Origin of the sequence: Falcatimonas sp. MSJ-15 (genome assembly GCF_018918265.1) — a bacterium.
In the GTDB taxonomy this organism is placed as follows: Bacteria; Bacillota; Clostridia; order Lachnospirales; family Lachnospiraceae; genus Falcatimonas.
In genome coordinates this window covers 57,672-103,246 of sequence record NZ_JAHLQC010000014.1, presented here as the reverse complement: position 1 = coordinate 103,246, position 45,575 = coordinate 57,672, and the positions used below count along the sequence as shown (strand labels likewise).

43 protein-coding genes and 3 pseudogenes (1 of these 46 only partly in view) are annotated in these 45,575 nt (G+C 40.9%); 41 read left to right on the top strand and 5 right to left on the bottom strand.

Annotated elements, in window-relative coordinates; translation table 11 throughout:
• Nucleotides 1-92: 92 nt before the first annotated feature.
• From KQI85_RS16995 to KQI85_RS11690, 23 genes and pseudogenes are all read left to right on the top strand, one after another.
• Nucleotides 93-224 (top strand): annotated as a pseudogene (locus KQI85_RS16995) (M23 family metallopeptidase); the annotation flags it as partial.
• An 87-nt stretch (nucleotides 225-311) separates the two neighbouring features.
• A complete protein-coding gene (locus KQI85_RS11790) occupies nucleotides 312-713 on the top strand; it encodes a C40 family peptidase (protein WP_371820617.1) in 402 nt (133 codons plus the stop codon).
• A gap of 18 nt (nucleotides 714-731) precedes the next feature.
• Complete coding sequence (locus KQI85_RS11785; protein WP_178869883.1) at nucleotides 732-995, top strand: DUF4315 family protein; 264 nt, start codon at nucleotides 732-734, stop codon at nucleotides 993-995.
• Nucleotides 970-2,724 carry a CD1107 family mobile element protein gene (locus tag KQI85_RS11780; protein ID WP_216576275.1) on the top strand — a complete coding sequence of 585 codons (1,755 nt, stop codon included), beginning with the start codon at nucleotides 970-972 and terminating at the stop codon, nucleotides 2,722-2,724. Before KQI85_RS11785 ends, KQI85_RS11780 begins: the two co-directional genes overlap by 26 nt.
• 2 nt (nucleotides 2,725-2,726) lie before the next feature.
• Complete coding sequence (locus KQI85_RS11775; protein WP_216576274.1) at nucleotides 2,727-4,838, top strand: DNA topoisomerase 3; 2,112 nt, start codon at nucleotides 2,727-2,729, stop codon at nucleotides 4,836-4,838.
• An 86-nt stretch (nucleotides 4,839-4,924) separates the two neighbouring features.
• Complete coding sequence (locus tag KQI85_RS11770) at nucleotides 4,925-5,197, top strand: histidinol dehydrogenase (RefSeq protein WP_216576273.1); 273 nt, start codon at nucleotides 4,925-4,927, stop codon at nucleotides 5,195-5,197.
• 229 nt (nucleotides 5,198-5,426) lie between these two features.
• On the top strand, nucleotides 5,427-6,410 hold the full coding sequence (locus tag KQI85_RS11765; protein WP_117801562.1) for an alpha/beta hydrolase: 984 nt from the start codon (nucleotides 5,427-5,429) through the stop codon (nucleotides 6,408-6,410).
• A 39-nt stretch (nucleotides 6,411-6,449) separates the two neighbouring features.
• Entirely contained in the window at nucleotides 6,450-6,830 is a 381-nt protein-coding gene (locus KQI85_RS11760; protein WP_117998218.1) for a hypothetical protein, read from the top strand.
• Nucleotides 6,831-6,904: 74 nt separating this feature from the next.
• Nucleotides 6,905-7,252: a hypothetical protein gene (locus KQI85_RS11755; protein WP_253293864.1), complete on the top strand. Its 348-nt coding sequence runs from the start codon at nucleotides 6,905-6,907 to the stop codon at nucleotides 7,250-7,252.
• 989 nt (nucleotides 7,253-8,241) lie between these two features.
• Entirely contained in the window at nucleotides 8,242-8,595 is a 354-nt protein-coding gene (locus tag KQI85_RS16635) for a TnpV protein (RefSeq protein ID WP_253293862.1), read from the top strand.
• Nucleotides 8,596-8,708: 113 nt separating this feature from the next.
• The gene (locus tag KQI85_RS11750) at nucleotides 8,709-15,866 is read left to right on the top strand and encodes a DUF3849 domain-containing protein (protein ID WP_371820615.1); all 7,158 of its coding nucleotides are present in this window, start codon (nucleotides 8,709-8,711) and stop codon (nucleotides 15,864-15,866) included.
• A 101-nt stretch (nucleotides 15,867-15,967) separates the two neighbouring features.
• Nucleotides 15,968-16,387 (top strand): annotated as a pseudogene (locus KQI85_RS11745) (ArdC family protein); the annotation flags it as partial.
• Nucleotides 16,388-16,645: 258 nt separating this feature from the next.
• On the top strand, nucleotides 16,646-17,353 hold the full coding sequence (locus KQI85_RS11740) for a LytTR family DNA-binding domain-containing protein (RefSeq protein WP_253293857.1): 708 nt from the start codon (nucleotides 16,646-16,648) through the stop codon (nucleotides 17,351-17,353).
• A gap of 2 nt (nucleotides 17,354-17,355) precedes the next feature.
• Nucleotides 17,356-18,645, top strand: coding sequence for a sensor histidine kinase (locus KQI85_RS11735; protein ID WP_216576270.1), 1,290 nt, complete (start codon nucleotides 17,356-17,358; stop codon nucleotides 18,643-18,645).
• 149 nt (nucleotides 18,646-18,794) lie between these two features.
• A complete protein-coding gene (locus tag KQI85_RS11730) occupies nucleotides 18,795-19,427 on the top strand; it encodes a hypothetical protein (protein ID WP_216576269.1) in 633 nt (210 codons plus the stop codon).
• A 121-nt stretch (nucleotides 19,428-19,548) separates the two neighbouring features.
• Entirely contained in the window at nucleotides 19,549-20,496 is a 948-nt protein-coding gene (locus tag KQI85_RS11725; RefSeq protein ID WP_216576268.1) for a hypothetical protein, read from the top strand.
• 64 nt (nucleotides 20,497-20,560) lie between these two features.
• Nucleotides 20,561-21,058, top strand: coding sequence for a hypothetical protein (locus KQI85_RS11720; RefSeq protein WP_216576267.1), 498 nt, complete (start codon nucleotides 20,561-20,563; stop codon nucleotides 21,056-21,058).
• Between the two features lie 35 nt (nucleotides 21,059-21,093).
• A complete protein-coding gene (locus KQI85_RS11715; RefSeq protein WP_178869326.1) occupies nucleotides 21,094-21,510 on the top strand; it encodes a DUF5301 domain-containing protein in 417 nt (138 codons plus the stop codon).
• Nucleotides 21,511-21,838: 328 nt separating this feature from the next.
• Nucleotides 21,839-22,159, top strand: coding sequence for a DUF6033 family protein (locus KQI85_RS11710; protein WP_178869328.1), 321 nt, complete (start codon nucleotides 21,839-21,841; stop codon nucleotides 22,157-22,159).
• 126 nt (nucleotides 22,160-22,285) lie between these two features.
• Entirely contained in the window at nucleotides 22,286-22,702 is a 417-nt protein-coding gene (locus KQI85_RS11705) for a winged helix-turn-helix domain-containing protein (protein WP_216576281.1), read from the top strand.
• Nucleotides 22,703-22,919: 217 nt separating this feature from the next.
• Nucleotides 22,920-26,951, top strand: coding sequence for a YodL domain-containing protein (locus KQI85_RS11700; RefSeq protein ID WP_216576266.1), 4,032 nt, complete (start codon nucleotides 22,920-22,922; stop codon nucleotides 26,949-26,951).
• A gap of 1 nt (nucleotide 26,952) precedes the next feature.
• The gene (locus tag KQI85_RS11695) at nucleotides 26,953-27,162 is read left to right on the top strand and encodes a transposon-transfer assisting family protein (RefSeq protein WP_371820614.1); all 210 of its coding nucleotides are present in this window, start codon (nucleotides 26,953-26,955) and stop codon (nucleotides 27,160-27,162) included.
• 196 nt (nucleotides 27,163-27,358) lie between these two features.
• Nucleotides 27,359-28,474: a PDDEXK nuclease domain-containing protein gene (locus tag KQI85_RS11690; protein WP_216576265.1), complete on the top strand. Its 1,116-nt coding sequence runs from the start codon at nucleotides 27,359-27,361 to the stop codon at nucleotides 28,472-28,474.
• 46 nt (nucleotides 28,475-28,520) lie between these two features.
• Here the strand turns inward: KQI85_RS11690 and KQI85_RS11685 are convergent, their stop codons facing one another.
• Nucleotides 28,521-29,891, bottom strand: a complete 1,371-nt coding sequence (locus KQI85_RS11685) for a relaxase/mobilization nuclease domain-containing protein (protein WP_216576264.1) — start codon at nucleotides 29,889-29,891, stop codon at nucleotides 28,521-28,523.
• Entirely contained in the window at nucleotides 29,840-30,181 is a 342-nt protein-coding gene (gene mobC, locus KQI85_RS11680; RefSeq protein WP_216576263.1) for a plasmid mobilization relaxosome protein MobC, read from the bottom strand. Before mobC ends, KQI85_RS11685 begins: the two co-directional genes overlap by 52 nt.
• Before the next feature lie 377 nt (nucleotides 30,182-30,558).
• Between mobC and KQI85_RS11675 the strand changes: the two genes are divergently transcribed.
• The 15 genes from KQI85_RS11675 to KQI85_RS11605 all read left to right on the top strand — a co-directional run bounded on the left by KQI85_RS11675 (nucleotide 30,559) and on the right by KQI85_RS11605 (nucleotide 41,880).
• Entirely contained in the window at nucleotides 30,559-31,185 is a 627-nt protein-coding gene (locus KQI85_RS11675) for a TetR/AcrR family transcriptional regulator (RefSeq protein WP_216576262.1), read from the top strand.
• Between the two features lie 72 nt (nucleotides 31,186-31,257).
• Complete coding sequence (locus KQI85_RS11670; protein WP_216576261.1) at nucleotides 31,258-31,989, top strand: ABC transporter ATP-binding protein; 732 nt, start codon at nucleotides 31,258-31,260, stop codon at nucleotides 31,987-31,989.
• Between the two features lie 4 nt (nucleotides 31,990-31,993).
• Nucleotides 31,994-32,707, top strand: a complete 714-nt coding sequence (locus KQI85_RS11665) for an ABC transporter permease (RefSeq protein WP_216576260.1) — start codon at nucleotides 31,994-31,996, stop codon at nucleotides 32,705-32,707.
• A 277-nt stretch (nucleotides 32,708-32,984) separates the two neighbouring features.
• On the top strand, nucleotides 32,985-34,124 hold the full coding sequence (locus tag KQI85_RS11660) for a ThiF family adenylyltransferase (RefSeq protein ID WP_216576259.1): 1,140 nt from the start codon (nucleotides 32,985-32,987) through the stop codon (nucleotides 34,122-34,124).
• A gap of 32 nt (nucleotides 34,125-34,156) precedes the next feature.
• The gene (locus KQI85_RS11655; RefSeq protein ID WP_216576258.1) at nucleotides 34,157-35,038 is read left to right on the top strand and encodes a hypothetical protein; all 882 of its coding nucleotides are present in this window, start codon (nucleotides 34,157-34,159) and stop codon (nucleotides 35,036-35,038) included.
• Nucleotides 35,039-35,064: 26 nt separating this feature from the next.
• Nucleotides 35,065-35,991, top strand: coding sequence for an ABC transporter ATP-binding protein (locus KQI85_RS11650; RefSeq protein WP_216576257.1), 927 nt, complete (start codon nucleotides 35,065-35,067; stop codon nucleotides 35,989-35,991).
• Nucleotides 35,981-36,745: an ABC transporter permease gene (locus tag KQI85_RS11645; RefSeq protein ID WP_216576256.1), complete on the top strand. Its 765-nt coding sequence runs from the start codon at nucleotides 35,981-35,983 to the stop codon at nucleotides 36,743-36,745. Before KQI85_RS11650 ends, KQI85_RS11645 begins: the two co-directional genes overlap by 11 nt.
• A gap of 110 nt (nucleotides 36,746-36,855) precedes the next feature.
• Entirely contained in the window at nucleotides 36,856-37,749 is an 894-nt protein-coding gene (locus KQI85_RS11640; RefSeq protein WP_216576255.1) for a CPBP family intramembrane glutamic endopeptidase, read from the top strand.
• A 222-nt stretch (nucleotides 37,750-37,971) separates the two neighbouring features.
• The gene (locus tag KQI85_RS11635) at nucleotides 37,972-38,412 is read left to right on the top strand and encodes a sigma-70 family RNA polymerase sigma factor (protein WP_216576254.1); all 441 of its coding nucleotides are present in this window, start codon (nucleotides 37,972-37,974) and stop codon (nucleotides 38,410-38,412) included.
• Nucleotides 38,396-38,644, top strand: a complete 249-nt coding sequence (locus KQI85_RS11630) for a helix-turn-helix domain-containing protein (protein ID WP_117831456.1) — start codon at nucleotides 38,396-38,398, stop codon at nucleotides 38,642-38,644. The genes KQI85_RS11635 and KQI85_RS11630 overlap by 17 nt, the downstream gene beginning before the upstream one ends.
• A gap of 442 nt (nucleotides 38,645-39,086) precedes the next feature.
• Nucleotides 39,087-39,281 carry a DUF6462 family protein gene (locus tag KQI85_RS11625; RefSeq protein WP_006859228.1) on the top strand — a complete coding sequence of 65 codons (195 nt, stop codon included), beginning with the start codon at nucleotides 39,087-39,089 and terminating at the stop codon, nucleotides 39,279-39,281.
• 101 nt (nucleotides 39,282-39,382) lie between these two features.
• Nucleotides 39,383-39,562 carry a hypothetical protein gene (locus tag KQI85_RS11620; protein WP_227700698.1) on the top strand — a complete coding sequence of 60 codons (180 nt, stop codon included), beginning with the start codon at nucleotides 39,383-39,385 and terminating at the stop codon, nucleotides 39,560-39,562.
• 37 nt (nucleotides 39,563-39,599) lie between these two features.
• Nucleotides 39,600-40,841, top strand: coding sequence for a tyrosine-type recombinase/integrase (locus KQI85_RS11615; protein ID WP_118592505.1), 1,242 nt, complete (start codon nucleotides 39,600-39,602; stop codon nucleotides 40,839-40,841).
• 181 nt (nucleotides 40,842-41,022) lie between these two features.
• A complete protein-coding gene (locus KQI85_RS11610; RefSeq protein WP_216576253.1) occupies nucleotides 41,023-41,487 on the top strand; it encodes a hypothetical protein in 465 nt (154 codons plus the stop codon).
• 222 nt (nucleotides 41,488-41,709) lie between these two features.
• Nucleotides 41,710-41,880, top strand: coding sequence for a hypothetical protein (locus KQI85_RS11605; RefSeq protein ID WP_216576252.1), 171 nt, complete (start codon nucleotides 41,710-41,712; stop codon nucleotides 41,878-41,880).
• 140 nt (nucleotides 41,881-42,020) lie between these two features.
• Here the strand turns inward: KQI85_RS11605 and KQI85_RS16630 are convergent.
• From KQI85_RS16630 to KQI85_RS11595, 3 genes and pseudogenes are all read right to left on the bottom strand, one after another.
• A pseudogene (locus KQI85_RS16630) lies at nucleotides 42,021-42,333 on the bottom strand (ISNCY family transposase); the annotation flags it as partial.
• A gap of 444 nt (nucleotides 42,334-42,777) precedes the next feature.
• Nucleotides 42,778-43,023 (bottom strand): transposase, encoded by a 246-nt coding sequence (locus KQI85_RS11600; protein ID WP_216576251.1) that lies wholly within the window; start codon nucleotides 43,021-43,023, stop codon nucleotides 42,778-42,780.
• Between the two features lie 53 nt (nucleotides 43,024-43,076).
• The gene (locus KQI85_RS11595; protein WP_216576250.1) at nucleotides 43,077-43,451 is read right to left on the bottom strand and encodes a hypothetical protein; all 375 of its coding nucleotides are present in this window, start codon (nucleotides 43,449-43,451) and stop codon (nucleotides 43,077-43,079) included.
• A 133-nt stretch (nucleotides 43,452-43,584) separates the two neighbouring features.
• On the opposite strand from KQI85_RS11595, the gene KQI85_RS16990 reads away from it, so the two are divergent.
• From KQI85_RS16990 to KQI85_RS11580, 3 genes are all read left to right on the top strand, one after another.
• Nucleotides 43,585-43,746 (top strand): hypothetical protein, encoded by a 162-nt coding sequence (locus KQI85_RS16990; RefSeq protein WP_371820611.1) that lies wholly within the window; start codon nucleotides 43,585-43,587, stop codon nucleotides 43,744-43,746.
• Between the two features lie 19 nt (nucleotides 43,747-43,765).
• Nucleotides 43,766-44,731 carry a helix-turn-helix domain-containing protein gene (locus tag KQI85_RS11585; RefSeq protein WP_371820610.1) on the top strand — a complete coding sequence of 322 codons (966 nt, stop codon included), beginning with the start codon at nucleotides 43,766-43,768 and terminating at the stop codon, nucleotides 44,729-44,731.
• Between the two features lie 173 nt (nucleotides 44,732-44,904).
• Nucleotides 44,905-45,575, top strand: the 5' portion of a protein-coding gene (locus tag KQI85_RS11580) for an ABC transporter permease (protein WP_216576249.1). The gene runs 283 nt beyond the window's last position; 671 of the gene's 954 nt are visible here — the first part of the coding sequence; it begins with the start codon at nucleotides 44,905-44,907; its stop codon lies off the right edge, out of view.

The window sequence follows — 45,575 nt, the reverse complement described above, 5'->3', positions numbered from 1 at the left end:
ATGTTTGTTATGATTTGATTCTTTAATATCATCATGAGTTCCTCCTTATAACCCATATATCATAACATTTGTACATTCTTATTTAATATTTATTGTACATATTTAAGTATAACTTTATATCCGCAGGGCAGAGCGTTAAAAAGGGTGCTAACATTGGAAAAAGTGGCAATACGGGAAGTAGTACCGGAAGCCACCTTCATATTGAATGTCTGTATAACGGGGAGTATTATAACCCGTTATTTTACTTTGAAGCAGGAGAGCAGACCATTTATGGGGAAACACCGGGCGGCACCGGAGGAGGGACCGGCAATGTGATACCACCGGAGTCCTATGACGATGCAACGGTGCAGACGCTTATGCGGGAAGCAAACAGGTATCTGGGAATGCCATATACTTTTGGCGGCACAGCTCCGGCTAGTTTTGACTGTTCCGGTTTTGTATGCTGGGTATTTACAAACAGCGGCGTACATAACCTGCCAAGAACCACCGCACAGGGCATTTATGACCAGTGTACTTCGGTATCCGCATCGGAAGCAAAGGCAGGAGATCTCATATTTTTTACAAAAACTTATAATGCAGGGCGAACCGTCACACATGTTGGTATTTATTGTGGAAACGGTACGATGGTGCATTGTGGTGATCCAATCCAGTATACCTCAATCAATACCTCTTACTGGCAGAGCCATTTTTATGGTTTTGGAAGATTAAATTAGCGAAGGGAGGAAGATCAGTTGTCAGTAGAAAGAATCAATGTACAGCTTAAAAAGGTCAGAGAACAGATAGCACAGCTACAGGCAAAGGAAAAAGACCTTGCAGAGCAGAAACAGATGGCGGAGGATGCCGAAGCCATGAAGATCATTCGTAAATATAAAATCTCATCCGAGCGATTGCAGATGCTTAATAAGCTCAGTGAGGATGAAGTCAGAAATTTATTACAGAAACGGGAACAGGAAAAGGAGGATTCGACCAATGAAAATGAAGAAGTTATCCGTTAAGGCACTAATGTCCCTGATACTGTCGGCAATACTTTTTTGTATGCCGATTGGGGCATTTTTTGCAAACAGGGCAAATACTGTGGAGGTTCATGCGGAGGATACTGCCGAGCAGAAAACAGAAAGTGCGGCAGAGGAAAGCAGTGCAGAAAGCACAGCGTCCGGTAATGATAACAAGGACAGTTCCGGTAGTGGAGAAAATCACATAGAGCAGTCCACAGAGAATACAACGGAAAATTCCACAGAAGGCACAACCGAGGAAACACAGCCTTCTGCAAAATGCACCTGCAAGGAAAAATGCAGTCAGTATGCGGTGGATGAGGATTGTGAGGTGTGTGCAAAGGATCATAAGGAATGTGCTTATATCAATCCGAGCGTAAAAATCACAATCAATACACCTTCTGGGTGGCATAACGATACCACGAAAGTAACAGTCAAGGTGGAGGATACTATTGTATCCGGCAATTTTACCGTTCAGACAGTAAAGGCGAAAGTCGGGCAGAATGGAAGCTGGACAGATATTACCGAGGATATGTACATAGAGATTTCCGAAAACAGCACTATTTATGTGCAGGTCACAGACCAGAAGGGCAAGACCTATGAGAAAAACCGCTATATCAAGTGCTTTGATTTTACGAAGCCTACCTTAAATGCGGCAGTCAGCGATGGTCTATTGAGTATTCAGGCACATGATACGGATTCCGGTATCAAGGCAATCTATGTCAATGGCTATGAGTTTACCGACCATACGAATGGTGCTTTGAATATCCGTCTGCAACAGTTTGATGCAGGATATCAGTATTTCACGATTTCAGCCATGGATAATGCAGGAAATACCTCAGAAATCTATAAAACAGCCAATCCGTATTACACCGATCCGGAAAACAAGGACAGCAATGAAAAAGATCCGGCACAGCAGCTTCCTGTGGATGCGTCTGCAACCAAGCCAAGCTCTGCAACCGCACAGGTTACGGAGCATACGAAAACGGATGGGAATGGAAATACAGTTTCCCAGACAGGCAGTGGAACAACTTCAAGCAGTTCCGCAACAGCAAAGCAATCTCCAAGTACGGGAGATACTTCTAAGGATGCAGACCAGAGCAGTGACAGCCAGACCACAGAAAAAGGCAAGGAATTTTACACAATCCAGACTGCATCAGAAAAGGTATTTTATCTTGTGATTGATCGTGATGGGGAAGATGAAAAGGTGTATTTCCTTACAGAAGTCAGTGAAAACGACCTGCTGAATACCACAACGGATAACAGCGAGACACTTCCGAAAAATTCAGCGGCATTGGAATCTGCAATTCCTACCAAAGACAGCGCATTATCAAACAATAATGCTGATACCACAGGAGATAAAACACAGGGAGCAGAAAGTGTTGAGGACAGCACCGAAGATAGCACGGAAGATACAAGTGAGCCGAAAGAGGATACCGCAAAGGCAGATGGTTCCGGCTTTACATATATTTTAATGGGCATTGCTGCGGTAGCTGTGATCGGAGTGGTATATGTTGTGAAATCCAAGAAGAAAAAGGAAAACTTCATTGATGAGGATGAAGATGAGGACGAGCTTGACGAGGACTACGATTATGATGACGAGGAAGAAACCGAGCAGGATTCCGACGAAGCATTCATAAATGGTGGTGATGATACAGAATCAGTAGACACAGACGAGAATGACAATGAAGATAACAACAATGAGAATGATGAAGAAAATGGGGAGGAATAGAGATGGAGCTTGTAATTGCAGAGAAGCCGAGTGTGGCACAGAGCATTGCGGCAGTTCTTGGTGCCACACAGCGTAAGGACGGATATTTGGAAGGCAATGAGTATCTAGTATCATGGTGTGTGGGACATCTGGTAGAACTGGTACAGCCGGAAAGCTATGAGGAAGCATGGAAGAAATGGAGTTATGACAATCTTCCGATCATCCCACAGGAATGGCAGCATGAAGTGAAAAGTGATACGAAAGCACAGTATCAGATTTTGAAAAAACTTATGCATGATGACAGGGTGGATGCAGTCGTGTGTGCTACCGATGCCGGAAGGGAGGGAGAGTTGATCTTCCGCCTGACCTACAACATGGCAGGGTGCAGAAAACCGATGAAACGATTATGGATTTCTTCCATGGAGGAGAGTGCTATCCGTGACGGCTTCCATAATCTTCGTCCAGGCAGTGATTATGACAATCTGTACAAGTCAGCACTATGCAGGCAGGAAGCAGACTGGCTTGTGGGTATCAATGGCACTAGGCTTTTTACGGTATTGTATGGTGGCAAGGCATTAAAGGTCGGCAGAGTGCAGACACCGACACTTGCCATGCTGGTAGACCGTGAAAGTAAAATCATGAATTTCAAGAAAGAAGCCTATTATATGGCTCATATCATGGAAAATGGTTTGGATGCTGTATCGGAGCATATCAGTGATAAAACGGAAGCAGAGAGGATTGCAGGAGCCTGTGAAAACGGACAGGCTCTTGTCACTTCTGTGATAAAGGAAGAAAAGTGGGTGGCACCACCGAAACTCTATGACCTTACCACACTCCAGAGGGATGCAAACCGTCTGTTTGGCTTTACTGCCAAGCAGACATTGGAATATACGCAGAGCCTTTATGAGAAAAAGTTAGTGACTTATCCAAGAACAGACAGCCAGTATCTTTCCGATGACATGGAAGGTACTGCAAAAAATGTGATCGAAGCGATTTTCAATTCTCTGTTATTTGAACAGAATATCATGTTCAATCCAGATATTAAAAGAATTTTGAACAGCAAGAAAGTGACGGACCACCACGCAATCATTCCTACCATGGAGATCATCAAGCAGGACTTAAAGGCAATCCCGGAGAGCGAAATGAAGATACTTTCCCTTTGTGCAAACCGTCTGCTGTGTGCGACCGGGGAGAAGCACATTTATAATTCCACAAAGGCAGTGATTACCTGCAACAATACTGTATTTAAGGTATCTGGCAAGGAAGTGTGGAAAAATGGATGGAAGGAATTTGAGGATTTCTTCAAAAATTCCTATAAAACCGCAGAGGATAAATCGGATGCAGAGGAAGAAAAGAAGCTGCCGGAGCTTCGTGAGGGCATGATGATTGCAGTGGAGCAGACAAAGGTTTCCGAGCATTTCACACAGCCGCCAAAACATTACACTGAGGACAGCCTGCTGTCCGCCATGGAGAGAGCCGGAGCAGAGGATATGGGCGATGAAGTGGAGAGAAAAGGACTTGGCACACCTGCCACCAGAGCTGACATTATTGAAAAACTGGTAAAAGACGGATTCGTAAAGCGTGAGAAAAAGCAGATGATTCCGACAGAGGACGGAATGAAGCTGATCACGATACTTCCGGATGTAGTAAAATCTCCGAAACTGACTGCTGACTGGGAAAATGAGCTTACACTTGTATCCAAAGGAGAAGTTGCTGCAGAGCAGTTTATGTCTGGGATTGAAGCAATGGTAACTGATCTTGTAAAGACCTATCACAGCGTTAGTGATGAGCAGAAAGCCATGTTTGGCACAGGCAAGGGTGGACAGGAAGTGCTAGGCAAATGCCCGAAGTGCGGTGCTGATGTAGTCAGGGGAAAATTCGGAGCGTACTGTACCGGGAAGTGCGGTATGAATGTCGGCAAGGCACTTGGGGTAACACTTTCCGATACACAGGTCAAGAGCCTGCTTCAAGGGAAAAAGATACTTGTAAAAGGATTAAAAGGCAAGAAAGGCAGCTATGATGCGTACCTGATTCCAGAGAGTGTACAGGAATTTTCCTATACGAAAGATGGTAAAGAAATCAAGGGATTCCAGTATAAGTTTAAGATGGAATTTCCACCGAAAAAGGACAAATAGAAGAAAACTAGAAGAAAACAATTCCAAAATAATTTGTAAGATTTTGTCGAAAACTGTCATGTATATAGTGAAGGGAGGACTTTGGCATGAATAAGGAAAAAGAAATAGATATGCTGAAAGAAAAACTTGACTATTATACGTTGGTAGCAACCGATGAGGAATTTGATGCCGAGGAAGTTATAAAAATTGTAAAAAGGCTGGAAGAACTTGAACCGACAGAAGCACCGGAAAAATCTGTCGATGAATTTTTGGACGATTTCTGGAAATATTGCGAGGAACGAGAAAGGGAGGAAAAAATACTAGAAGAATTTCGGAAGCAGAATAGCTGTATCTATGATGAAAAAAGTGTGGTATTATGAGAGAAAGAAATTTACAAATCGGAATTTGTCAAAGAAACTTGATGACAATTAAGTGATAGTATTGCAGAAATGACAATCTGAAATTGAGGAGATAAATAAGTATGAATACAAAACAGAAACAAATTTTAGCATGGGTTCTCCTTAGTTGTGGAGTTATTATCGCCGGTGTAATACTTGGTGGTATTACCGGAAAACTTGTTTTAGACCACATCATATAAGGAGAAATGTCATGTTCAGTACAAATAAAAATCGTAAAATAGGTATGTTGATATTTCTGTTTGTTGTATCCTTTATTGTGGGTATGCTCATCAACATTCAACGTCTTGGGTCTTTACCGATGAAGCTTATCCAAGTTGAATGGAATGATACAGTAGGATGTGTGTATGAAAATCTTGATTATGAAAATCCGAGCGACCACAAATATGATTTATATGTGCCGAAAAATCTTGATACGCCAGAGTCAAAATGCCTGATTCTTTATATACACGGAGGAAGTTTTAATTCCGGGAGCAAAGAAGATGGCGATGCGTGGTGCAAATATTATACGTCAAAAGGATACGTAACAGCAACGGTTGATTATACATTGCAATCAAAGAAGGGAAAAAGTGAAGAAGAATTACTCAACGCCAGTCTTGAGTTAATGAATGAAGAAATTCTAAGCTGTGTTGCCGCAATCAAGGAGCAGGCATCGCAGCTTGGAATTGATTTAACACAAATGGCTACCTGTGGGGTGTCAGCAGGTGGAACACTTGCGATGAACTATGCATATAAAAATGCTGACATTTCTGCAATCCCAGTAAAGTTTGTCTTTCAACTCGCAGGTCCTGCTTCATTTGAGCCATCCGATTGGAGTTTGCTGAAATCGATAGACCATATAACCACAGATGCGGATTTTGCAACCATGATGACAGGGGTTAGAATTACAGATGAAATGATGGCATCAAAAGAGTATCTTCCGTATATTTACTCTGTTTCGCCTACATATTTGGTGGATGCAAACTCGGTGCCGACCTTGATGGGGTATGGACTAATCGACCATTGTGTGCCGACTCAACTTAAATACCCTTTAATAGATGCATTGAAAGAGAATGGTGTGCCATACGATTATGTTGAATTTCCAAAATCGAACCATGGAATGTATAATGATATTGATAAATTGCAGGAGTTTATCAATCTATCACTTGAATACTGTGATAAGTATTTTGATAAATAAGATAAAGACAAATTCCAGTTTGTAAAGGAGATATACAACATGAAGAAAGTCTGCTTAGCGGTTTTGCCAGCTTTAACAATAGTGTTAGAATTATTACCCTTGGGAGCAGTTTGTATTTTTGCAACATCTCCAACAGAAAGAGTAAAAGAAACATTCTCATACTTTAGCCTTACACCGTTTGGCTATGCAAATTTTGCTCCACTTATTACAGCCACACTTACTGTTGCCATCTTCTTACTTTCATTGTTTTCATTGAAGAAGAAAGGTGTTCTCAAAGCATTGTTTGTCCTTTCCATTATTACGGTAGTTATTTCTCTTTTGCCATTGATGTATGGCTTAAACTACTATACCCTTGTAGGAGCCTTTATAACAGTAACACTTGTAATAGAAAGTATTTTGGCTAAGATACAACAAAAGTAAAACGATAACTTCTTATTTGTCGGTGCAACACTAATACCACACATAACTAAAATAACAACACAGCGTCAGAGCGTATGGGAAAACCTGTACGCTCTAATTTTTTATCAAAAAATGGAGGAAAACACATGGAAGAAACAAATGTAACAATGACAGCAGAGGAAATGCAGGGTGAGCCTGCGGCAAAGGAAAATGAGACAAAGGCGGAGAAGTTTATCCGTATTGGCGAGTACCGCATGAATAAGGCGGTGGATGCCATTGGAAGATTGGAGAATCTTGCAAATCGAGGTTCCTATGAATATACACAGGAACAAGTAGACGCTATGTTTCAGGCATTAGAGGGGAGGGTTGCGGAAATTAAGGCAAGGTTTACGCCTAAGAAAACGGCTGAGAGTAAGACTTTCAGCTTTGGTACAACAGAATAGGAATGTAACGGGAAATAAAGGAAAGGCAGTCATGTAGTGTATGTGGCTGCCTTTTTGTCGTATCTATGACAGGAAGGAGAACTGCGTGAGAAAATATGATTTTATATCAGCTCTGGCAAAGGAGACAGTAGCCGAGGTTGTCAAAAATCGTGAGGAATGGATGAAATACCTGACTACAGCGGCAAGGCTGTATAAGTATCCGTTCCGGGAACAGCTTTTGATCTATGCACAAAGACCGGACGCAACAGCGTGTGCTTCCATTGAGCTGTGGAATGAGCGTATGCACTGTTGGGTAAATAAAGGTGCAAAAGGTATCGCACTTTTGGATGAGGATGACGCACATGGAAAGCGTCTGAAATATGTATTTGATGTGTCAGATGTCCATGCGGCAAGGAGAATCGGACGGTATCCGGAACTATGGGAATTACATGAGGAACATAAGGAAGATGTAATTAAGCGTCTGGAGCAGACTTATGGTGCTACCGATGATAAGAAGCTATTTGAAGAAAGACTTATGGAGTTAGCTGACAGGATTGCAGCAGATTATTATGAGGAATTGTTGCCGGATTTGCAGTACATGATCGAGGGCAGCTTCCTAGAAGGACTGGACGAGCAGAATGTCGGTATCCGTTTAAGAGATACTTTATCTGAGAGTATTTCTTTTACACTTTTATCTGCCTGCGGTGCAGATATGCAGGAGTATGGTTCGGAGTTTGCTTTCGATTTTATCCATGAATTTAATTCCATGGATACCCTTGCGGTACTTGGAGATGCAGCTAATGAACTTGCAAAACCGGTACTTTTAGAGATTGGAAGAACCATAAGGGCATATAACAGAAGCCACGAACAGGAACAAACAGAAAATTTATCGCAGAAAGGACTTGCAAATACTTCTGAAATAGACTACAATGCGTTAAAGCGTGAAAGCGAGAGCGGACATGAGGAATATATTGACAACAATCAAAACAGCGTAGAAAGGGGCAATAGCGATGAATCTGACATACGAAAAGAACGGGGATTATCTGATCCCGACATTACAGGCGGACATTCAGCCGGAGGGAACCGTAACAAAGTACGGAATGATGAGAGAGACTTATCTGAAGGAGAACCACAGGGGCGTGTACTCAGCGTTTCTTCTGAAAGGGACATTGAAAGAACACCTACTGACAATCCAGAAGCAGGCAGAGGAGAGAATGGAGAAGCTGACAAGCCAGATGGCGGCAACCGAGGGAGTGACAGAACAGCTCAAGGAAACCGATCAGATGCTCTGGGTAGCGAAGATGAACAGCATTCGAAACCGAGCAGAGGAAGTGGTTCTGGGAGAACTGGTTTACAGTCTGTAACAGATACCGATGAACTTCTCCGGGGAGAAGCACCGGAACCCACCTTTACACAACTCAGCCTGTTTCCTTCTTTTGAGGAGCAGGTCGGAACAGTCGCAGCAGCGGAAGCAAGTATGAAATATACCATGCCCGCTGCTTTTTCTTTGCCACAGAATGAGCTTGAAACCATTCTTCGCAGTGGTGGAGGAAAACAGCACAGCAGAAAGCGTATCTTTGCAAAGTACACAGAGGGCAGAAATGCCGAGCAGATGGTGGATTTTCTGAAAAATGAGTACGGACAGACCGGAAAAGGTTTTGAAATCAATGGAAATCCAGTATCAGTGTGGTTCGATGAGCATGGTATGAGTGTCGGCTATGGAACACAGGCAAAGGAAACACCACTTGTTACTATGAGTTGGGAAGAGGTAGAGAACCATATCCGCTCTATGATTGAAAATGGCACTTATATGAGTGCGAGTGAAGCATTTCTCGTGGATACGCAGGAGCGGAACCGTGTTGCTAATCAGATATTTTTCTTTCTTCGGGATGGCATGGATGAGATACCGGAAGAACTTGGATTAAAAGCCGGAAACTATCCGGAGAGTGAAGCAAAACTCATGGAACTTCTTTCTACCCATGAGGGCAGGGAACAGCTTAAAAATATTTTGGAAGATGCGGCAAACCGCCTTGCTTCTGGAGAAGCAGAATTAAAATGGCGGCATGTGAAATCACCGGAATATCTGTTATCGGAGATAGCAGACCTTGACAGGGAGAGACTGGAATTTCCATTGCCGGATGCGGTGGAGGTAGCACAGGAAGATTTTATCACACAGGATGAAATCGACTATGCACTTGGCAGAGGAAGCGGCTATGAGCATGGAGCTTTCCGCATTTATGAGTATTTCATGGAAGAACATGACCAGAAAGAAACAGTTGCTTTTCTGAAAAATGAATATGGCATTGGTGGTGGTTCCGGCGGACTGCCGGGTAATGATGATTCCCATAATGAACATGATGGAAAAGGTATCCGTCTGGAGAAAGGCAGTTATGGCAATCCGTATGCAAAAGTGCTTCTGAACTGGAATGTTGTAGAGAAAAGGCTTCGTGAGCTGATCAAAGAGGACAAATACTTATCTCCACAGGGAAAGGAAAACTATAAGGCTTACAAGGAAGAACAGGCAGAAAAAGCAAGACAGCGTGAGCTTTCTCGTCTGGAGCATGGACAGCGGTTAGAGTGTAAGAAAGACATTGATGCACTGATTGCTGAGAAATTCAATGGTTTTGTTCTTCCGAGGAATACCGCAGATGAGATCATAGATAAATATGGCATTGACTGTGTGGAATTTGTTCTTGCAAATACGGTTACGCATTTTGATTATGATGGTCGTTTTTCACGGAACAATAAGGACTGGGCAAAGGACATTGTTGCGGAAAATGAGTGGGAGAACAACGATCTGATTCTAAGCTCACATCCGGCAGTGCTGGACGGATTTACCAATCAGGCGAGAAGATATATCAATGTGATTCGGGAAAAAGAAAAGGAAGCACAGCAAAAGATCACGATTGATGGATATGAGTGTGTTCTGGTTGATGAGTGGGGCAGTGAAAAAGAGAAATATCTGCTTGGGAATGACATTGAGGACAGCAGTTTTTATTATGCACAGGTCAATGGGAAATCCTTTGAATACGACCATAAGCCGGAGCGTGGCGAGGTAGAAGATGATTATATCAATGCTTTGGCAGAGGAAGATATAGACCGACACGAAGCAGAAGTGTTTTCACGCTTTGATGGGACGGATGGTATCGCTGAGCCGGATGAAACTGAGCCACAACAAGAATTTTCACAAGAGGAATCGCAGAAATTATTCTGGCATGTGGTACATGATGCTGATGATGAATATGGGAATCCGACACAGTGGAGTGCCACCTTATCAGAGGGAGTATTCCTTTGGATTGATAAGGAAGTGGACGGATATGCTATTTATGATACGGCAGACACCACCCGTCCGGCATTGGAGACATTTTCGACTTTGCAGGAAGCAATGGACTGGGGCAATGAGCTTGCAGAAAGTGGCAGGGAAGCAGAAGCGGACTTTCCTGATGAAAAGGAACAGAATGTTGTTACAGAACAGACTGAAGATGAACTGGACAGTATAGATACGCAGTTTGCCCGTGAGCGTCTGGAGAATGGAGAAGCAGACCGAAAGACAGAGGAAATGCTGTCACAGGTGCTTACCGGAGAATGGGAGCCGCTTACACCTTCGGCAGAGGAGAATAAGACTGTACAGGAAATAAATGTGGCTGCACCGGATAAAAGTAACGCTGTCAATTTCCATATCAGCGATGACCGATTGGGCGAAGGTTCTCCAAAAGAAAAATTCCAGAGAAATGTTGCAGCAATCAAACTGTTGGAGCAGATCGAGGGCGAAAACAGATATGCTACATCGCAGGAACAGCAGATTTTATCCCAGTATGTCGGCTGGGGTGGTCTTGCCGATGCGTTTGACGAGAGCAAATCAAACTGGTCAGCAGAATATCACCAGTTAAAGGAACTGTTATCGCCGGAGGAGTACCGCATGGCAAGGGAGAGTACCTTGAATGCCCATTACACAAGTCCGGTCATTATTCGCCAGATGTACGAAACATTGGAGAAAATGGGATTTTCCAAAGGAAATGTACTGGAGCCTTCCATGGGCATCGGCAACTTTTTCGGTATGATGCCGGATTCCATGAAAGAGAGCAGGCTTTACGGAGTAGAGCTGGACAGCATTACCGGACGCATTGCAAGGCAGCTTTATCCGCAGGCAGATGTGCAGATCAAAGGCTTTGAAAAGACCGATTATCCGAATGATTTCTTTGATGTGGCAATCGGAAATGTGCCTTTTGGTCAGTATAAGGTGGCAGATAAGCAGTATGATAAAAATAATTTCCTGATCCATGATTATTTCTTTGCAAAGACGTTGGATATGGTGCGTCCCGGAGGTGTGGTTGCTTTTATCACAAGCAAGGGAACCATGGACAAGGCAAGTCCGGAAGTCAGAAGATACCTTGCACAAAGAGCAGACCTGCTTGGTGCAGTCAGACTTCCGAATACCGCATTTAAGGCAAATGCAGGAACCGAGGTCACTTCGGATATTTTATTTTTCCAGAAGCGTGACCGCATGGTGGAGCGTGAGCCGGACTGGGTACATCTGGGAGAGGATGCCAATGGCATTGCAATGAACGCTTACTTTGCAGAGCACCCGGAGCAGATCGTAGGAAAGATGGAAATGGTATCCGGTCCTTATGGCATGGAAAGCACCTGCAGGGCAGATGACAGCAGACCTTTTGCGGAGCAGTTAGCAAAAGCACTTCAAAACATTACAGGACAGATTGATACGATTGATCTGGATGAGGAGCTTGCGGATGACATGAGTAGGCAGAGTATTCCGGCTGATCCGTCCGTCAAGAATTTCAGCTATACCGTAGTCGATAATGAGGTATATTACCGTGAAAACTCTGTCATGAAGCCGGTGGAAGTATCAGACACCGCAAAAGAACGTATCAAGGGAATGGTGGCAATCCGTAACTGTACGCAGGAACTGATTGATATGCAGCTTGAGGAATACTCCGATGTAGCAATTAAGGAAAAGCAGGCAGAGCTTAATAGCCTGTATGATAATTTCTCTAAGAAATATGGTCTGATCAATTCGCAGACGAATAAGAGAGCTTTTAATCAGGACAGCAGTTATTGCCTGTTGTGTTCTTTGGAAAAACTCGATGATGAGGGCAATTTCAAGGGCAAAGCGGATATGTTTTCGAAGCGTACCATTAAAAGGGCAGAGGTAGTCACAAGCGTGGATACCGCAAGTGAAGCGCTGGCAGTATCTTTAGCAGAGAAAGCAAAAATCGATCTTGATTTTATGGTAGAGCTTACCGGAAAAGATAAAGATACGCTTGCCGAGGAGCTTCGTGGTGTCATTTTCCAGAATCCGCTTACCGATGTCTGGGAGACAGCAGACCAGTATCTAAGCGGCAATGTGCGTGAGAAACTTGCCATTGCAGCAACCTATGCAGAAAATCACCCGGAATATGCTCCAAATGTGCAGGCTCTTACGCAGGTACAGCCGAGGGAGCTGGACGCATCGGAGATTGAGGTGCGTATTGGTGCCACATGGATTGATCCAAAATATATCAATGATTTCATGCGTGATACGTTCCAGACACCGGAGCATTTATTCCGCAGAGATACGATTGGGGTGCAGTTTTCGGGTGTGACCGGAGAGTGGAACATTAAAGGGAAAAACGCTGACTTTGGAAATACGCTTGTCAACATGACCTATGGTACAAGCCGGGTAAATGCCTATAAGATACTGGAAGATTCCTTAAATCTGAAAGACACAAGAGTTTATGATACCATTGAGGAAGATGGAAAGGAAAAAAGAGTTCTTAATAAAAAGGAAACCATGATTGCAAGCCAGAAGCAGGAAGCGATAAGGGAAGCATTTAAGGACTGGGTATTCCGTGATCCGGAGCGCAGGCAGACACTTGTGGCAAAATATAATGAGCTTTTCAATTCCACCAGACCAAGAGAATATGACGGTTCGCATCTGAAATTTCCGGGCATGACACCGGATATTGAATTAAAGCCGCATCAGAAAAATGCGGTTGCCCATGTGCTGTATGGGGATAATACCCTGCTTGCACACTGCGTTGGTGCCGGAAAGACCTTTGAAATGACAGCGGCGGCAATGGAAAGCAAGCGTCTGGGACTATGCCAAAAGTCATTATTTGTGGTGCCGAACCACCTGACTGAACAATGGGCAAGTGATTTCTTACGGTTATATCCAGGAGCAAATATCCTTGCGGCAACGAAAAAGGATTTTGAACCCGCCAACCGTAAGAAATTTTGTTCCCGTATTGCAACAGGTGATTATGATGCCGTTATTATCGGGCATAGTCAGTTTGAAAAAATCCCGTTATCACAGGAAAGACAGGCAGCCACAATCGAAAAACAGATTGATGAGATTGAGCTTGCTATTGATCAGGCAAAAAGAGACAACGGGGAGCGTTATACCATTAAGCAGATGGAAAAATCGAGGAAAGCATTGCAGGTGCGGCTTGACAAGTTAAATGACCAGAGCCGTAAGGATAATGTCGTGACTTTTGAGCAGTTGGGTGTAGACAGGCTGTTTGTGGATGAGAGCCACAATTACAAGAACCTGTTCCTTTATACGAAAATGAGGAATGTGGCAGGCATCGCACAGACAGAAGCACAGAAGTCATCTGATATGTTTGCCAAGTGCCAGTATCTTGATGAAATTACAGGCGGCAAGGGTGTAACTTTTGCGACCGGAACGCCAATTTCCAACAGCATGACGGAGCTTTATACGAATATGCGTTATCTCCAGTATGGTACGCTTCAGAAGCTGGGACTGGGACATTTCGATGCGTGGGCGGCTTCTTTTGGGGAAACACAGACCGCCATAGAACTTGCACCGGAGGGAACCGGATACCGGGCAAAGACAAGATTTGCGAAGTTTTTCAATCTTCCGGAGCTGATTGCACTTTTCAAGGAGAGTGCGGACATTCAGACACCGGATATGTTAAAACTTCCTGTGCCGGAAGCAGAGTATGAAAATGTGGTATTAAAGCCGAGTGAATTTCAGAAAGAAATGGTGGCTTCTCTTGCGGAACGTGCTGAAGCAGTCCGGGACAGACAGGTGCAGCCTTACGAGGACAATATGCTAAAGATTACCAATGACGGAAGAAAGCTGGCACTTGACCAGAGGCTGCTCAACGATATGCTTCCGGATGAGGAAAATTCTAAAGCGGCAACCTGTGTGGAGAAAGCCTATGAGATATGGGAGAACACCAAAGAGCAGAAGTCGGCACAGTTGATTTTCTGTGATTTATCGACACCGAAGGGTGATGGCACTTTCAATGTGTATGAGGATATAAAAAACAAGCTCATGGAAAAGGGAGTGCCGGAGCAGGAGATCGCATTTATCCATGATGCCAATACAGAACTTAGAAAAGCGGAGCTGTTTGCAAAAGTAAGAAGCGGACAGGTTCGTTTTTTATTAGGTTCCACAGCAAAAATGGGAGCCGGTACGAATGTGCAGGACAGATTGATTGCACTGCATCATCTGGATGTGCCTTGGCGTCCTTCTGATATTGAACAGCAGGAAGGTCGTATTTTACGACAGGGCAACCAGAATGATAAGGTCAAGATATTTCGTTATGTTACGGAAGGTACGTTTGACAGTTATTCGTGGCAGCTCATCGAGAATAAACAGAAATTCATCGGACAGATCATGACCAGCAAATCCCCGGTGCGAAGCTGTGAGGATGTGGACGAAGCGGCACTTTCCTATGCAGAAGTCAAGGCACTTGCCACAGGTAATCCCTACATAAAAGAAAAAATGGATCTCGATATTCAGGTATCGAAGCTGAAACTGATGAAGGCAAACCATACCAGTCAGAAGTACAGGCTGGAGGATAACATCACACAACATTATCCGCATCAGATCGCCATTTTCAAGGAGCGTATCGAAGGCTTTACCGCTGATATGAATAAATATGCGAAAAATAAGCCGGAGGATAAGGAGCAGTTCTTTATGCAGGTGGGTGGAAAATCATACACCGACAAAAAGGAAGCTGGAACTGCAATCATAGCCATGTGTAAGGAGATTAAAGGCATCAATGCCAGTGCAGATGTAGGTGAATATCTTGGATTTAAGCTGAATGTAACCTTTGATTCTTTTAACAATAAATTTGTGATGAATGTCAAAGGTGCAATGAGCCACCCGATGGAAGTCGGCTCTGATCCGCTTGGAAATATCACAAGAATCAACAATGTACTGGAAGCCATGCCTTCACAGCTTGAGGAAGCACAGATGAAGCTATCCAATGTGAAACATCAGCTTGAAACAGCAAAAGCAGAGGTAGACAAGCCATTTTCACAGGAAGCAGAACTTGCCGAGAAACTGGAGCGTCTGGCAGAGCTTAATTCTTTACTCAACATGGATGAAAAGGGCGATGATGCGATTGGTATGGATGATGAAGCCGCAGAACCGGAAAAACCACAGGAAACTGTGAAAACAGTGGATAACAAAAGGGACGAGGTCGCAGATATGCCAGCAAAGCAGAGTAATCTTGGGAAAACGGCTGTGGGTGGTAAGCTGTCAGACCGACCGGCAGAACGGACTTCATTGCAAGAAAAACTCGCAGCAATGAAGGCAAGGGTGTCTGGGACACCTGCAGGAAGGGATGCAGCGGATAAGACAAAGAAAAAAGAAGAAATTTTATAGGAAAATCTATTTTATTCCTAAGTTTATTCCCAACCTGTCAGCATTATTTGGGTTGGGAATATTAAAAAGTGTTATAGCAGTTTATGTAAGGGCAGTCCGTAGTGGCTGCCTTTTATCGTACAAGATGGAGGTCGTTTATGGCAGACAACAATACAGAAAAACAGCGTGTGCAGGAGCTTACGAACAAACTGGAGCAGGGATTGCAGGACTTATTCAACAGCGATAGTTACCGCAATTATCTTAGTACAATGTCAAAATTTCATAATTACAGTTTTAACAACACGCTCTTAATTGCGATGCAAAAGCCTGACGCTACGTTAGTGGCCGGATACAAGGCTTGGCAGAAAAATTTTGAGCGTCATGTAAATAAAGGGGAAAAGGCAATCCGTATCCTTGCACCTGCACCCTATAAAATCAAAGAGGAACGGGATAAGATTGATCCGGTTACACAGGAACTTTTGCTTGATAAAGACGGAAATCTGCAGAAAGAAGAAGTTGAAGTGACCATTCCAGCATTCCGATCAGAAGATGCCGGAGAAACCAAAGACCAAGCGTCAGGAAGCAAGTTTATAAAGTTTTATGGAAAGAGCAGGTAGCAATCTATCTGCTTTTTCCCTGTTATGTGGTTATCGTAAGCAGAGAAGATTAAGTGACGAGCAGAGGGAAGTACGAAATGGTCATTTGGTGCAACAAATAGTCATCTGGTGCGGTGAATTAACGATAACAAATGCTTTTTCCGATATAATAAATAAAATATGTGATTGAAAATGAGGAAAAGCATGAACATTATTATTTGCGATGACAGTCAGAATGATCGAAAAATTTTAATAGAGCTATTGCAAAGCTATGCACAGGAAAAGAAGCAGTGTTTTGAAATGATTGAGTATGATTCAGGAGCCAGTCTTTGTGAGGATGAATCTGCATTACAGAAGTGCCAGCTTGTGTTTCTGGACATCAATATGGAAGATATGGACGGACTGAAAGCTGCTATAAAAATAAAGGAAGAGTATCCGAAGCTTCCTGTTGTCCTGGTAACTGCATACATGAATTATGCGTTGGATGGATATAAGGTAAAGGCAAGCCGGTTTCTGCTAAAGGATAATCTGACAGAAACAATCGGCGAGTGCATGGATGACCTTATTGTGGAGATTCAGAAAAACAGCCGGATTTTGGAGTTTTCCTTTGTGGAGGGAACGAGAAAGCTTCATGCAGACGACATTATTTATATTGAGACAGCCAGACATAAAAATATATTTTACACAGAAAAGGGGATTTACAGTATTTATAAAAAGCTGGATGAACTGGAAGCAGAATTAAAGGACATGGGGTTTGTAAGAATACATTTAAGCTTTCTTGTAAATATGCGTTATATTGCAAAGATCAGTAGTTATGTTCTTACTTTGACAACAGGAAAAGAGATTTCCGTTCCGAAGTCCAGATATGCACAGGTAAAGCGGCAGTACATGCTGTTTAAGGGGGAAGAGTGATTATGGAAATAGGAATGTGGTTACTTTCGTTTTTCCTCATGGCGATAGAGACATGGGGAAGTGTGTATTTTTTTGATACCTTTATGGAAAGAAAGAGAATGGGGCGTCTGGAGAGGAGCAGGTATATTGCTTTGTATTTGGCTACTGTGACCGTATCGTTCCTGGGAGAATACCTTGATTCAATGGGAATCAAGGCGTTGTTGGTAATTTTGGTTCATATAGTATTCTGCAAGGTGTATTATTGGGCAGACTGGCAACATTGCATTTTCTTTTCAAGTTTGAATTATACGATATTATTTTTGGCAGACCTCCTGTCATTACAAATCGAGAATATATTGATTATTAAGAATGAAATGTATGTTTCAGAAGTTACTTATCTGATTCTGCCTGCAAAATTGGTTTGGGTCTGTTTGATTTTTATATTGAGGAAAATATGGAAAGGAAAGAACAGCTATGAGGGGCTTTCTCATAAGGAATGGTGGAAATTTGGCATGATGCCGCTGTTTACCGTAACAGCTATGCTGCTCATGTATTACTGTTACAGCAGTGACAAAAAGGTACAAGCATCCTACCTTTTCTTCACGGTAGGATTGATTGTGATGAATTTCCTTGTCATGGAGCTGATGAAGGACATCCTTGAAAAGGGAGAACTACTACGGGAAAGTGCGCTGACAGACCAGAAGAAAGAAAGTCAGCTTGCATATTACCGGGATATGCAGACAGTATATGAGCGGCAGGGGAGAAAGATGCATGATTATAAAAACCAGATAAGAACCATACAAGTTTTGATAAAGGAAGGTGATCCGCAGGCAGCCGTTATGCTTGCCGAGCGGTTGACGGAGAGTATATTGGTGGAGATGTCAGCGGTCAATACGAACCATCCTGTCGTGAACGCAGTCCTGAACCAAAAGTTTCATTTAGCAAGGGAGCAGGGGATTTCCATGATATTCAAGGTAGGCGACATGAGTGGAATGCGGTTGGACGAGGAGGAAACGGTCATCTTGTTGTCCAACCTTCTGGACAATGCCATTCATGAGTGTGTAAAGGTCGTAAAGGCGGGGAGGAAAGCCGTCATCCACATCAAGCTGGTTCAGGAGGACGGGAAAATTATTCTCTCTGTAAAGAATCCTGTCGTGGAAAAAGTACAAATCACGGATGGCATCGTGCTGGATTCCAATGGAGGGATGCATGGCATCGGTCTGCCGAATGTAAAAGCTGTAGTGGATAAATACGGCGGAGACTTTGTCATTTCATGTGACTCAGAGAAGTTCCAAGCGGTGGTGATGCTTTAAATGTTATGGTCATTTGGCGCAATAAATAGTTACTTGGTGCAGTCCGGGTTTAAAAAGAGGGTGCATCTGCCGACAGATTTTATGAAGCGAAAAATTATTTGCGTAGGACAAAACAGGCATATAATTATATTAATCAAGGAGGATTTAATATGCAGATAACAAGGGGCAATTATTCACAGTATGCCAACATGGTGCAGCAGATGTTTGGCAATAAGAAAAATCCCAATAATCCGTTAGCTCAATGTGATTATGGAAATTTCGCACTGCGTTTCAAGCCGGTTGATATTCAATTCACAAAACCGAATTGGGATAATATTATGACGAAACGTGATAAGCTTGCAATGTCGGAGGAAGAGTTTGAGGAAGCCATAAAGGAACTTGCACAGAAGGAATTTGCTACTGGGAAGCGGGATGATGCGGCATACCGAAAGTTATGTATGCAGCATGGTGAGACAGTTTCCCCGGACAGAAAAGCCATCTATGAATCAAGCATGAGAAAGACAGGAGGAAAGATGAATGCGGCTTGTATGTTTTGGGACAACAATGGAAATAAAACATTGTCTTACAATCCTGAATCAAGGAACTGGAAAGCCATAAGCACAGAGGAAGAATTTGCAAGGGCACGTGTATTTACATCTATCTATAATGATGAACTGGCACGACTGAAAAAGGAGTATGGAGAAAACGCAAAGGGAACTGTATCTTATCAGCAGATACAGTCTGATCTGGCAACAGGCACAAAAGCACCATCTTCGGGTAGTTCACTGGATATACAGATATAATTTTTACACCCAATTCTGCAGAGGCGCATAAAACTTTGCCTCTGTGGACTGCAAGGGTGTAGGGGTGGTTCTGAACGACAGAGGAACCGTGATAATAAAAATAATTGGAGGATTAAAGGAAATGAGCGTAAATGGAATAGGGGCGGGTTCTCCCGCATGGTATGAAGCAAAAAGGACACAGAGAAATAATTCGGGAACAGGCTTTGCAAGCAAGATGGACAGTGCAGATACGGCAGGTAGCGTTCTTTCCCAAAGAGCCAGTGTGGGGACATCTGCATTGGATGCGTACCATGCATCAGTGGCTTCGGCAGTACGCAATGTGAAGCCTGCCTATGAAACATACGAATCCGAGAGTTACAGGATTGTGCCGGACAATGAGGCGGGGTGCTTTGACATCTATAATAAGCAAGGAGAAAGGATAGGTGCTTTTGATTATTCTGATATCAAGGTCAGGCAGGACAGCGCAACAGGCAAGCAGTTTTTGATTTCGGAGCATGGAACCATGAGTTATGATGCTATGGTATTGGACGGCGAGCTGAAAGATGTCCTGCAGAATGTCATGGGCGTGGAAACGCTGGAAACGGAGGAAATGCAGGGATTTACCTTAAAGACACATTCCGGCACAGGGCTGCAGTATCTGGTGCGGGATGGTGAGGAAGGCCGCGGCGGGAAAGTCCTTTTGCAGAGTGAGGCAGACAGGGAAAGGTATGAGGCTCTTGCGGAGACCTACTTCAATAAATATCCCAATCTGATCCACGATAAGAATGCCGCTTACATATGGGCTGATCTGGAGATAAAGGGGCTGGCGCAGCACACGAAGGATGGCATTGTCTCTATGGGCTTTAACGGGATGTCCTATAACGACAATGCAGATTATAAGAACAACTGGAGCGTCCTGTTTTCGGAAAATACCTATAAGGCGGTTTTTGACTGGCGGCAGAACAACAGGGGCAGCATTGAGGAAATGCAGAAGTTCGCCACATGGCAGGATGTGTTTGATAGCATTGGCAGCCGCTATGAGCGGATATGGTCTGATGAAGAGGAAAAGCAGGGATATCTGAATAACTGATAAGCCATAGCCTGACAAGGCAGTGCAGGTATTCCCAGCGTTTCGGTAAAAAGGAGAGAGAAAAATGGATATTACAGGAATAACAAAAAGCCATCAGACGGGCATTCAAAGGTCAGGAAAGAAGGACTGGAAATTATCGGATTGTCTCCGGGAAACGATTACGGCATACGCCAGGGAGGATGCGGCGAAGAACGTCTATATGGGAAATAAGTTCCTCGCCCTGCGGAAAAGCGAGGTCGCCAAAGTCGCGCCGGACAGGGCGGCGCTGATGGGAAAAGTAGATATGAAGGAGATACGGGAGGCGGACGAGCGGTGGTTGCGCCTCCTGTTCGGGGAGCCGTATGAAGCTAAGTTCCAGAGTTCCGCCATCCATGTGTATGACGAAAACGGTGACGAGATACTGACCTACACGGCGGGCGTGGGCTGGCATGAGAAGGAGTCGAAAGCGGAAACGCAGGTACACGGGGCTTTGAAGGCTGCCTACTATGATGCGTACCATGCGGCAAGGCAGGAGATAAAATCCGGGATGGGAGTGCAGGGCAGATTTGACGCGAGGGCATAGGTTATGATTGGAAGATTAGAAAAGAGGATATTTTTATGAAGAAAAGAATAGCATTGTACATTATAAGTTTGATTGTCGTATTTTTACTTTCCGCTTGTTCTTCACAGAAAGTAGCAGATCCTATTGTTTTGCCGGAATTGGGAGATTTGACTTCTATTTCTGTTGTAAGCGGTGATATAACTGCTACTTCTATTGATAAACAGTGGATGGCAGATATTATGACTATTTTGACGGATATGGAATCAACAAGCCAATCGAGTATAAATGATGTCCCAAATGTTGAAGGGTATATAACTATAAATCTTAACTGTTCTGATGGCTCAGTAAAAACAGTGTTCTTTTATGAGGAGAATGGAAAAGAGTATGTTGAACAGCCATATCAGGGTATATATATGCCTGCTTCTGAGCTTGGTGGAAAAATAACAGAATTGCTGGAATCTCTTGATTCTTAATGTGATAGCAGGAAATAGAACTAGATGGGCAGGTTTTTCCGGTTTCTGGCAGAACGAAAGCACCACATGAAGAAAACCAATAGTACACAAACGATAAAAGGGAACTGGCAGGATGACGTTGGAAATTTCCAGCACTTATATTAAAGACAGCAAATGAAAGCGATACATACATTTTGGCGGGTGTGCTGCGTTACACAATGGATGTAGATGTAGTACACTCATTTTTTATGTGTAAATGGTAAGATACGGCCCTATTAGAGAGGCAGCAGCATGGAAGATATGTAGACGCTGTTACACTTTAAGCCAATATGGAAGGTACATGTTTCAAATGGAAAATACCAAAATCGGTATTGCTTTCCATGACGATGGTACAACAAGCTTCTTCGCAGAATTGGAAAAATCCAGTGCGAAACAGAGAGAACACATTGAGGAAGCCAGAGAAGAAAAACGTGCCGAGAAAAAGGCTGCGGAAAAGAAAGCCGAGAAAGAACTTCAAAATTATGCAAAAAGCAGTACGGATACCAAAAGGACTTCTGTTTGGGCAGACAGCTTGGAGGAACTGATTGAAAAGATAAAAGCAGTGGATTGGGAAAATGTGAAAGCAGAAAAAACGCCTGAAAATGGAAGCAGATTTGACTATAGTATCTAAATATGCTTTGGGGATTGATGTATCCGCAAGGAATATTTTCTGCCGTATACACAATAGATAGTCTTTCTGCTTAACAGAGCTTCAGTAGTAGATAAAAGTAATAAGGCAGGTGATGTGTATGGGAAAATGCTAGTTCTGACATTTGAGGATAATGAGGATGCTATGATGAACCGCATATTATCGTTTATAAATACCAGAGATGAAATCACTCAGATGTCAGGTTTAAATAATCATTTGTTGAATTTCAAAGGTCTTATGATAGATGAGGTTCAACGTGTGATCATTCGGAAAAATCAAGAGATAGAGCTTACATATACCGAGTTTGAAATCTTGAAGCTTCTTGCAAAGCATCTAGGAATAGTGTTCAGCAAGGAACAGATTTATGATATTGTTTGGAAAGAATCTTATTCCGGCGATTACAACATTGTCATGAGCCATGTCCGGAATATTCGGGAGAAGATAGAGGATAACCCAAGCAAGCCGATCTACATACAGACGGTATGGGGAGTTGGTTATCGGTTCAATAAAAATTTAATAGCATAGAAACAGGCAATTAAGAAACAAAATCTTAGTTGTCTTTTTTATTTGTAAAAAACATTTACAGCGACAGGAGCAGAAAGGAGACAGGAGTACATTGCAGAAATCAAAACGAATACGGGCAGTAATGATAAAGGTTTATAAGTGAATATCGTAATTATGCAAAGGCAGTCAATATGGCTGCCTTTTGTCATGTAAAAAATAAGCAGATGGAGGAAATATAATGGCAGACGCTAAAACAGAAAAACAGAAAGTACAGGAAATAACGGAGAAGCTGGAGCAGGGTATCAAGGAGCTTTTTGAAAGCGAGAAGTACAAGACCTATCTGAATACCATGTCAAAATTTCATAATTACAGCTTTAACAATACTATGTTAATTGCGATGCAAAAGCCTGACGCTACGTTAGTGGCTGGATACAAGGCTTGGCAGAAGAATTTTGAGCGTCATGTAAATAAAGGGGAAAAGGCAATCCGTATCCTTGCACCGGCACCCTATAAAATCAAAGAGGAGAGAGATAAGATTGATCCGGTCACACAGGAACTTCTACTTGATAAGGACGGAAATCCGCAGAAAGAGGAAGTCGAGATAACAATTCCGGCATTCCGTGCGGTGTCTGTTTTTGATGTTGCGCAGACAGACGGAAAGCCGATACCGGAACTTGCAGCAAAAGAACTTCTTTCAGATGTGGAAGGCTATCAGGATATGATCAAAGCGATAGAAGCCATTTCACCAGTACCGATTGAACTGGAGGAGATAGCCGGAGATTCCAAAGGCTATTATGACAGGGTAGCAAAGCGGATTGCGGTACAGGAAAACATGAGTGAGAGCCAGACCTTAAAGACCATGATTCATGAAGTGGCTCATTCCAAGCTGCACAGCAAGGAAGTGGAGCAGGATGAGCAGATGCGAAAAGACCGCAATACCAAAGAAGTGGAAGCGGAGAGTGTGGCATATACCGTTTGTCAGCATTTTGGTATAGACACCTCTGATTATTCTTTTGGGTATATTGCAGGATGGAGCAGCGGAAGAGACACCAAAGAACTTAGATCTTCCATGGATACGATACGGAAAACAGCATCGGAACTGATTACCGGGATAGAGGAACAATTACAGGAATTGCAAAGGGACAGGGAAGTATCACAGGAACAGACAAAGGAAAGCATTCTTCTGATACAGAATACCGATCTTTCAGAGTTCAGCCTGCTTGATGTATATGGCATGGACAGACTGGAACTGATGCAGGCATTGTCAGAAATGACAGACGATGACAAGCTGAGCATACAGGCGTATTTGGAAAGCAGGGGTGCATGGACAACGGAAATCGGCAATCAGGATTCCAGAGAGTACGGAGAGTATCATCTGGATGTACGTTATAACACAGATACAGATGAGCTGATTGATATGAAGGAGAGAAAGGCGGTCTATGATAAGGCAATGGAGCCGATCAATGCCGATGATGTGGTTGTTAAGTTCGCTTCCATTTTTGAAAGCGAATGGGAGGTTTTGAAAATCACAAATATGTTGAGGGATGATGTCGGAAAAATGCTCAAAGATATGGCTTCTCTTGATGAAAAAGAATGGGATGGCAATTACCTTTCATATATGGAAAAACAGGGAGCGGAAATCACGTTACTTGCGTCCAGTAGTAAGGAATTAAATGGAAATATGCCGGACTTTTGGGATTATGAATACGATTTTGATGCAGGTCTGACGGATGCGGAGGAATTGTCTGTCATGCAACAGGCGGAGCATATCATTAACCGGTTGGAGCATGGACAGCCTGCCTTTTCCGATGATGAAAGAAATCTGATTGTAAATTATGCTTATAAGCTGAGCAATGTGGAGAAAACAAGGGAGCTTGCAGAACATATCTATGCACAGGAAGTGGATGGAAATCAGGATGTTGCATTAGCAATGGTTGATGCACAGGCAGAAATCGACGCACTTCCGGATAGCATGGTTGGAATATCTGAAATGCAGGAGTATGGCTATACATGGAATGAAATGCTTCCGCTTACGCAGGAGAGGGCATTGGAACTATTTGACCATGATTTGCCTGTGTATCTTTTGCATACGGATGGTTCCGAGAGTACTGTAGCTGATAGAAAACAGATTTTAGAGCATGATGGAATGTGCGGAATAGAAAAAGGGGACTGGCAGAATGAACGGAAACTTCTCATGATGCAGGAAGAATTATCAGAGAGTGATTCCAACAGGGAAACACAGCTTTTATATGGAAATACCGATAAATACGGTATTTACCAGTTAAAGGATAATCCCGAACTGAACAAGTTCCGTTTTGAGGGAACGGAAAGCCTGAAGCGTATGGGAATAACCAAGGACAATTTTGATGCGGGATTGCCGGAAAATTACAAACTGGTGTATCTGGGCGAACTGTCAGAATTGCAGGGACGGACGCAGTCGGAAACATTGGAAGCAATCTATACAAAGCTCAATATTGATCATCCGGCAGATTACAAGGCACATTCCCTGTCGGTCAGCGATATTGTGGTATTACATGAGAACGGAGAAAACAGCGCACACTTTGTAGATTCTTTTGGATTTACAGAACTGCCGAAGTTCATGCTGACACTGGAGGGAAAGGAAAATGAGATAGAGACGGAGCTTGCGGTTCATATCGCAGACCGTTATATCCTCATGCATGAATGTGATGAGGGATACGATTACTCCATTCTGAATGAGCAGTACCATTTACTGGATGGCGGCGTTTATGACAATCCGGATATTACCATTCGCAGGGCAATGGATATGGTGATTGCAGATTTGAAGGAACCGAGATTTTCAGTTGTGACCGAGCAATATTATCGTGACGAGTATTTGCAGGGCGAAGTATATGCTGGTTCAGAGGTTGAAATTGTAGATTATGAGGAACTTTCGGAGAAAGCCGAGGAAGTGGAACAGGCAGATTTGGAAGCAAAGCAGGCAGAATTTAGAGAGAACAATCTGGATGTGGTTGCAGATTTCCGGGCAAAGACAGAAGAATTGTTTCATAGTCTGGACGGACAGAGTGCGGACGATATAGAAAAAACGGTATATGCCTATGTACAGTCGCAGATAGACGAGTATGGACTGGATGCACAGATTGTTGATGTGGTGGTATCCGGAAGCCGATGCAGAGGTATTGAGCAGGAAAATTCGGATTTGGATGTAGTTGTGGAATACACAGGCTCAACCAGAGAAGATGACCTTTTCAATATGCTACATGAGGACAGCATTTATATCGCTGGTATTCAGGTGGATATTAACCCGATTACAGAGAGCAGAACCGGAACATTGGAGACTTATCTTCCGGAGGTGGAAACTTACCTGCAGGAGAAGGCACAGCAGCAACAGGTCAACACCCAGTTTGTAACACAGGAGCTGGAACAGGAAACGGTAGAGCATACGGAACTGGCAAAGGAACCTGTTATTGAGCCGGAGACCGTCCATATGACATTTACAGTGGCAGAATGTGGCGAATTTCACAATATGGGAGAATATCATGAGGGGATAGAAACGATTGAGGAAGCCATTCAGATTTATCAAGCCATTGATCCGTCCCGGATGAACGGTATCCCTTCGATTGGTGTGAATATGCACATCGAGGGAACAGAAGAATGGGAAGATGAGCAGGCGGACATTTTGAGTGGAAAGTGTATTGATGTCGATTATCTGAATTACACACCGGAGCTTCGGGACACTCCGAAAGTGCAGGACGCACTAAAGAAATTGATTGTAGCCTTTCCAGAGAAAGAGGTCAATGACCGGGAAACAAAAGAGCAGAAAATACAGGCACTTGCGGCAGAACTTGATCAGCTATCTTATGAGATTGATACATATGGATATAGAGATTCGGTATCAGACAGAGAATCACAGATACAAATGATTGCTGATGATATAAGAACTGGCAATGTGAAACCTCTAAGTATTTTCTTACAGGCATCTATTGACGAGGGGATAGACGAGGACAGTGAAAGGCAGGCAAAGGAACTGCTTGTGAAATTGGCAGAATACAAGCCGCTTGCTAAGATTGAGGAACTGGAGGAGCAGAATTATAACATGATTGATGAGAGGCTCAACAATGGCGTGGAGAAATTCAATCGTGAGGAAGAAAAGAAAGAACAGCAGGAAAAACCGGAAGCACGTTCTTCCTTAAAGGAGCGACTGGCAGCCAAGCAGAAGGAAGCAACACAGGGAAACAATAAGGATACGAAGGAACTGGAAAAATCAAAAAATTCACATAGGGAGATGTAGGATGATGAATAAATTCACAGTAGAAGAAATCAATTTCATGTGTGTTTTTGAGGCACAGAATAGAATGGAGATGATGAAAGAAATCAGACGGATAATGCCGCACATAAAGGACAGCGATATGGAAGATCTTGCGGGACAGATGCTGAGAAAGTTAGATGGCATGACGGATAAGGAATTTGCGGAAATTTCATTAGAAGCGGTAGAAGAATAGCGGTAGCGAGTGGGTAGTCGGTTGCAATGGCTGGCTGCCTGCTTTTTTATTTTGGCAAATTTTTGACATGTAAAATTGATTGAGAAAAATCATGGGGTAAGGTATAATTTCGGTATGAGTCATGAGATCAGATGAAAAATGAATGTTTCTATTTTAGAAAATACCTGACAATTATAGACAGTTTGGAGGTTCTAGTGTGAAAAATGAAAAATTAGAAATAATAGAAAGTAACGAATTTCAAAATTTATTTGATAAATCAAAAAAGCTGATTGACAGTGCCAGAAGTAATATGGGACAAATGGCAAATGCAATTACCGTTCTTACCAGTTTTCTGCTTGGAAGATATATTATCGAGCAGGAACAACAGGGAGCAGAAAGAGCTAAGTATGGAGCAAAAGTCCTGGATTCCTTGTCATCATATTTGACAGAAGAATACGGAAGAGGTTTCTCAAGAAGTAATGTTGCGGGAATGCGGCAGTTCTATATGGCTTACAAAGACAGAGAGAATGAAATTATCCAATCGGGAATTGGACAATTTGAACAGGCTTTTGGAATTGTCCAATCAGGAATTGGACAATTAGAGACGGTATATAAAAAAATGCCATTTAAGTTGAGCTGGACGCATTATCAGATTCTTATGCGTATAGAAGATAAGGATGAAAGAGATTTCTATGAGAAGGAAGCAATACGGTCTAACTGGAATGTAAGTACCCTGAAAAGACAATTCCATTCCAGTTTATATGAAAGACTTGCCCTGAGCAGGGATAAAAATGATGTGATGCGATTGGCAAATGAAGGAGCTATTCCGCAGAAACCGGAAGATATTTTGCATACGCCATATGTATTGGAATTTGCAGGACTGGAGGATAAAGCATCATATCATGAAAGTGATTTGGAATCAGCCGTAATAGGAAAAATGCAGAAATTCCTTCTTGAATTAGGAAAAGGCTTTCTCTTTGAACAGCGGCAAAAGAGATTTACATTTAATGACAAAAATTTTTATGTTGATCTGGTTCTGTATAACAGGCTTTTAAGGTGTTATGTTTTGATTGATTTTAAGATTGATGAGCTTACACATCAGGATTTAGGACAGATGCAGATGTATGTAAATTATTATGATCGCTATGAAAAAATTGAGGGAGAAAATCCAACAATAGGTATTTTACTCTGCAAGCAAAGTGATGAGGCTCTGGTAGATTTGACACTTCCGGAAAATGCTAATATTTATGCAAAAGAGTATAAATTATATTTGCCGGATAAGAAACTGTTACAGAAAAAATTAAAAGAATGGTTAGATGAAGAACAAAATTGATTCAGAGGGGAGAGTGCTATCTATGGGATAGGATTCTCCCCCATTTTTATAAGCTGTGATTTCTGTTTTTGGTCTGTTGTGCCTGCACCGGATCGGGCTGTGTCTGACCGAGGTATTGATTCAGATTTTCCAGTTTTCGGTTTAATGATTGAACATCTTTTTCACATTTCTTGTAGGTGGAAGTCAGTTCATTTTTCTGTTTCATTAGTTCCTGATATTCCGCTTTTAGCTTATCAACATTCAATCCTTTTAAGTTTATGCCAGTCTGCTCAAGTACACGTCGTGCACCGCCATATAGAATGAGCTGGCTTTCGTATCGGCGGAAATATGCCTCTGGGTTCTTTGACTTTTTGTAGGCGATGTGATAGGAGCGGTTGGTTTTGTACTGCTCGGCATATTTGATGATTTCCGCAAGGTCTTTCATGTGGTGTTCCAGTTCCACAACGCTCTGCTTGGCAGATCTTCCGGCTTCGGTTTTTACAGTAATCTTATGCTCCAGATCGGAGAGAGAACCGGCTTCGTTATAGCTTTGTGCGGCGGTCTTTAAATTCTCGATTGCCGCCCATTGTTGCAGTCCGGGACTGTTCTGGAATTTCTCATCCGAGGTGTCAATGATCCTGCGGGCAGAGTAATCTTTTTTCGGGATCACTGCCTTTCGTTCCCGTTTCTTTTCAATGCGTTCCCGGATACGTTCTTTTATGTATTCTTTCCCTAAAGACCTCGCACTGCCACGCACAAAACGCTCTTTATCGAGAGGGCGGAAAGAGATATATTTTGCGGCATCTTCTCCAAAAGTTTCCCCTTTGATTTCGTAACCTTTTGCCCGCATCAGAAGCAGGAATTCTTCATAAGTGGAAGCCGACTTGATACAGAAATTGATGTCCCGTCTTAGCTGTGTTTTCCAGGTCGAACCATTCTGATCAGACTGCCATTCCTTGTATTTTTTGCCACGCTCACCGCCGGGAATGATGACGGAAAGATTGTGTTCCTTGCACAGCTCATCACTCAGGTGGCGGATGCGGTGGTAGGTCTGTGTGCAGTCGTGATATTTGTTATGCTCGATGTTATCAGCAGCACAAAATATGATGTGATTATGAACATGCCCTTTATCAATGTGTGTGGTGAGGACATACGAATATTTCCCTTCTAAAACTTTGTCAGCAAGTTCTTTTCCAATGCGGTGAGCTTCCTCATAACTGACTTCTCCCGGAGCAAAAGCCTGTATCAGATGGTAGGCTTTGTTAGGACTGTTCTCCCGGCAATGGTCAAGGGTGTACTTAAAGTCAATCGCTGCTGTTTCTGGCGCACACGCATAAGATGAAACATAGATTTGCTCATCTGTTTTGTCGGGATTGCAGATGTAATCTATTGCTTTATCAACGGTTGCTTTGATAGCATGGATTTTTGTGTATGCCATACTTTATTCATCAACTCCTTTACTTCATTCATATCGTCCTGATAGATGTTTCCGATACTGTTTACCCGCTTTGCAATCTGATTCAGACTTGAGTTGATTCGTCCAAGCTCTGTATTATAATTTCGCAGATAACTGTAATCGACATCATACACATATCCATATAAAATCAGTTTGCGTAAAAAGGCTGACATGCTTTTCATGCCGGATGCTTTGAACTTGGTATTGAGAATGTACTGCTCATCATCACTGAGATAAAATTGCACCGGATTAGTGCGGTTTCGGTTTGCCATTGTGCCACGTCCTTTCTAAATTTGGGTACAAAAAAACTGCTGTAAAATGTTCGATTTTTACAACAGTCTGTTTTATGTTTTATTCAATTTTGGGTGTAATTACCCATAGCAAATTGTAGCAAAGACGGTAGGAAAGGTCAAGGTATTCCACCGGAAAACTGAAGAAAAATCGAGAGAGGGTTAGGGATACTTCCCTATGGAAATTCAACCACACAGGCGATAGGAAAGTGTGGGGGATTTCGCCTGTGTCATGACACAGGCAGTGCTTGCTATTCTACAAAAAAAGTTATAAAAGAACTAGAAAAGACTTGACAGGGAGAAAAAATAATGATATAAATACATACGTAACGAATGTATTTATTGCAGGTGAAGATAATATGGCAAGAAATAAGTATCCAGAATTAACAGTGGAGAAGATTTTGGAAGTATCACAAAGGCTTTTCTTAGAGAAAGGATACGAGCAAACAACAATTCAAGATATTGTTGATAACTTAGGGGGATTAACCAAAGGAGCAGTATATCATCATTTTAAATCCAAAGAGGAGATTATAAATGCTTTGGGCGATAAGATGTTTTTGGGTAATAATCCTTTCAATGTAGTCAAAGAACAGAACGAGTTAAATGGATTACAGAAGATTCAGAAAGCTATGATGTTAAATCGGGAAGATTCAGAACGAGCCACATTGTCAAAAAATACGATTCCACTGTTGGAGAATCCTCGTATATTGGCTGGAATGATAGAATCACAAAGAAAATACCTGTCACCAGAGTTTTATAAACTGATTGAAGAAGGCATTGAAGATGGTTCTATTAGTACGGAGTATCCGAAAGAATTGGCAGAAATCCTGCCATTGTTGGAATTGTGGCTAATGCCATCTGTATTTCCAGCATCAGAAGAAGAAATGCAACATAAAGTGATGTTTGTAAAAGAGATGTTTGAGCGTATGGGTGTGCCATTATTCAACGACCAAATATTATCGATGATTGATGTAAAAATAAAATAAAATTGTATTATGCAATTTTATTTTATTTTTACATCAATACATACATTCGGAATGTATGAAAAGGAGGAATAAATGGAACTTAAAGATGTATATATTGTAAAAACAAATAATTTATCGAAGTCTTATAATAAAAAAACGGTTATAAATAGCTGCAATATGAGTGTAAAAAAAGGAAGGATATATTGTTTGGTTGGACAAAATGGAGCGGGAAAGACAACACTATTTAAGATATTGCTGGGATTAACATCAGCCACGCAGGGAACGGCAACAGTTCTGGGAATGGACTGTAAAAATGAAAGCTTGGAAATTCTTGCCAGAACAGGAAGTCTAATAGAAACTCCGGTTTTTTATGAACACATTTCAGCAAGAAAGAATTTAAAAATACATTCAGAGTATATGGACTGCAAAGATGCTGACAAAAAAATTGAAAATATATTGGAAAAAGTCGGGTTGAAGGATTCGGCAGATCAGCAGGTATCTACTTTTTCGCTGGGAATGCGTCAGAGGCTTGCTATTGCGAGAGCACTTGTACATGAACCAAGTTTACTAATTCTTGATGAACCAATAAACGGAATGGATCCAGTTGGAATAAGAGATATGAGAGAGTTGTTTCGTAATCTTTCAGAACAGGGAGTCACAATTTTGATGTCCAGTCATTTTCTATCTGAGGTAGAATTGGTTGCGGATGATATAGGTTTTTTGGTTAATGGAACAATTGTGCGTGAGGTTCAGTCACAGGATATATCACAACAAAATGCCGGTGGACTGGAAGATTATTTTATGAAAGTGATTCAAGGAGAGTGAGTATATGAAAATAAACAGATTATTTTCTCTGGAATTGGAAAGAAATAGCTTACGACCATATCAAATTGCTGTTGCGGTAAGCACTTTTTTTATACTGGGCTTTATATATTTAATGGCAGCAATACCCAAAATTGATCCAGGGGATAGCGATGCAGAATTATTTAGTTCTTACAATTTTGTAATAGGACTGACATTGGTAGTCATGATGGGAATTTTTTCTGTAATCTCGGCAACGATGTCATCAAAGTTTATTGTGGATGAATATCGAGGGAAAAAAGCAATTTTATTATTTTCATATCCAATAAGTCGAAAAAAAATAATGGAAACCAAGATACTATTAGTATTTTTATTTACATTTGGTTCGATGTTGATAAGTGGAGCAATAGTACTCGCAGTTTTCATGATAACAGAAAGCTTCGTTCCAATTGGCAATGACATTGTAAGATTAGGACTTATGTTAACAAGTAGTATATATTTAGTATGTTATGCTCTGATTGCTGCATTTTGTGGTATTGTTTCGAGCTGGATTGGGTTCAGAAAGCAGTCTGTTATTGCAACAATAGTTGCATCCTGCATTATTATGGTCACAATGTGTCAGATAGCAGCTATGACATTTTTTTCTGGAGTAGCGATGATATTGCTTTTGGCTGGTATGGGAATTATTACATTTTTAGCCGTCGAGAGCATGTTAAGTCAGGCAGGAAAAATGGAAATTTAATTTAGTGTATCACATTCTTTTGTATACTCTTAAATAGGGACAGAGGAATGTATACATATAAAGAATGTTACCAGTAGTGGGGCATTCAGTATGACTGGGAGGAGGTGAAACTATGAAAAACATTACAGTTCGTCGTGCTGTTAAGGTTGATGCAACAGCATGGTGGATCGTATTCTAAGACGATCCGGTAGGTTGGTAGTGCCAAGAGACAAAATGAGTCTTCAGTTTGTCTTTGGTGCTACATACGAGAATTTGCAAAAGGAGAAGAGTGATAATTATGGATACATTATATAACAGACCAAGAATTAAGCCAATCTATCCATTGTACAGATTAAACAGTCAGGAATTCAGGATTGGAGCACAACTTGGAATTACAGCAGAGTTTGGGGATCCAGAGGGGCAGTTATGGGAATTGGCATCAAGGCTTGATGGCAGACCGGTTATGACAGTCATAGAAGAGGTGCGAGAGGTATTTCCAGAGTTAACAGTGGAAGATGTGATCGATGGAATACAACTTTTGGACAATGAGGGATTTGTAGAAGAAGTTTTAGAGGAAGAAACAGATGTACCGGTTCGATATATGCCCAATATAAATTATTTTAGCAGGTATATAGGAAGTGGTGGTAATAGATATACACCACAAAGAAAAATTAGCGAAACAACGATTCTTTTGTTGGGACTAGGCGGAGGCGGTTCAAATATACTTACAATGCTTGCAGGACTTGGTCCAAAGAAAATTGTAATTGTGGACTATGATAATGTAGAAGAGAGTAATTTAGGCAGACAGCTTTTATATAAAGAATCAGATATTGGTACACCTAAAGCAGAAGCAGCGGCAAGGGCAATTTCTGAGATGAATAAGGATATTGAGATTGAGGCATACAATAAGAAGATAGAAAAGCCGGAGGATGTACTGGATGTGATAGATGGTGTGAACCTTGTAATATGTGCGATAGATGAGCCTCCGTTTGTTGCACAGCGAATAGTAAATGAAGCTATTGTGAAAGCTAATGTGCCTTGCGTGTTTGGAGCGTCACAGGTAAGCAGAGGAAGAGTGTTTACAGTCATTCCTGGAGTAACAGGTTGTTTTGACTGCTTAAATCTTCATTATAGTATGAATGATCCGCAGTTTGTGGAGCAATTTGTTGCTTTTAGAAAAATAGATTTTGCTCCACCAACTATAGCATATGCACCGGCAATTTTTCAGCTTACAGCAGCGATTGTTGATGAAGCAGTGCGCGTGATAACGGGATATGCAGAGCCACGCAGTCTGGGAACACAATATGAAATCAATTTTGAAGATGGTTCTTCATTTAGGCATCCTTCATGGAAACGTTACAAAGAGAAGTGTCCTACCTGCGGAAAAGGGAAAAAGGAGGACTGGGAGATATTTCAATATTATGAAAATAGAAAGTAGGCTCAGAGTGTAAGATGGAAGCAAATATAACTTTGAAAACAATATTTTCCAGGAAATTAAAAAATGGCAATTATGTAATTTTGGCTGCTGATTCTGAGCCGTTGGTAGTAGAAGAGGAATTTGCAACGTGCATAAGTCAGGACGGTAACGCATTAGCAAATTTTGACGAGAGCGTTATTTCCGTATTTAAGGATAGCGGTTTTTTTGTTGATGCGTTATCGGATACAGTTATTCCGGAAGAACCGACAGGGAAAAAGTGGAATCTGTTACGACAGGGAGTATTTATAATATCAGTCATGGCATTGCTTGGTGTGTTAATGACTATTCCATTTTCCGGGATTCCGCTTGGAAACAGAATGATACCTGCCAATGTTCCAATGTGGATGTCGGTCATATTTATGATAGGATTTTCGATTGCTACAACAATGATTCACGAACTGTTGCATATGCTGTATGCAAACACATGGAAAAAGCGGAATGGTGGGGTAAAGATAGTATTAAAAAAGTCTATGGCTACAGTTAACATGACACATATATGGGTGTGGTCGTTTTTGGGGAGAGTGGCTGCCGTGTCAGCAGGAATAATGTCCGATTTGTTGATATTATGTATTTGTTCAATACTGGGATTATATAATGACAGTTGGATTATTTTGGCGGCAGCGTCGATCCTTTGGGTAAGAATATTATGGCAGTTTCGTTTTCACAGAAAGACGGATGGGCGTTTGATACTTATGCTTCTGTTAGATAATCCTGTGATTGCACTGGGAAATGAGAATGATGCTGATTTTACTTATAAAAAGGATGTCTTGATATGGAAAGTGTTTCAGGTAATTGGAGTGCTTGTCGAGATAGCAGTAGTTGTCTTTTGGGGTATCCCGTTTGTATTGAGCATATACGCTAACCTGTTTATTTAATTTTAAGAACAAAGAAGAGGTAATTTATGAAAGCAAATAATTTAATTATTGATTCAATAAGTAAAACATATAAAAGAGGGAAGATAAAAGCCAATGATAATATTTCATTAGAACTGCATCCTTCTGAAATCACCGCACTTATTGGACATAATGGCGCGGGGAAAACAACTCTGCTGAATCAGATTATAGGTAATGCCAAACCTGACAGTGGAGATATTACTTATAAGGGAATATCATTGGTAAAAAATTCAAAAGTAGCGAGAGAACTGGTATCAATAATGCCCCAGTTTCATGCTCCGCTTGAAGGAGTAACACTAAGGCAGTCCATAGAATCTATTTTGAGAATCAAAGGAGTATCTGAAAAGCAGGTGCATTTATGCACAAAACAAGTGTTAAAGGATTTGGATATTGAGCAGTGGGCTGACCAGACAGGAAATAAATTATCCGGTGGTTTACAGAGACTGACCTCTTTTGCAATGGCAGTGGCATACCCATCAGACATAATTCTGCTTGACGAGCCCACAAATGATGTTGATCCAATAAGACGTAAGTTGACATGGCAGTATATGAGAAAACTAGCAAAAGAGGGGCATATGATTTTTGTTGTCACCCATAATCTACTTGAAGTTGAACAGTATACAGACAGATATATTTTACTGAATAAAGGTCGTATAATTCGTGATGTTTCTACGGCTGTTATTAGTAATGACTTTGTTTCAAATGTAATGATAGTATCCCTGCATGATACGGACGAGTTGCACGATCTACCGGATGCCGAAACCAGTGAATACAGAGAAGATGAAATGCAGTTGGTGCTTACCTTGTCTGAAAATCAGGTTTCAAATGCTGTTAATTGGCTGATGGAGCTTATAAGACAGGGAAAAGTTTTGAATTATAAGCTTACATCTGCAACATTGGATATGCAATATGGAGGTATGATAGATGCAGAATAAAGAAACATTATCAAAACCGCAGGCATCTTATTTGACAAAACTTAAAGGAGTGATATTCTGGAGCCTGATAAGACACAAATATCTGGTGCCGGTATTCAGTGTGGCACAGGCTGCATTTGCGATTGCAATAATATGTGGAATGGCACTATTTCTTCCACAGCTTGATGATACATCGGTTGTTTATTTATCGTCCGGGGCACTGACTTTAGGCATGATTGCGGTCGGCTGTGTTTTAGCACCACAGATTGTAAGTGAGGCAAAACAAAATGGGATATTTGAATATCAAAGAACGCTTCCAGTTTCAAGAAACATTATTTTGTTAGCAGATATTATCATATGGGGAATTGCATCAGTTCCAGGCGTGATTATGGGTTGTATTGCTTCTGTACTGCGTTTTGATATAAATCTAAATATAACGGGACAAAGTTGCCTGATTATATTGCTTACACAGTTTACATTGATTTGTATCGGATTTTGTATTGCCTACTGGCTTCCACCTAGTGCAATGGCATTGGCAACACAGGTAATTATGATAGGTGGACTGCTTTTTTCACCGATAACATATCCAGCGGAAAGACTCCCGGAGTGGTCTATGTATATTTATAATGTGCTGCCATTTGTTCCTATAAGTAATTTAATAAGGTCTGCGTTATTTGTGACGAAGTCTATAAGTCTGTTAGATTTGATAGTAGTTGTTTTTTGGGCTGTCGTTGCATTTATTCTTTCTCTTTGTGCATTGTCAAAAAAAGAATGATAACGTATTTCGGCGGAAATAATATAACGAATTATGCGAATGTCGGGATATGAAAATGGTATATTACTGGATTCTGTGACTTTTTTATATCAGAATAAAAGGAAAAAGTTATGTTATATAAACAGGAAAATATTACATTGGTTGATGAGGTAAGAAAAACAGGAAGAGGAAATAGGGTTTGGATTGAAATATTGAAATTCTTGGCTGTTCTTACACCTATAAATTTGATAATGGTATTTGCGGGGGAGGCAATAAAAGCTGCATTATTTCAGAAGTCGGTGATTAACGAAGAGATATCCATGCTTATTCAATTATATGAATGTGCTTTGGGAATTGGTTTGGTTGTATTGTATTGTTGCTGCATTGAAAAAAGAACTTTTATGAGTATGGGTTTTATGAAAAGACATGTATGCAAGCAGTATATAAAAGGTGCGTGTGTAGGAGCCATGCTGATATCAGCCATAGTATGGATGGGAGTTCTTTTCAATACTTTTATTTTTAATGGATTCAATGTGAATTTGGATAAAATAAGTATATTCTTATTTCTTGGCGGATTTTTATTGCAGGGATTTTACGAAGAGTTAGTATTTCGTGGATTTTTCATGATATCTATAATCAGAAAAAATACCATATTTGTAGCGGTGATGGTTAATTCTATTTTATTTGGATTAACACATGGTTTCAATAATGGATTTCAAGTACTTGCTTTATTAAATTTGATATTATTTGGAATATTCGAGTCAATCTATTTATTGAAAACTGGAAATATTTGGGGCATTAGTGCAATACATAGCATGTGGAATTTTATACAAGGAAATATTTATGGTTTTAATGTATCAGGAATGGCACAATCACAAAACGTATTTGCATTTGAAACTAATGATTGTGAAGTGCTTAGCGGAGGCACATTTGGAATTGAAGGAAGTTTGTTGACAGCTATAGTGTTGGCAAGCGGCATTATTATAGCTGTGCTATATAAAAGATTGCAATACGTAAATAAATAGAAAATTGATTAAAAGTGGAATGAAGAATGTAGAAAAAATAAATACCAGATATGAACAACGTCCTGTGGGTGTGTGCCTGCGAGGACGTTTTTTGTATACAGAAAAATTTTTATAAAAATTTTTCAATCCACCCGAACATCTCCCCGGTTTCATTTGGGAGATACACCGGAAGGGAAAAAAGGCAAATGCCTTGTCATTCGGAACGGGAGGAGGTGAACTCGTATGGGGCAACCTTCTTCTAAGGATGAAATGACTGTCAGGCATCAGTTTGACCGTTTGTGCCAGATGGCATTAAAAGGTGAAGCTGCCAATTATTACAAGCACATGGACTATCGCAGAAAACACGAAGTCACATTCTCTGAACTGTCAGAAAAGGAGTTGAGCAAATTATTTACTATGGATGAGTACGGAACAGAAAATCATCATTTTGAAGTGCATGGCTACGATATTGAAGTAAAAAATACTTTGATTGCGGAAGCATTAAAAGAACTTACGGAAAGAAAAAGGAATGTTATTTTACTTTCCTATTTCATGGAGATGAGCGATGCAGATATTGCAAGAGAAATGAATCTGGTTCGCAGTACCATTCATGAACACAGAACACGCTCACTGGAAATTTTGAGAAAGGTTATGGAAGGAATAGCAGATGAAAAAGATGTCTAAAACCAGAAACAAAGAAAATTTGTTGCCTTTCCATATTATAAAGGCAGCATCAGAGGGCGATGTGAGTGCAATCAATGCCGTGTTAAAACATTATGAAGGGTACATAATCAAATTGTCCACAAGAAAGCTGTATGACGAAAGTGGACAGGTACACTACTGCATTGATGAAACTCTGCGTCGCAGATTAGAAACAAAGCTGATCACAAAGATACTGGCTTTTGAAGTTGCATAACAGGCGGTTAGCATTGTCCCTTTCCATTCGCTGATTGCTGCGTATGCACCCTGTACCTTGACAACTGAATATTTTTTGCATACAGGACGTGAGGATATGTGGAGCCACTAGGTAGATTCGCCAAGATGTACCTGCTCTTTGATAGGAGTGAATGTGAGGAAATGTTGAAACATTACATTGAAGCAAAGGTATGGAGCGAGAAGATCTGACAAAATGTGTGGCAGTAACACAGGGCGATGAAGCATATTCGTGATAATGATACTTCCGGATTGTAAGGAAATTTGCAGTCCGGTCAATTTGAATGACGGTGCAAGACCGATGTGGACAGAGTAATGATCTGTCACCTGTATTGCATTTTTATCTGCCTATGAGAGTCGGCAAGTGAATTGTGGGTTGTCATTGGCAGATAAAATGCGTGTTAAATTTAAGGAGGATTTGAGTAATGCAGAGGATGCCAAAGGCAATAAATAAGAAAAGACTGGTCAGATATAAGGAAGGGGCAGAAATGTACAGCATGGGTATGAATAAATTTCAGACTCTTGCCAAAGATGCGGGAGCAATTCTGAAGATAGACAGAATGGTGTTAGTAGACCTTGATGTGTTTGACCAATATCTTGAGTCATTTCGGGTGAAATAAATTTTGCAGACAAGGAAAAAGATTTTGGTTTAACCAAAATTCACTTGACTTTTGGTTAAACAGAAAGTATAATGATTATGAAATGGATGGAGGTGTATATTGTGGCTAGAACAGGTAGACCGAAGTCGGATAATCCTAAAAAAACTCTTATCGGATTAAAACTGACGGAGGAAGAAGCTGCAAGACTGAAAGGATATGCGTCCAAACATGACATGACCATAACACAGGTGCTACAAAGAGGGATTGATATGCAGTATGCAATGGATAAACCGGCTGAGTAGCTAGTACAAAATCTCTTTCCTTGAGAGAGGAGACGAGATGGCGAAATCAAGAAAGGATAACAAAGGGAGAGTATTAAGAAAAGGCGAAACTCAACGCAGTTGCGATGGTAAGTATGTATATACTTATGTTGATCCGGAAGGAAAGCGCCGGAGCATCTATTCTAAGGACATCATGGAATTGCGGGAGAGAGAAGTTAAACTGATGAAAGATCAGCTTGATGGGTTGGATGCGTATGCAGCCGGAACATCTACAATCAATTTTGTTTTTGACAGATATATATCGACAAAGGCAGAGTTGAGGGAAACAACAATGCGGAACTATAAATATATGTATGATCGCTTTATACGAGGTGGATTTGGCAAGAAGAAAATTGCCGCTGTGAAGTATTCTGATGTATTGCAGTTCTATCAGCATTTGTTGAAAGAGAAGGAAATGCAGATAAATACGCTAGAAACAATTCATACTGTTTTACACCCGACATTTCAGCTTGCTGTGCGTGATAACATCATTCGTGTTAATCCAAGCGATGGAGTAATGGCACAGATTAAAAAGCAACCGGGGAAAAATCATGGTGTGAGACACGCTTTGACAGTGGAACAACAGAGAGCCTTTATACGCTATATTGATGAAAGTCCTACATTTTACCACTGGGCATCATTTTTTAAGTTCCTACTTGGAACAGGTTGTCGAATTGGAGAAGCAATCGGTATCCGATGGGAAGACATTGATTTTGAAAAAAGGACGATCAGTATCAATCATAGCGTGGTTTATTACAGTAGAGAGTTCAAAGAACATCCGATATGTTCATTTGCTGTATCTCTTCCAAAGACAGAAGCTGGTATACGCACGATTCCGATGATGGATACGGTTTATGATGCACTCCAGATGGAATTGGATGACCAGAAGGAACATGGATTTAATGAAACAGTGATTGATGGGATGAAAGGATTTATCTTTATGAACCGTTTTGGCAATATCCATAATCCGCAAGCTGTAAACAGAGCAATCAAGCGTATATATGAAGCACATAATGCAGAAGAAGTGGTAAAAGCTGCAAAACAGCACAGAGAGCCTGTGATAATACCACATTTTTCATGTCATCATTTGCGACATACCTTTTGTTCAAGGTTTTGCGAAAATGAAACAAACTTAAAGGTAATTCAGTCTATTATGGGACACGCAAATATCGAAACAACCATGGATATTTATGCGGAAGTTACCGATACTAAAAAGCAGGAAGCAATTCAAAATTTAGCACACAATTTAGATGTATTTTAGGAAAGAGTCCGGCATGGACTGACGAGAGTACGACAAAATGTGTGCCATACGACAAGAGTACGACAAATTCGAGTGGTGTAATCAGCATAAATATGTTATTATGATAATGTTGGAACACCGAAAAAGGCTTTATTAAAGGAAAAAGCATTAAAGTAAATTAAATTGATGTGAAATCCCGACAATGAAGTCACTTGACTCAGACAAAAAAGCTCCAAAGACTGTAAAATCATCAGTTAGCGAAGCAGCACCAGTGAAAGAAGTAATCGATTTTTCTAATGTTAAGATCGAACCATTATTTGAAGAAGAAGTAGATTTTGAGACATTCAGTAAATCAGACTTTAGAGCAGTTAAAGTAAAAGAATGTGTAGCAGTTCCAAAGTCAAAGAAATTATTACAGTTTACACTTGATGATGGAACAGGTACAGACCGTACAATCTTAAGTGGTATTCATTCATTCTATGAACCAGAAGAACTTGTTGGTAAGACACTTATCGCTATAACAAATCTTCCACCACGTAAGATGATGGGAATCGAATCTTGTGGTATGTTACTCTCAGCAGTTAATAACCTCAAGGATTCAGAGGATGAAGAACTTCACCTTCTTATGGTAGATGAACATATTCCAGCAGGTGCAAAATTATATTAAGATGATGTGAAGAGGTATCGTTTTACCAAATAGACGGAACGAAATGCATTTGATAAAAGATTGAAAAAATAGCGATTTACATCAGAGTTACATTAATTGATGCAAGATTAAGTGCAAGCAAGAAAAATCGCATAATTAGTAAAATAAATGGGCAATTCCAATCGGGATTGCCCATTTTCTAAAGAAACAGAAATACAATCAAAATTTGTAGGGGGAAAGACAATGACAATAGAACCAATAACTATAAATGATAAACTAGGAAGAGAAAGTGCAATTTCGCTATATGAGAAACTTGTTTTCAAAAAGTATGCTACTTTTCAAGATAATATGAAATATACAGATGGTTCATATTGTGACGCATATGGGATGATGAAAAAGCTTGTAAGAAAATAAGCAATATTCAGTTTAATTTCTTTGTTGAAGGGGTAGTTCATTCTATGAACCAGAAGAGCTTGTTGGTAAGTCCTAGACTATGAAAGACTTTAGACTTCTGATATATTGTCGCTGATGGATTTCGTCGGCAACAACTACAGTTAATAACTGTGATATACCAGCAAGAAGTAAATCTGCATGAAGTGTTTTTTCGTTCGTTGTTTTTCGATTAGCGACACAAAAACTGCCTTTAAAGTGGTTGATTGATTTTTCAACATTTACTCGGATTTTGTAAGTGCCATCCCATTCTTGTGAGCCACGCTCCACACCGGGGTATGCTCTAAGTTTTTTTTCAGGATAAACATAAATCATTCTGCCACAGGAAGAGGTTGTGCAGGGATTATCGCAATGACAAACGCGTCGCTTTGACTTGTCTTCGCGGTTGTATTCCCATTTCATTTTGGCTAGCGCATATATGTAAAATCAGTGCACCATACTTTATTTTTGCAGTCGACATTAAAATTCTGGTTTAAAAGATTGTCAAAAATTTTATTCCTTTTTCCAGCCTTATAACCCGGCTTGGAATGCATAATTACAGCACATAATTTTAATTCCTTATTCATGTATTTATGCATAGTGGTATTACTTACTTCATATCCATAACGTTTAATAAAAATGCGCATAGCCCTATAGCCTATAACACGATTATTGTTGTAATAAACATATTTTATAAGCTCAAAGATACGTGACAAACGTTTATGATATTTTCGCTTTGCATCTTTTTTGTAATTGTAGTAACAATTAGGGCTAATTCCTAATTTATTGCATAGCCATCTTAAACCAAATATATTTTTATTATCGTCGATAAATCGATATACCACTAATCGATTTCCTTCGCGAAGAATGCCGCTGCTTTTTTTAGAAAGCGATTTCCTTATCCTTTTCATTCAGAAGCTGATTTAATCGTCTAATTTCCTTAGCTTGATTAGTTTCTACTGTTGTATTGGTGGTATAAAGGCATTCTTCTTTGTATTTGCTAACCCATTTGCTAACAGAACTTTTGGCAATATTAAAATCACTAGCAAGTTGTTGTATTGATTTATCGCCTGCCATATAGGCTTTAACTACTTCTTTTTTGAAGTCTTCGGTGTAATGTACTGACATAGTAACGTCCTCCTTATTGGAATAATATTATACTATATTATTCGAACAAGGTGTTACAAATTTACTATACCACTACACAGATGATAAGGCTTATTTGATTCGTACTGCTCTGCATATTTGAGCAGTTCTGCATAAGGTTTGATTTCATACTCCAAAGTAACAAGTTCTGTTCGTGCCACACTGAACAGAGATTTCTTTTCAGCAATTTTCTGTTCCAATGCTTTGATTGACTGTGCTTCCGCATAGGCACTGGCGGCTATTTTCAAGTTTTCAATATCTGCCCAATGCTGCAATCCCGGACTATCTGCAAAGTTCTCTGAGTATGTGTCTATAAGATTACGGGTAGCATAATTCCTTTGTTTATAGTCTGTACGTTTTTGTCTCGTGTTTTTATCCGTTCTTTGATACTTTATACTACATTGGGACATTTTCCCTTGTGGTATATTAGGACATTATCATAAATGGTCCATGCAATAATGATAATTATTACTATCTTTCTTGACATTATAATGAAATTGATGCATAATCCTAATTAAAAATGAATCCTAACAAGGAGGACGGATGACAAATAAGAGAAACACAATTCAGAAAGACTTGGTAAGAAATGCCGTATACGAAATGAGAAGATATGTTACAGCGAATGAAAGGGGGTGGCTGTCAACGCATGGAATGACAGAAACAGATGACGGCAAAGGGGAATCAAAAGTGATTTCTCAGATTTAACTGTTTTGGAGGTGTAACTGTGGAGAATATACTGAAAAGGTCATCTTTTCATGATATTTATTTTCATAATGGAAAAGAGAGGTCATCATTTGTAGTTCATGAAGAAACCGGATCAGGAGAGGGGAAGATGGTTTGTTTTGACGTTGCTCCTGGCATTCAGATCACATATAATGACCTAAACATGGGGAGCTGCTACCGTCCTATTATTCCGAAACATGATTTCCTTCAAATAGATCACTGTCTGGAAGGGTGTTATGAGTGTGAATCAGCAGATGGTACGGTTACTTTTCTGGGAGAAGGGGATTTATCAGTCGGGAGTTTGTATAAAGGGAAACAGGCGATTATTGGCTCCAATATCCCGTTAAAAAAATATAAAGGCATTACTGTATTATTTGAGATGGAGAAAGCTCAAAAAGCAATATCTGAAAATTTTAAACAGGCAGACATCAATCTGGTAAAAATCAGAGATATGTTATGCAGTAATGGTACGTTGCTTTTAGTAAAATCAAAACGTGAAATAGATCATATTTTTGGAGAATTGTATTCTGTTGATAAGCGGATACAGTCACCATATTTTTGGATTAAGACAATAGAGCTGCTTTTATTTTTGAGTTTGCTGGATGGAACTGCCATGCAGAAACCGCAGCATTTTTCAGAAGATATATCCCAAAGAACCCAAAAGGTATATCAATACATCATTGAAAATCCTTTCGATGTAAAAACCATTACTGACTTATCGGAAGAATTTGGAATTGCTGAATCCAGCTTGAAAAGGTGTTTCAAATCCATAGCAGGGAAATCTATTGGAACATTTATTAAAGTGAAACGGATTGAGGCTGCGGCAGAAATGCTGAAAACAGAACCACACCTTAATATAGGGGAAATTGCTTATGCGGCAGGTTACGAGAATCAAAGTAAATTTTCAGCAGCATTTAAGTCTGTCAAGGGGATAACGCCGCAGGCTTACAGATATAAATATGCGTGACCTGATTGGAGTAAAATTTGTCTGATAGGTTATAGATAGTTTGAACTAACTTCGATATAATGATTTGCGTGCTGAAGGTTGGTTCGTCTTGGTAAGGAAGTCGCTATACTGCGGCTCCTTTTTTTGAATCAAAAGTTAGCATAAACTAACTAAAGTAAGGAGCGATTAGACCTATGTCTGACATTAAGATTTTGGTGGGAAGGATATTAAAACGTATCCTGAATTTTGTTCTTGTGATATGGGGTGTTGTAACATTAAGTTTTTGCCTGCAATTATTCACAGGAACAGATCCCGCAGAAATGATTGTCCGAAAAAACAATCTTTTTGCAACAGAAGAACAGATACAGGCAGTGAGGGTGGAGCTTGGACTGGATGCCCCGTTCGGAGAAAGGTATTTCGAGTACATAAAGGGTGTCCTGAGTGGTGATTTAGGCACCGCAATAACAAACAGAAAGCCGGTAATACAAAACATTATGGATGCACTTCCAGTTACTTGCATGATGATAATTATGGCAATGGCCTGGATTATCATATTGACAATTCTTATTGCGGCTATCTCTGTCATAAGGAAGAATGGCGTTTTTGATAATGTTGCAAGAATACTCTGTATTGTGGGAATATGTGTGCCGAGTTTCTGGCTGGCATTGGTTCTGTTATCTGTCTTTGCTGTGAAAATACCGATTTTCAATGTAATTGCGGACGGAAGCCTGAAATCGCTTATACTGCCTTCTGTTTCGATGGCGGTGCCGATTGTATGTATCGCGACAAGGGTTCTGCGGGCATCTATACTGAATGAATTAAAAAGCGATTATGTGCTATATGCAAAAGCAAGGGGGTTTTCCAA

Coding starts and splice junctions, on each gene's coding strand:
- KQI85_RS11775 (WP_216576274.1), top strand. CDS start 2,727: ATGGAGCTTGTAATTGCAGAGAAGCCGAGTGTGGCACAGAGCATTGCG.
- mobC (WP_216576263.1), bottom strand. CDS start 30,181: ATGGCAAACCGAAACCGCACTAATCCGGTGCAATTTTATCTCAGTGAT.
- KQI85_RS11685 (WP_216576264.1), bottom strand. CDS start 29,891: ATGGCATACACAAAAATCCATGCTATCAAAGCAACCGTTGATAAAGCA.
- KQI85_RS11605 (WP_216576252.1), top strand. CDS start 41,710: ATGACAATAGAACCAATAACTATAAATGATAAACTAGGAAGAGAAAGT.
- KQI85_RS11720 (WP_216576267.1), top strand. CDS start 20,561: ATGGATATTACAGGAATAACAAAAAGCCATCAGACGGGCATTCAAAGG.
- KQI85_RS16635 (WP_253293862.1), top strand. CDS start 8,242: ATGAATCTGACATACGAAAAGAACGGGGATTATCTGATCCCGACATTA.
- KQI85_RS11675 (WP_216576262.1), top strand. CDS start 30,559: ATGGCAAGAAATAAGTATCCAGAATTAACAGTGGAGAAGATTTTGGAA.
- KQI85_RS11700 (WP_216576266.1), top strand. CDS start 22,920: ATGGCAGACGCTAAAACAGAAAAACAGAAAGTACAGGAAATAACGGAG.
- KQI85_RS11625 (WP_006859228.1), top strand. CDS start 39,087: ATGCAGAGGATGCCAAAGGCAATAAATAAGAAAAGACTGGTCAGATAT.
- KQI85_RS11660 (WP_216576259.1), top strand. CDS start 32,985: ATGGATACATTATATAACAGACCAAGAATTAAGCCAATCTATCCATTG.
- KQI85_RS11670 (WP_216576261.1), top strand. CDS start 31,258: ATGGAACTTAAAGATGTATATATTGTAAAAACAAATAATTTATCGAAG.
- KQI85_RS11645 (WP_216576256.1), top strand. CDS start 35,981: ATGCAGAATAAAGAAACATTATCAAAACCGCAGGCATCTTATTTGACA.
- KQI85_RS11780 (WP_216576275.1), top strand. CDS start 970: ATGAAAATGAAGAAGTTATCCGTTAAGGCACTAATGTCCCTGATACTG.
- KQI85_RS11725 (WP_216576268.1), top strand. CDS start 19,549: ATGAGCGTAAATGGAATAGGGGCGGGTTCTCCCGCATGGTATGAAGCA.
- KQI85_RS11735 (WP_216576270.1), top strand. CDS start 17,356: ATGGAAATAGGAATGTGGTTACTTTCGTTTTTCCTCATGGCGATAGAG.
- KQI85_RS11730 (WP_216576269.1), top strand. CDS start 18,795: ATGCAGATAACAAGGGGCAATTATTCACAGTATGCCAACATGGTGCAG.
- KQI85_RS11765 (WP_117801562.1), top strand. CDS start 5,427: ATGTTCAGTACAAATAAAAATCGTAAAATAGGTATGTTGATATTTCTG.
- KQI85_RS11760 (WP_117998218.1), top strand. CDS start 6,450: ATGAAGAAAGTCTGCTTAGCGGTTTTGCCAGCTTTAACAATAGTGTTA.
- KQI85_RS11710 (WP_178869328.1), top strand. CDS start 21,839: ATGGAAAATACCAAAATCGGTATTGCTTTCCATGACGATGGTACAACA.
- KQI85_RS11600 (WP_216576251.1), bottom strand. CDS start 43,023: ATGTCAGTACATTACACCGAAGACTTCAAAAAAGAAGTAGTTAAAGCC.
- KQI85_RS11615 (WP_118592505.1), top strand. CDS start 39,600: ATGGCGAAATCAAGAAAGGATAACAAAGGGAGAGTATTAAGAAAAGGC.
- KQI85_RS11635 (WP_216576254.1), top strand. CDS start 37,972: ATGGGGCAACCTTCTTCTAAGGATGAAATGACTGTCAGGCATCAGTTT.
- KQI85_RS11695 (WP_371820614.1), top strand. CDS start 26,953: ATGATGAATAAATTCACAGTAGAAGAAATCAATTTCATGTGTGTTTTT.
- KQI85_RS11630 (WP_117831456.1), top strand. CDS start 38,396: ATGAAAAAGATGTCTAAAACCAGAAACAAAGAAAATTTGTTGCCTTTC.
- KQI85_RS11665 (WP_216576260.1), top strand. CDS start 31,994: ATGAAAATAAACAGATTATTTTCTCTGGAATTGGAAAGAAATAGCTTA.
- KQI85_RS11595 (WP_216576250.1), bottom strand. CDS start 43,451: ATGTCCCAATGTAGTATAAAGTATCAAAGAACGGATAAAAACACGAGA.
- KQI85_RS11650 (WP_216576257.1), top strand. CDS start 35,065: ATGAAAGCAAATAATTTAATTATTGATTCAATAAGTAAAACATATAAA.
- KQI85_RS16990 (WP_371820611.1), top strand. CDS start 43,585: ATGACAAATAAGAGAAACACAATTCAGAAAGACTTGGTAAGAAATGCC.
- KQI85_RS11755 (WP_253293864.1), top strand. CDS start 6,905: ATGGGAAAACCTGTACGCTCTAATTTTTTATCAAAAAATGGAGGAAAA.
- KQI85_RS11750 (WP_371820615.1), top strand. CDS start 8,709: ATGAAATATACCATGCCCGCTGCTTTTTCTTTGCCACAGAATGAGCTT.
- KQI85_RS11770 (WP_216576273.1), top strand. CDS start 4,925: ATGAATAAGGAAAAAGAAATAGATATGCTGAAAGAAAAACTTGACTAT.
- KQI85_RS11640 (WP_216576255.1), top strand. CDS start 36,856: ATGTTATATAAACAGGAAAATATTACATTGGTTGATGAGGTAAGAAAA.
- KQI85_RS11715 (WP_178869326.1), top strand. CDS start 21,094: ATGAAGAAAAGAATAGCATTGTACATTATAAGTTTGATTGTCGTATTT.
- KQI85_RS11740 (WP_253293857.1), top strand. CDS start 16,646: ATGAACATTATTATTTGCGATGACAGTCAGAATGATCGAAAAATTTTA.
- KQI85_RS11610 (WP_216576253.1), top strand. CDS start 41,023: ATGAAGTCACTTGACTCAGACAAAAAAGCTCCAAAGACTGTAAAATCA.
- KQI85_RS11705 (WP_216576281.1), top strand. CDS start 22,286: ATGCTAGTTCTGACATTTGAGGATAATGAGGATGCTATGATGAACCGC.